General features: G+C 45.3%; 47 protein-coding genes and 1 riboswitch (1 of these 48 running past the window's edge). Of the genes, 25 read left to right on the top strand and 22 right to left on the bottom strand.

Features of this window, described 5'->3' with window-relative positions:
- Positions 1–748: the 3' portion of a GGDEF domain-containing protein gene (locus DN062_RS16635; protein WP_112160425.1), read on the top strand. Its footprint begins 338 nt before the window's first position; 748 of the gene's 1,086 nt are visible here — the last part of the coding sequence; its start codon lies off the left edge, out of view; its stop codon occupies positions 746–748.
- 10 nt (positions 749–758) lie between these two features.
- Here the strand turns inward: DN062_RS16635 and DN062_RS16630 are convergent, their stop codons facing one another.
- Positions 759–3,008 carry a bifunctional diguanylate cyclase/phosphodiesterase gene (locus DN062_RS16630; RefSeq protein ID WP_112160424.1) on the bottom strand — a complete coding sequence of 750 codons (2,250 nt, stop codon included), beginning with the start codon at positions 3,006–3,008 and terminating at the stop codon, positions 759–761.
- A gap of 156 nt (positions 3,009–3,164) precedes the next feature.
- Between DN062_RS16630 and DN062_RS16625 the strand changes: the two genes are divergently transcribed.
- Complete coding sequence (locus tag DN062_RS16625) at positions 3,165–4,097, top strand: DNA/RNA non-specific endonuclease (protein WP_239995823.1); 933 nt, start codon at positions 3,165–3,167, stop codon at positions 4,095–4,097.
- A 15-nt stretch (positions 4,098–4,112) separates the two neighbouring features.
- Here DN062_RS16625 and DN062_RS16620 read toward each other — a convergent pair whose 3' ends face one another.
- From DN062_RS16620 to dusA, 8 genes are all read right to left on the bottom strand, one after another.
- Positions 4,113–5,771, bottom strand: coding sequence for a methyl-accepting chemotaxis protein (locus DN062_RS16620; RefSeq protein ID WP_112160423.1), 1,659 nt, complete (start codon positions 5,769–5,771; stop codon positions 4,113–4,115).
- A gap of 226 nt (positions 5,772–5,997) precedes the next feature.
- Positions 5,998–7,149, bottom strand: coding sequence for a sulfate/molybdate ABC transporter ATP-binding protein (locus DN062_RS16615; protein WP_112160422.1), 1,152 nt, complete (start codon positions 7,147–7,149; stop codon positions 5,998–6,000).
- Positions 7,146–8,003, bottom strand: coding sequence for a sulfate ABC transporter permease subunit CysW (cysW, locus tag DN062_RS16610; protein ID WP_112160421.1), 858 nt, complete (start codon positions 8,001–8,003; stop codon positions 7,146–7,148). Before cysW ends, DN062_RS16615 begins: the two co-directional genes overlap by 4 nt.
- Positions 8,004–8,005: 2 nt before the next feature.
- Complete coding sequence (gene cysT, locus DN062_RS16605) at positions 8,006–8,863, bottom strand: sulfate/thiosulfate ABC transporter permease CysT (RefSeq protein ID WP_112160420.1); 858 nt, start codon at positions 8,861–8,863, stop codon at positions 8,006–8,008.
- Positions 8,864–8,887: 24 nt separating this feature from the next.
- Positions 8,888–9,898, bottom strand: coding sequence for a thiosulfate ABC transporter substrate-binding protein CysP (cysP, locus tag DN062_RS16600; protein WP_112160419.1), 1,011 nt, complete (start codon positions 9,896–9,898; stop codon positions 8,888–8,890).
- 207 nt (positions 9,899–10,105) lie between these two features.
- A complete protein-coding gene (gene corA / locus DN062_RS16595; RefSeq protein ID WP_112160418.1) occupies positions 10,106–11,056 on the bottom strand; it encodes a magnesium/cobalt transporter CorA in 951 nt (316 codons plus the stop codon).
- Positions 11,057–11,206: 150 nt separating this feature from the next.
- Complete coding sequence (gene tal / locus DN062_RS16590) at positions 11,207–12,157, bottom strand: transaldolase (protein ID WP_112160417.1); 951 nt, start codon at positions 12,155–12,157, stop codon at positions 11,207–11,209.
- Positions 12,158–12,173: 16 nt separating this feature from the next.
- Complete coding sequence (gene dusA / locus DN062_RS16585; protein WP_112160416.1) at positions 12,174–13,205, bottom strand: tRNA dihydrouridine(20/20a) synthase DusA; 1,032 nt, start codon at positions 13,203–13,205, stop codon at positions 12,174–12,176.
- 428 nt (positions 13,206–13,633) lie between these two features.
- A riboswitch (guanidine-I (ykkC/yxkD leader) is annotated at positions 13,634–13,734 on the top strand.
- A gap of 55 nt (positions 13,735–13,789) precedes the next feature.
- Here dusA and DN062_RS16580 point away from each other — a divergent pair.
- The 6 genes from DN062_RS16580 (at position 13,790) to uca (ending at position 21,588) form a co-directional block, all read left to right on the top strand.
- Positions 13,790–14,842 carry a putative urea ABC transporter substrate-binding protein gene (locus DN062_RS16580; protein ID WP_112160415.1) on the top strand — a complete coding sequence of 351 codons (1,053 nt, stop codon included), beginning with the start codon at positions 13,790–13,792 and terminating at the stop codon, positions 14,840–14,842.
- 60 nt (positions 14,843–14,902) lie between these two features.
- Positions 14,903–15,721 carry an ABC transporter permease gene (locus DN062_RS16575; RefSeq protein WP_112160414.1) on the top strand — a complete coding sequence of 273 codons (819 nt, stop codon included), beginning with the start codon at positions 14,903–14,905 and terminating at the stop codon, positions 15,719–15,721.
- Positions 15,721–16,524, top strand: a complete 804-nt coding sequence (locus DN062_RS16570; protein WP_112160413.1) for an ABC transporter ATP-binding protein — start codon at positions 15,721–15,723, stop codon at positions 16,522–16,524. The genes DN062_RS16575 and DN062_RS16570 overlap by 1 nt, the downstream gene beginning before the upstream one ends.
- Complete coding sequence (locus DN062_RS16565) at positions 16,517–17,236, top strand: urea amidolyase associated protein UAAP1 (protein ID WP_112160412.1); 720 nt, start codon at positions 16,517–16,519, stop codon at positions 17,234–17,236. Before DN062_RS16570 ends, DN062_RS16565 begins: the two co-directional genes overlap by 8 nt.
- Before the next feature lie 11 nt (positions 17,237–17,247).
- Positions 17,248–17,892 (top strand): urea amidolyase associated protein UAAP2, encoded by a 645-nt coding sequence (locus tag DN062_RS16560; protein ID WP_112160411.1) that lies wholly within the window; start codon positions 17,248–17,250, stop codon positions 17,890–17,892.
- A gap of 90 nt (positions 17,893–17,982) precedes the next feature.
- A complete protein-coding gene (uca, locus tag DN062_RS16555; RefSeq protein ID WP_112160410.1) occupies positions 17,983–21,588 on the top strand; it encodes an urea carboxylase in 3,606 nt (1,201 codons plus the stop codon).
- Between the two features lie 73 nt (positions 21,589–21,661).
- On the opposite strand, the gene DN062_RS16550 is transcribed toward uca, so the two are convergent.
- The 8 genes from DN062_RS16550 to DN062_RS16515 all read right to left on the bottom strand — a co-directional run bounded on the left by DN062_RS16550 (position 21,662) and on the right by DN062_RS16515 (position 28,906).
- The gene (locus DN062_RS16550) at positions 21,662–22,147 is read right to left on the bottom strand and encodes an STAS domain-containing protein (RefSeq protein WP_112160409.1); all 486 of its coding nucleotides are present in this window, start codon (positions 22,145–22,147) and stop codon (positions 21,662–21,664) included.
- Between the two features lie 2 nt (positions 22,148–22,149).
- Positions 22,150–23,316 (bottom strand): SpoIIE family protein phosphatase, encoded by a 1,167-nt coding sequence (locus tag DN062_RS16545; protein WP_112160408.1) that lies wholly within the window; start codon positions 23,314–23,316, stop codon positions 22,150–22,152.
- Positions 23,317–23,388: 72 nt separating this feature from the next.
- Positions 23,389–24,093 (bottom strand): MlaA family lipoprotein, encoded by a 705-nt coding sequence (locus DN062_RS16540; protein WP_112160407.1) that lies wholly within the window; start codon positions 24,091–24,093, stop codon positions 23,389–23,391.
- 191 nt (positions 24,094–24,284) lie between these two features.
- The gene (locus tag DN062_RS16535) at positions 24,285–24,563 is read right to left on the bottom strand and encodes a GIY-YIG nuclease family protein (protein WP_112160406.1); all 279 of its coding nucleotides are present in this window, start codon (positions 24,561–24,563) and stop codon (positions 24,285–24,287) included.
- 5 nt (positions 24,564–24,568) lie between these two features.
- On the bottom strand, positions 24,569–25,981 hold the full coding sequence (cysG, locus tag DN062_RS16530; RefSeq protein WP_112160405.1) for a siroheme synthase CysG: 1,413 nt from the start codon (positions 25,979–25,981) through the stop codon (positions 24,569–24,571).
- A gap of 55 nt (positions 25,982–26,036) precedes the next feature.
- On the bottom strand, positions 26,037–26,765 hold the full coding sequence (locus DN062_RS16525; RefSeq protein WP_112160404.1) for a phosphoadenylyl-sulfate reductase: 729 nt from the start codon (positions 26,763–26,765) through the stop codon (positions 26,037–26,039).
- A gap of 13 nt (positions 26,766–26,778) precedes the next feature.
- On the bottom strand, positions 26,779–27,264 hold the full coding sequence (locus tag DN062_RS16520; protein WP_112160403.1) for a DUF934 domain-containing protein: 486 nt from the start codon (positions 27,262–27,264) through the stop codon (positions 26,779–26,781).
- Positions 27,248–28,906: a nitrite/sulfite reductase gene (locus tag DN062_RS16515; protein WP_112160402.1), complete on the bottom strand. Its 1,659-nt coding sequence runs from the start codon at positions 28,904–28,906 to the stop codon at positions 27,248–27,250. Before DN062_RS16515 ends, DN062_RS16520 begins: the two co-directional genes overlap by 17 nt.
- Positions 28,907–29,243: 337 nt before the next feature.
- Here DN062_RS16515 and cysD point away from each other — a divergent pair, with 337 nt between their 5' ends.
- From cysD to nth, 12 genes are all read left to right on the top strand, one after another.
- Entirely contained in the window at positions 29,244–30,161 is a 918-nt protein-coding gene (cysD, locus tag DN062_RS16510) for a sulfate adenylyltransferase subunit CysD (RefSeq protein ID WP_112160401.1), read from the top strand.
- 12 nt (positions 30,162–30,173) lie between these two features.
- Positions 30,174–31,841, top strand: coding sequence for a sulfate adenylyltransferase subunit CysN (cysN, locus tag DN062_RS16505; RefSeq protein ID WP_112160400.1), 1,668 nt, complete (start codon positions 30,174–30,176; stop codon positions 31,839–31,841).
- A 171-nt stretch (positions 31,842–32,012) separates the two neighbouring features.
- Entirely contained in the window at positions 32,013–32,594 is a 582-nt protein-coding gene (gene rsxA, locus DN062_RS16500; protein WP_112160399.1) for an electron transport complex subunit RsxA, read from the top strand.
- Positions 32,595–32,606: 12 nt separating this feature from the next.
- Complete coding sequence (rsxB, locus tag DN062_RS16495; protein WP_112160440.1) at positions 32,607–33,206, top strand: electron transport complex subunit RsxB; 600 nt, start codon at positions 32,607–32,609, stop codon at positions 33,204–33,206.
- Positions 33,203–34,906: an electron transport complex subunit RsxC gene (gene rsxC, locus DN062_RS16490; protein ID WP_112160398.1), complete on the top strand. Its 1,704-nt coding sequence runs from the start codon at positions 33,203–33,205 to the stop codon at positions 34,904–34,906. The genes rsxB and rsxC overlap by 4 nt, the downstream gene beginning before the upstream one ends.
- Entirely contained in the window at positions 34,906–35,964 is a 1,059-nt protein-coding gene (gene rsxD / locus DN062_RS16485; protein ID WP_112160397.1) for an electron transport complex subunit RsxD, read from the top strand. Before rsxC ends, rsxD begins: the two co-directional genes overlap by 1 nt.
- Positions 35,964–36,617 (top strand): electron transport complex subunit RsxG, encoded by a 654-nt coding sequence (gene rsxG, locus DN062_RS16480; protein WP_112160396.1) that lies wholly within the window; start codon positions 35,964–35,966, stop codon positions 36,615–36,617. Before rsxD ends, rsxG begins: the two co-directional genes overlap by 1 nt.
- Positions 36,607–37,314, top strand: coding sequence for an electron transport complex subunit E (locus DN062_RS16475; RefSeq protein WP_112160395.1), 708 nt, complete (start codon positions 36,607–36,609; stop codon positions 37,312–37,314). Before rsxG ends, DN062_RS16475 begins: the two co-directional genes overlap by 11 nt.
- Before the next feature lie 14 nt (positions 37,315–37,328).
- A complete protein-coding gene (locus DN062_RS16470; protein WP_205126764.1) occupies positions 37,329–39,596 on the top strand; it encodes a mechanosensitive ion channel domain-containing protein in 2,268 nt (755 codons plus the stop codon).
- A gap of 96 nt (positions 39,597–39,692) precedes the next feature.
- Positions 39,693–40,703, top strand: a complete 1,011-nt coding sequence (locus DN062_RS16465; protein WP_239995822.1) for a response regulator — start codon at positions 39,693–39,695, stop codon at positions 40,701–40,703.
- Complete coding sequence (locus DN062_RS16460) at positions 40,700–41,671, top strand: sensor domain-containing diguanylate cyclase (RefSeq protein WP_036510371.1); 972 nt, start codon at positions 40,700–40,702, stop codon at positions 41,669–41,671. The genes DN062_RS16465 and DN062_RS16460 overlap by 4 nt, the downstream gene beginning before the upstream one ends.
- Positions 41,672–42,310: an endonuclease III gene (gene nth / locus DN062_RS16455; RefSeq protein ID WP_112160394.1), complete on the top strand. Its 639-nt coding sequence runs from the start codon at positions 41,672–41,674 to the stop codon at positions 42,308–42,310.
- A gap of 236 nt (positions 42,311–42,546) precedes the next feature.
- On the opposite strand, the gene yfaE is transcribed toward nth, so the two are convergent.
- From yfaE to nrdA, 3 genes are all read right to left on the bottom strand, one after another.
- On the bottom strand, positions 42,547–42,813 hold the full coding sequence (gene yfaE / locus DN062_RS16450) for a class I ribonucleotide reductase maintenance protein YfaE (RefSeq protein ID WP_112160393.1): 267 nt from the start codon (positions 42,811–42,813) through the stop codon (positions 42,547–42,549).
- Positions 42,814–42,821: 8 nt separating this feature from the next.
- The gene (nrdB, locus tag DN062_RS16445) at positions 42,822–43,952 is read right to left on the bottom strand and encodes a class Ia ribonucleoside-diphosphate reductase subunit beta (protein ID WP_112160392.1); all 1,131 of its coding nucleotides are present in this window, start codon (positions 43,950–43,952) and stop codon (positions 42,822–42,824) included.
- Between the two features lie 112 nt (positions 43,953–44,064).
- The gene (gene nrdA / locus DN062_RS16440; RefSeq protein ID WP_112160391.1) at positions 44,065–46,329 is read right to left on the bottom strand and encodes a class 1a ribonucleoside-diphosphate reductase subunit alpha; all 2,265 of its coding nucleotides are present in this window, start codon (positions 46,327–46,329) and stop codon (positions 44,065–44,067) included.
- A 554-nt stretch (positions 46,330–46,883) separates the two neighbouring features.
- Here nrdA and gdhA point away from each other — a divergent pair.
- A complete protein-coding gene (gene gdhA / locus DN062_RS16435) occupies positions 46,884–48,236 on the top strand; it encodes an NADP-specific glutamate dehydrogenase (RefSeq protein WP_112160390.1) in 1,353 nt (450 codons plus the stop codon).
- A gap of 52 nt (positions 48,237–48,288) precedes the next feature.
- On the opposite strand, the gene DN062_RS16430 is transcribed toward gdhA, so the two are convergent.
- Positions 48,289–49,932, bottom strand: a complete 1,644-nt coding sequence (locus tag DN062_RS16430) for an acyl-CoA synthetase (RefSeq protein ID WP_112160389.1) — start codon at positions 49,930–49,932, stop codon at positions 48,289–48,291.
- A gap of 122 nt (positions 49,933–50,054) precedes the next feature.
- Between DN062_RS16430 and DN062_RS16425 the strand changes: the two genes are divergently transcribed.
- The 4 genes from DN062_RS16425 (at position 50,055) to DN062_RS16410 (ending at position 54,577) form a co-directional block, all read left to right on the top strand.
- Positions 50,055–51,584: a sensor histidine kinase gene (locus DN062_RS16425; RefSeq protein WP_112160388.1), complete on the top strand. Its 1,530-nt coding sequence runs from the start codon at positions 50,055–50,057 to the stop codon at positions 51,582–51,584.
- Complete coding sequence (locus DN062_RS16420; RefSeq protein ID WP_112160387.1) at positions 51,568–52,194, top strand: response regulator transcription factor; 627 nt, start codon at positions 51,568–51,570, stop codon at positions 52,192–52,194. The genes DN062_RS16425 and DN062_RS16420 overlap by 17 nt, the downstream gene beginning before the upstream one ends.
- 99 nt (positions 52,195–52,293) lie before the next feature.
- Positions 52,294–52,770 carry a 2-thiouracil desulfurase family protein gene (locus DN062_RS16415; protein ID WP_112160386.1) on the top strand — a complete coding sequence of 159 codons (477 nt, stop codon included), beginning with the start codon at positions 52,294–52,296 and terminating at the stop codon, positions 52,768–52,770.
- A gap of 85 nt (positions 52,771–52,855) precedes the next feature.
- A complete protein-coding gene (locus DN062_RS16410) occupies positions 52,856–54,577 on the top strand; it encodes a proline--tRNA ligase (protein ID WP_112160385.1) in 1,722 nt (573 codons plus the stop codon).
- 111 nt (positions 54,578–54,688) lie between these two features.
- Here the strand turns inward: DN062_RS16410 and DN062_RS16405 are convergent.
- A partial coding sequence (locus DN062_RS16405; RefSeq protein ID WP_133256776.1) for a choice-of-anchor K domain-containing protein occupies positions 54,689–57,671 on the bottom strand: 2,983 nt, incomplete at its 5' end.

Genomic DNA, 57,671 nt, shown 5'->3' with positions numbered 1-57,671 from the left:
TGAGCAAAGCGTTGCTGGCTATCAGTTTTTTCCATTTATGATTATTAGCATGATGGCGATCTTTCCGTTAGTCATTATTGAAGTGCTCGGGTTGACCCTGCTGCTCACCAGCGCTGAACTGGTTACCCAATTAACGCGAGGTATTTTAGGCAATATCAACTCTATCAATAATGTATGGCTATTACTTGTATTAGCGATTGTGGCGGCTTGGGCTACTGTTAATCAACTCAATATGCTGCTTGTTTTACATCGCCAAGCGACTCGCGATGCGCTTACAGGTTTAGCTAACCGCCGCCTAATACTTGAGCAGCTCGATAGTGATATGGAGTCTTGTCGTGAAAATACGCTTCCTCTCGCTGTGTTATTATTTGATTTAGACAAGTTCAAAGGATTTAACGACACCTATGGCCACGCTGCTGGCGATATTGTCTTAAAGCAATTTGCGAACATTCTTAGAAAACATACACGAAAGAAACTGGATCTCGCGGGTCGTTTTGGTGGAGAAGAGTTTCTAATGATTCTGCCCGGTGTGGATGAAGAAGCCGCCATTGAGGTTGCAAAAGCTATTGGTTTAACCTGTCGCCAGACCAGTGTTGCTGTGCCCAGTGGTGAGAAGGTAGGATTTACCACCAGTATTGGGATTGCTGTTTTAAAACCAGGAGAGAGTCAATCTGATTTGATTCGTCGAGCAGACGAAGCACTCTACTCAGCTAAAGATGCAGGACGTGATCGCTACGAGATTGCGTAGGAATCATGAGTCAAAAGCTCAAGGTGGGTAAGACATTACGCACCCAATCAGGCAACACATGTGCTGGCATAGGTCGAGCGATACCGTAGCCTTGGCCTGACGTACAGCCCAAGGCTAATAACTGGCGACAATGTGCGGAGGTTTCAACGCCTTCAGCTATCACTTGTAAATTAAACGCCTTAGCCAAGCCTAACACACCCTGAATAATTGACAGATCATCGACATCTCCAATCATATCGCGAACAAATCCTTGATCAATTTTCAAGCAGTCTATAGGTAAACGTTTTAAGTACGTTAAAGAGGAGTAGCCTGTGCCAAAGTCATCCAATGCAAGGCTAACGCCCAGCTCACGACATTGAGAAAGAATAGGTGCCACGGATGCAATATCATCGAGCGCACTGGTTTCTAAAATTTCCAATTGCACATGCTGTGGTGATACATGGGGGTACTTTTTTAATGCCAACCTAAGTTGCTCCACAAACCCAGGAAACTGTATTTGTTGTGCTGCAATATTAATGCTGAGCGGGCAATCAAACCCAGTTAAATTCCACACTTGCATTTGCTGCAGCGCCGTATTTAAAACCCACTCCCCCAAGTCCAGCTCTAAATGATGGCCTTGAGTGACAGGTAAAAAGGCATAAGGTGTCATCAGGCCATTTTGGGGGTGCTGCCAACGAATCAAGGCCTCTGCCCCCTCAAACTCTAATGTCTGCATATTGATTTTTGGCTGGTAATACAACAAAAACTGACCCGATTTCAAACCCTTGCTAATCGCCTTCAAAGCCTCTTGTTTCTGTCGGACGGCGGCCTCAAGCTGAATATCAAACAATTGATAGCGATCCTTCCCTGCCTGCTTAGCGAGATACATGGCCTGATCAGCATGTCGCAGCAGTTGATCGGGATCAGCATCGTCCAGCGGATAAAGAGTGACGCCAATACTGGCAGAGACATTCAATTGATGCCCATCCAACTGAACAGGATCAGAGGCCGCTTCAAGCAAACGCCTCAATACAGGTTCACAATCTTGGATTTCGTTCATGCCACCTAACACCGCGACAAACTCATCTCCACCTATTCTTGCTAGTGTATCGTCTTCTCGAAGCGTCTCCTTCATTTTCTCAGCCAAATGTTGAAGTACCCTATCACCTATGGCATGTCCATACTGATCATTAATCAACTTAAATCCATCTAGGTCGAGATACGCAACCGCTAGAATCTGATGCGTGCGCCGAGAACTCGTCATCATTTGCGCCAAACGGTCGGATAACAAAATTCGGTTTGGCAAGCCTGTCAGTGGATCAAAATGTGTCAACTTCTCCAATTCCAACTGCACATTTTTTAAAGGCGTTAAATCAACGTCAACACAATACAGCTCTCTTTCACCCGCAAGAGTGGTATGCATCACATGGCTTGAAAACACGCGAAGAGAAGAACCGTCTTTGTGCGATAGGGTTAACTCACCCGATGGAATTTCTTCCTCGTTCTCGATCCAGTGCGTTATTTCTGATATTACAGCCTCTCTCGCCTCAGAAGGAATTATAAGCTCCTCCAAACGACACCCAAGAGCCTCGTCTTGCGAATAGCCATACAGTAACTCACTGGCTTTATTCCATAGAAAAACTCGACGTTGATGATCGTAACCTTGCACAGCAATCGTTGGGATTTTTTCGAAAATACAACGCAAACGTGCTTCGCTGGATTTGATTATCTCGGAGGATCGTTTGTGCTCAAGCGCATGTGTAAACATTTCTCCACATAATTTAAGAAGATATACCTCATCTTGCGTCCAAGTCCGCTTTGAAAACACCGCATCTATGCCAATAAAACCAACAAATGAACGGTTTGATACCATGGGAACAATTAACAAGGATAGGATACCTTGACTCATTAGTATCTCTTTTTCGATCTGATGAGTATCGGGTAACGCAGGAACATCCGAATAGTTGACTTCTTGTTGTGCTCGCATCCGCCGAACAAAGTGTAGATCTTCACTAAGCTCAAGTCCTTGTAATTCAGATTTCTGCGCCGAGACGCCTGGCATGCACCATTCATGAGTGTTATCAGCAAAAACCTCTTCCCGTATTTGAAATAGGTAACTGCGATCACTTTGAGTAAATTCAGCCAGCCACCGTAAGCAACACTCAATATTTTCGTCGAGATCGGAGTCAGAACTCATGACAATTTTTGATGAGATGCGGCTGATCAAGCGCTCTAGCTCGTAGCGCTGACTCAATAACCGATCATTACTATTTGATTCCATCCGTTTTGAATTCTCATCACTTCTTTTAAACAACTAGTATAGGACAGCCAGACCAAAATCAACATATAGCAAGCGAAAAGCTGAATTTAGCTATTGTTTAGCCATCCCCACATGCGTATTATCCGGCGTTTTATTGAACTCTAACAATTGGTAAAAATGTTTAAATCGCCCCGTCCCACTCGTCGTCGCTCCAAGAAAATGAATAGCCAAAAAGCCGCAAAAGCCTTAATCAAAGCAGGCTTAAAGCTTCCAACTTGGTTGTTAGTCTGTGTCATGCTTTTGGCATCAGCAACCTACTTCATCGAGCGCCAGATACGAGAACAGTATGCCTATGCGGGGCTACCCATCCCTCAGAATGCCTTACATGTTCACACATGGCACCGTGTCTTACGCAACCCTGGATTCATGGTAGGATATTCGGACGCAAGGATGAACCCCTTATGGGTCACCTATCAGTTGAATGAAGGCACTGCTGGCAGCATTGGCCCAAGACCTTCAACCTTTTCAACAGACTGGCGTACAATCATTCGCGTTGCACACCAAGACTATACGGGTAGCGGTTACGACAGAGGGCACTTAGCTCCTAACTATGCTATGGCTCGTGTTCATGGGCGTGAAGCACAACTCAAAAGTTTCCTAATGACCAACATCAGCCCACAAACGCCAGCATTAAACCGCGAGGTTTGGCAACGCATTGAAGCCGCTGCCATGGATCACTTTATCCCTATTAAACAAAATGTATGGGTAATCACGGGTCCGATTTTTTCAGGCTTTTTGCTCGGACCTGATGTGGAACGACTAAATAGTAGTTGGGTTGAGATTCCAGATGCGTTTTACAAAATATTCATAGCGCCTGCAACCACTGAGCGCCCATTAAAGGTGCTAGCCTTTATCGTCCCCCAAGACGTTAAAGGCAATGAATCCTTAGACCAATTTTTGGTTACGGTCCGAGAAATCGAAGAAAAGACAGGGCTTAACTTCTTACATAGACTTCCTGAAGACCTTCAGGATCAAGTCGAAACCACTGTTCAGCCAGCACCCTGGCAGTTGGATAAGGTTAAAAATCGACCTGGGCGCTATTCAGAATAACGCCCATGATGATCATCAGAATTTTAGTTGGCTGACTATTGATTTAAGCTTGTCCGAATACTCTGCTATCTGCCGACTGGATTGAGCTGTTAATTCTGATGCTTGAGAGGTTTCATCGGCGGCTGTATTAATCCGATTTAGATTCTCGTTCATTTCATCGGCAACAGCGCTTTGTTCTTCCGCCGCGCTTGCAATTTGCGTATTCATATCGTTAATTGCATCGATTGCTGACATGATTTCATCGAGTGCTTGTCTAGCTTTAGTTGAGTGCACAACACCTTCTTGCGCCTTCACTTCGCCGCTTCTCATAACCTGTGTCGATTTCAGAGCACCTTCTTGTAGGTGCGATACCATCAATTGAATCTCTCTCGTAGAGTCTTGTGTACGACTCGCCAAAGAGCGCACCTCGTCAGCAACCACCGCAAAGCCTCTACCTTGCTCACCCGCACGCGCCGCTTCTATAGCCGCATTTAAAGCGAGCAAGTTCGTTTGTTCTGCGATATCTCGAATCACATCCACAACTGAGCCTATTTTACGAGCATCCTCAGATAAGTCATTAATCACCTGAGCTGCGGACTCCACTTCCTGGGCAAGTTGCTCCATCCCCTGTGCCGTTTGGGTAACAACAGCACGTCCCTCTTTCGCTTTCCGGTCTGCTTCATTGGCACTCGCCGCTGCGTTTGCTGCATTTTTAGCGACGTCATGAACAGTAGCGTTCATTTCGCACATTGCAGTCGCTACCATATCTGTTTCCATGCGTTGCTTTTGAATACCGCGACTGGCTTGCTCTGCAACCACAGAACCATGATCGGCCAACTCCGCAAGGGAAAAGCCCGTTTCACCTATTTGACGTGCCATTTGGCTCAATTTGGCTCGCGTTGCAATAAAGCGCCGGATCATTTCACCGAACTCATCGGAAGCCGACTGGTGTAACGAGGGATGATCTCTGAAATCTCCGTTCGCTAAACAATCCGCAATTGAATCCAAATCCGCCACTCCTTTTTTGAAGCGAGATATGACTCTCCAAGCAACAAAAAGAGCGATTAATAACCCAATTAAACTTAAACCAATCAACTGTGCTATCAGCTTCGCCGACAATTGATCTAGATTTTCTTTAGCCTCTTGAGCACCGCGCAGTTTTCGATCACTGAGAGCCTCCCTTGCTTTATCTGCTTGAGCATAGAGAGGATTAACTGAGCGCAAAATATGTAAATTAGCTTTAACATATTCACTGGATTCTAAAAAACTAACCGTTGGCTGTACTGCATCTGCTAAGTATTGTCGATAGGCTGTTTGAAACTGATTTGCAAGTTGAGTCGCTTCCGTGCCGTGATATACGGACATAAAATGTAACCAGAGACGATCAATTTCAGCAACATTGGCTTTAATGCGACCAATGTGCAGTGAGGTCGCATGATCGTGCATAGAAGCAAACTGTCCAGCTGGGTTATGTTGAATAGATAAAAGCAACTCGGTACGAATTTGCTCCATTAAACCGCCAATCCTCTCTACCTCGTAGAGAGGAACCATTCGACGATTGTAGTTATCCTCAAACTGAAAGGCTTTGTATTTAAATCCGTAAAGTGCAAATGACAGCAGGGCAAGGACGATAACTAAAAAAACAAAGACAAGCAAACGCATCTGATTTTTTACAGAATGTACGTTAAAGAGCATCGGTCACACCTACAGGTCAAGTGAATGATATGTTTTAGAGAATCGCCTAGGGTGTTCATTAGCAGACCCAACCACGAATGATATAGTTGCATTAGATGCGCATATGATTTTTTTATTACAGGAATTCCCTAATACTTATTCTAACCTTTAGATTCCTCTTTTTAAACACTGCTTAGTGTTAACTTGAGATCGTTACCTGCCTTTCTCGCGCACCCTTTATGATGTCTTAACTGACCTCAGCAAGATGCGCGCTACGCTTTGGGAAGTTCGGATCCTGAATCAAAGTTGACGCCCAAGTTAAGGTTTCCGGCTCAGTTACGCCTTGCATGAATAAGTGTCCTATATCAGGCACGGCATAGCAGCGGTCCCCTCTCATCGGTTGCCATGCATTGTATTGAGCATGGCTAATGCCAATTTCCCAAGGCTCATCCGCCTGCCAACCGTCAGGTTGCAACTCTAAACGGACTTCCGCACCGATCAAACTCACAGCATTAATTGTTAAAGGCAGGTTTGCATGGGCCACGGGTGTCTGTTGCAGGTGAACTTCATGAGGACGCAAATAGAGTTGAGCCATAGGCACTGTAACGGCTTTCGGCAACTCAACCCATGCAGCTCCCTGCTGCAACCGCGAACCTTTCACTTGTGCATCCAGCACATTTATGTGGCCTAAAAAGTCAAAAACGAAACGACTTTCTGGACGCGAGTAAAGCTCTTGAGGACTATCAACTTGTTCAATCTTGCCTGCACTCATCACCACAACCTTGTCTGAAAGCTCTAAGGCCTCTTCCTGGTCATGCGTGACAAATACGCTGGTAAAGTGTAATTCGTCGTGCAGGCTTCTTAACCAACGCCTTAGATCTTTACGCACCTTTGCATCCAACGCCCCAAACGGCTCATCTAACAATAAGACTTGTGGTTGCATTGCCAAGGCTCTAGCCAACGCCACCCGCTGCTTCTGACCGCCAGATAATTGTGAGGGAAAACGTTTAGCTAAGTGTCCTAATTGCACCATATCCAGCAGGTTGGCAACGCGCTTATGAATTTCAGGTGCGCTTGGACGCTCAGCTTTCGGTAAAACTTCTAAACCAAACGCGACGTTCTGAGCGACGGTCATGTGACGAAACAAAGCATAGTGCTGAAACACAAAACCAACACGACGATCTCGAACGTGAACGTTCGTTACATCTTGCCCATGAAAAAGGATGCGGCCTGTATCCGCGGTTTCAAGCCCCGCAATTATTCGCAACAAGGTTGTCTTTCCGGATCCCGATGGGCCCAACAAACCAACGAGTTCACCGTCAGGAATCTCCAGCGTCAAAGGCTGCAACGCTTGAAACTGCCCAAAGCGCTTGCTGATATTTTCAACACGAATACTCATTCACTCACCTCATCCAGCACTCTGCGTTGACGCGCTTGACGCCACTCGACAAATGATTTCACAAACAATGTAATTAAGGCTATGCCCGCTAGTAATGATGCGCTCGTAAAGGCACCCACTGCATTGTAATCTTGGTACAGTAATTCAACATGCAACGGCAGTGTATTGGTCTCACCACGGATATTTCCAGATACAACCGAAACAGCACCAAACTCACCCATTGCTCTTGCGTTCGTTAACACAACACCGTAAATAAGTGCCCACTGAATATTCGGCAGGGTCACTCGTCTGAACAATTGCCAACCGCTCGCACCCAAGGTAACGCCGGCTTCCTCTTCCTCTTTACCTTGCTGCTGCATCAGTGGGATTAATTCTCTTGCCACAAATGGACAGGTCACGAACACGGTAACCATCAGAATGCCAGGCCAAGAGAACATTAATTGCACATCCTGATCCATCAACCAGCTGCCTAACCAACCATTGGATCCATATAAAAGCAGATAGAGTAACCCTGCCACTACTGGAGATACTGCGAACGGAATATCAATTAATGTGATGAGTAACTTACGCCCCGGAAACTCAAAACGTGTTACGAGCCATGCCAAGAACACCCCAAATACTAAGTTAAGTGGAATAGTCAAGGCCGCAACCAACAAAGTGAGACTGATTGCATGAAGGGTGTAGGTATCCGTTATATTTGTTAGAAATCCTTGAACACCATCACCAAAGGCTTGCACAAAAATGGCCACTAAAGGAACAATTAGCAAAGTGCCCACAATAAATAGAGCAAGACTAATAAGACTCCATTTAACCCAGGGTTGATCACCGACTCGTAAACTTGCTCTTGTTTGCATAGTTATCGACCATGAATTCGACGCAAATAATGCGCTTGCCAAATATTGATTAAAAACAACAGAACCAATGATGCCATTAACACCACCGATGCAATCGCACTGGCTCCGGCATAGTCATATTCTTGTAAGCGTACAAATATCATTAAGCTCGTCACTTCGCTGATATACGGCATATTGCCTGCGATAAAAATAATAGCGCCAAACTCACCTAGGCTGCGCGTAAACGAAAGTGCTATGCCTGTTAATAAAGCTGGCCATAGGGATGGAAAAATGATGCGACGGAAAACAGTCAAATCAGTTCCACCCATGGTGATACCAGCTTCTTCATCTTCAGGGGCTAGGTCCTCAAGTACAGGTTGAACCGTTCTCACCACAAATGGCAAACTAGTGAATGACATTGCCACAATAATGCCCAACGGAGTGTAGGCGACCTCAACACCGATTGATGCCAACATCGATCCATACCAGCCGTTCTGTGCGAATAAGGCTGATAAGGTAATACCTGCAACCGCTGTAGGGAGTGCAAAGGGCAAATCCATTAGGGCATCAACGATGCGTTTCCCCGGAAATTCGTATCTAACCAATACCCAGGCCAATAAAAGCCCCACGACACCGTTAAACAAGGAGGCAATAAATGCCGCCCATAGAGTGACCTTATAGGAGGCAACCACTCTAGGATCACTGACAACAAACCAGTATTCCTGCCAAGTCATTCCAGCCGTCTGTACCACTAATCCCGTAATGGGTAATAGCAACACTAAACTGATAAACAACAACGAAATCCCCATGCTCAAAGCAAAACCCGGTAAGACACGCTTACCAGGGCTTTGAGGCAATGACGAGGCAATTGCCAGTGACATACCTATGCTATCCTGTTCCGAAAATTAACGACGTTGTAATTGATCAAGCTTTGCGCCATTGGCAAAGTGGATGCTCATCGCGTCGTCCCAGCTACCGGCAATTTCTTCGATTGTCAGCAGTTCTACTGATGGGAACTGATCAGCAAACTCGGCTTGAACCACTTCGTTATGAACGCGGTAATTAAACCCTGCCAATAAACGTTGAGCATCTTCAGAGTAGAGCTCGTCTAAATAGGCTTTAGCAAGTTCAAGATTACCGTTTCGTGTAGCATGGCGCTCTACGACAGCAACAGGGAACTCAGCTAAGAAGCTCACTTTAGGCACAACCACTTCAAAGCCATGATCAGGGAATTCAGCTATAATGTTGTTCACTTCTGATTCAAATGTGATCAGGACATCGCCAATACCACGCTCGACAAATGTTGTCGTCGCTCCACGACCGCCTGTATCAAACACAGCTACACGTGATAAGAAGGTTTTCACAAACTCGTCTGCTTTCGCTTCATCGCCTTCGAAGGCTTTTTGAGCATAACCGTAGGCCGCTAAGTAGGTATAACGACCATTTCCTGAGGTTTTTGGATTAGGGAAAACACTGCTGACATCATCACGCGCCAAGTCATCCCAATTACTGACACCTTTTGGATTACCCTTGCGAACCAAATACGCCATAGTTGAGTAATAGGGCGAGCTAGCATTAGGCAACTGGTCACGCCAGTCTGCAGGAATAAGCTTGCCGCGTGTATGCAGAATATCAACATCGGTGACTTGGTTATAGGTCACAACATCAGCACGTAAGCCTTCGATGATGGCTTGAGCTTGGCGCGAAGACCCGCCGTGAGATTGACGAACCTCGACGGTGTTACCTGTTTTCTCTTTCCAAACGGCGGCGAAATGCTCGTTATAACTGGCGAAGAGTTCTCTTGCGATATCGTAAGAAGAGTTTAGGAGGGTTTGCTCCGCTGCAAAAGAGTGGCTAGAGCCCAGACCTATAGCCAGAGCAAGTGCAACCGATTTGGCATGTTTAACTAGCTTCATATGAGCTCCATCTATTTACAGAATTAATAATCTATAGTGATTTTATGTCTGAGGAGATTATATCAAGACAATAGTTATAACAATAAGTTTTAATATAATATTTTGGAATATATCGAAAACTCGAATATCTATCTGCTTCACACTTATGAAGAATGAAGCAAAACCAGAAGCGATGTCGCTGGAAAATGGGACGTTCATCTCTTGGCTTTAGAGCCAGCCTTTGTAGCGGAAGAACAAATAGGGGGTGATACCCGATAAAAACATCATTCCTAGCGCAAACGGATAGCCGTAAGTCCAAGCCAATTCGGGCATAAACTCATAGTTCATGCCATAGATACTGGCAATCATGGTCGGCGGAAGAAAGACAACCGCGGCAATAGAGAAAATTTTAATGATTTTGGCTTGTTGAATATTGATAAATCCCTGCGAGGTATTCATCAAAAAATCGATTTTTTCGAAGATAAATGCCGCATGGGCCATTAGCGTATCAAGATCTCGCAGGATCTGGCGACACTCCCCCTGCGCCTCTTCATTTTGACGAATATTACGCAACAAAAAAGACACTGAACGCTGAGTATCCATGAGACACAGACGAATTTTACCGTTACTGTCTTCTAATTTTGCAAGCTTATCCATTTGACTGCCAAGCTCTTCGTCTCGATTTTCCAAAATGTGGCTACTGACATCATCAAGCTGCCCCAAAAGATCTTCAAGCTGATCCGCTAAATTATCCACTTTCAACTGAAAGATAGCGGTCATAATGTGAAGTGGCGAAGCCGCTTCAACCCAACCGCGACGTGAGCGCAGCCTCAAGAGTCGAAAATCCGCCAAATCCACATCCCTAACGCTTAACAAAACATCGGGCTTGAGTGTAAATGCGACGGTCGCTGTTTTATGACGACCCTCAGATTGATACAAGAAAAGAGAGTGCACATGCAAATCTTGCCCTTCAAGGAAGTAGCGCGCACTGGCCTCAATTTCTTCAACTTCATCGGCTTCGGGCAGACTGTTTGGATGAAGCTGATCAACTAAGCTGCGCTCATCATCAGATGAGTCATGCAGGTCAATCCAACTGGCTTGCTTTAAATCTACCTCAGCATCTGTTTTTGATGCCTGCTCTACAAGGCGCTCATTTTCAAGCGTGTAACTGCGAATCATGCCTTTGCCTCAGGTAAATAAGTGAGATTATACAGACAGAGATGACGAATGTGTGACTAGCACCCATGAATTTAAAATGAAGGCTATGCACAACTCACTTACTTAAAAAGTCTTCTTAGAGTGGAGACTCTGCCCCACTCCTTCCAGACATCAACCTTGGCTTAAGAGGGTTTCAAGCTTTCGCTGATCCGCTGCAAAATTACGAATACCTTCAGCTAACTTTTCAGTCGCCATAGCGTCTTCATTCATATCCCAGCGGAATGCATCTTGTGTCAGTTCACCTGATGGGTCTTGTTGCGATGTTTGATGTGGATGCAATCGACGTTCAAGCCTTTCATCCGTGTTGGCTAACTCTTGCATCAAGGCAGGGCTGATCGTCAGGCGATCACAGCCGGCAAGCAACTGAATTTCGTTAATGTTTCGAAAGCTGGCACCCATGACAATCGTGGAATAGCCATGCTGCTTATAAAACTCATAAATCCGAGACACTGACTGCACACCAGGATCATTTTGGCCCGTGAAGTCTTGCTCAGGCAGTGCCTTTTTATACCAGTCGAGTATCCGACCTACGAAAGGAGATATCAAGAAGGCACCTGCATCCGCGCAGGCTTTCGCCTGACTAAAACCAAAGAGCAACGTGAGGTTGCATTGAATCCCCTCTTGCTCCAATTGCTTGGCTGCTTGAATACCCTCCCAAGTTGATGCGATTTTAATCAAGACCCGATCACGAGCAATACCCTGCTCTTCATAAAGCTGAATAATCCGTTTAGCGCGCTTCAGGGTAGCCTGAGTATTAAAGGACAAACGTGCATCCACTTCTGTCGAAATACGCCCAGGCACAATCGATGTAATTTCAGCGCCAAGCTTTACGCCTAGATAATCGCTCATGTTATCCAAAAGCGTTTGGCTATCCCCGCCCTGCTGAAGCGCCCACGAACGTGACTCTTCAAGCAAGTATTGATATTTGGGATCTTGCGCAGCTTTCAGCATTAAGGATGGGTTGGTTGTTGCGTCAACGGGGCAAAACTGTCGTATTGCATCGATATCGCCTGTATCCGCAACCACGGTGGTCATGAGTTTGAGTTGTTCTAATTGGTTCATTAATACCTATCCCAAGCTAAGAGGAGACTAATTCAAGAGCTTGCCTGTAGACATCAAGCCCTGCGCCCTGTTTATGTCCGTTTTCACTAATGTGTCGTCTGAACTGTTTTCCACCACGCTGCCCATGAAACAGCCCTAACATGTGCTTAACCACAGCGTAAAGTGGTGTCCCTTTTGCCAGTTGCTCCGCAACATAGGGCTCAAACGCATGCGCAATTTCCAAGCGACTTTTAATGGATGATGGATCAGAGTAAAGCAATGCATCAACTTCGCTCAAGAGAAATGGGTTTTGATAGGCTTCGCGCCCAACCATTACACCATCCACGTGCTGCAGATGCTGCTGCGTTTCGTCAAGGGTTCTAATACCGCCATTAATCCAAATATCCAGATCGGGGAATGCCTGTTTCACATCGTACACTCTTTCATATTGAAGCGGAGGAATGTCACGATTTTCTTTGGGGCTGAGTCCTTGCAAAATTGCCTTACGAGCATGAATGATAAAGGTTTTGCAGCCCGTATCGCGTACTTTTCTGACAAATTCAAGCAAGTATTCTTGGCTATCAAGCTCATCAATCCCCAAACGATGCTTGATGGTTACTGGAATATCAACGGCTTGTTGCATTTGATCGATGCAGTCTGCCACTCGATCCGGATGCGCCATTAAACACGCGCCAATCATATGATTTTGCACACGATCACTTGGGCAACCGACGTTTAGGTTAACTTCATCGTATCCATGGTCTTCAGCCATTTTAGCGCAGATGGCCAACTCACGCGGATCACCACCACCGAGTTGCAGCACGACAGGATGTTCTTCAGGGTTATAGGCCAAGAAACGCTTGGCATCTCCGTGAATTAGAGCTCCGGTGGTCACCATTTCCGTGTAAAGAACGGTATGTTTTGAAATAAGACGGTGTAAATACCGACAATGTTTATCAGTCCAATCCATCATGGGGGCAACGGAGAAGCGATGGTTTGTGAGTGTTTTCGCCTTATCCGCTGCAGCAGTCGATTGAACTGCATTTAGAGGGCTTGGTATCTGAATCATTTTCGGTTATTTCCAGTCATATATTGATCGCACATGCCTCATTTATCCAAGATTTGATGCGCCTATCCATTCATTACGAAAGGAAGTGACACAACAGAAGGTGAAAGCCAGAAATGCATAATCGTGACATGATCAAAGAGCTTAAAGGCAAGCCGCTAGTATAACGCGAATCCAGCGCCTTTGGCAGACAGCCAAACGGCAAAACTGAAACCTGAAAATGCTTCGTACAGACTAACTGACAACCTACCCCTTTGCCCCATTGTCTAACACTCGCCAGCCATTTTGGTGCACACACAGCCCAACCTTCTAATCTAAGACACCTTAATTTTTTGATTTAAAAAGAATTATAAAGTTGGCATCATGCTTGCTATATCTATTTTGTAAACTTGACAGTATTCTCGGTAATGCTGAAAAGCACACAATTTACCTTAATAGAGCGCTAGGGTTCCGATTGCATCTTGCAATGACTGGTCCGAGAGCACTCAACCTTCCAGTGAAGGTCACACGGCGGGACAAAAGCCCGGGAGATGATCGGCGATTATGCCGAGAGTACTCCATCCTATGTGACAACTGTGAGGTGTCCTATGAAGCGTTTTTATAGCTTAGTTCTTTTTTCTCTCGCGATTTTGGTGATGTCGTCACCTGCCATGGCACGTGATCATTTCAAAATCTGCTGGTCTATTTATGTCGGTTGGATGCCGTGGGGCTACGCCGCTGATGAAGGTATCGTCAGCAAATGGGCTGACAAATACGGCATCACGATTGATGTCGTGCAAATTAACGATTACATCGAATCCATCAATCAATACACCGTCGGTGAATTTGACGCCTGCACCATGACCAATATGGATGCGTTAACCATTCCTGCGGCTGGTGGCGTTGATTCGACAGCACTAATTATTGGTGATTTTTCGAATGGTAATGATGGCATTGTTTTAAAAGGATTGGATAGCTTAGAAGGGATCAAAGGCCAATCCGTGAACCTGGTTGAATTAAGTGTATCCCATTACATGTTGGCACGTGGCCTTGAAACAGTGGGACTCACCGAACGTGACATCCGCGTTGTGAACACCTCAGATGCGGATATGGTCGCCATTTCAACCACACCTTCCGTTACAGCAATTGCCACTTGGAACCCTTTACTCAATGAAATCCTTAGCCAAGACTCAATGAACCTTGTCTTTGACTCGTCAAAGATTCCGGGTGAAATCATTGATCTTCTGGTCGTGAATACCGACACCCTAAGCCAATACCCAGCGCTTGGCAAAGCTTTAGTCGGCGCGTGGTATGAAACCCTTGCAATGATGCAAGAAGGTGCTGAAACAGCCACTGCTGCTCGTACCGCCATGGCCGAGGCGTCCGGCACCGATCTCGCCGGATATGAGGCACAACTTGCTAGCACGCTGATGTTTTACACCCCACAAGAAGCCATTGAATTTGCGTTAAGTGAATCCTTACCTAATACCATGCAAAAGGTTGCTGAGTTTTCCTTTGCACATGGCTTACTCGGTGACGGTGCACCTGATGCGGGTTATATCGGTATCCAAACCCCTTCTAGCATCATCGGCAACCCCGATTATGTTCAATTACGCTTCGACCCAAGCTTTATGCAACTGGCCGCTGAAGACCAATTGTAAGACGCTCTTCTATTTTTTGTCTTTTGACTAACGGGTGCCTTGCACCCGACGGGACACACTATGAAACGCATATTGAACATAAAGCCCAGTCGGTTCTCGGCACTTTGTTTAGGATTATTGCCACTATTGATTTGTGTGGTCATCTACATGATCGCATCTGATCTGCGCTTAGAGGCCAATCCAAATGACAAGCTACTGCCTTCATTTAGTCAGATGGGCGAGGCATGGTCGCGCATGGCGCTCACGCCCAATGTTCGTACCGGAGAGTATATTTTTTGGGGTGATACCTGGAGTAGCCTTCAGCGTTTACTTCTCGGTATGTTAATTGCGGCCAGCGTTGGGCTTTTAATTGGCTTACTCACAGGCGCCATACCCTTAATGGGCGCGACTTTTTCACCTTTAATTACCGTCTTATCCTTAATTCCACCTTTGGCGCTCCTACCCATTTTATTTATTGTCTTTGGCTTAGGCGAATTATCGAAAGTAGCACTGATCGCAATCGGCATCACACCCTTCATTGCACGTGACATACAACGTCGTTGCCAAGAGATCCCCATTGAGCAGTTAATTAAGGCACAAACCCTCGGAGCCAACACCTCTCAAGTGTTAATCCGCGTGCTGTTGCCACAACTGATGCCAAAACTACTGGATGCGGTGCGCTTATCCTTGGGGGCTGGTTGGCTCTTTCTGATTGCAGCTGAAGCGATTGCATCAACGGATGGATTAGGCTATCGCATTTTCCTCGTCAGACGTTACATGTCGATGGACGTCATACTCCCATACGTTGCTTGGATCACCTGCCTTGCCTTTATTCTGGATCAAGTATTGGCTCTGCTCAGTCGTAAGCTTTTCCCTTGGCATGTGAAAGGAGGCCATTGATGATTACTGCTAAAAATATTTGGAAGCGTTATGACGATCAAGTGGTGTTGGAGCGCATCAATATTTCCGTAAACGAAGGTGAGTTTGTGACCTTAGTGGGTGCATCAGGTTGCGGCAAAAGCACTTTTTTAAAAATGCTCTTGGGTATTGAATCCCCCAGCACCGGAACGCTACTGCTGGATAATCAACCGATCCGTACCGAGCCTGATTCTGATCGCGGTATCGTATTTCAACATTACTCTGTTTTTCCGCACATGACTGTTTTAGAAAACGTGATGGCTGCACGCGCATTTTCTCGCAAAGGACTAACGGGGTATTTATTCGGCCAGGCTAAGCATGATGCGCGCACGGCCGCACTCGACATCCTTGAGCAGGTGGGATTGAGTCATGCGATAACACGCTATCCACACGAGCTGTCGGGGGGCATGCGACAGCGTCTTGCCATTGCACAAGCATTGCTGGGCAAGCCCAGAATTTTGTTATTAGACGAACCCTTTGGTGCCCTAGATCCAGGCATACGCGCAGATATGCACCAGTTAGTTTTAGATTTATGGCGCACCTATAAATTAACCGTTTTTATGGTGACACATGATCTCAAAGAGGGATTTTATTTAGGAACACGTCTTTGGGTGTTTGATAAGGTGCGCCACGATCCTCAAGCACCAGGCGCCTATGGTGCCACCATTACCTACGATCTGCCCATTGGCAAAATTGACACATCGCTCTATGAGCAAATTGATAACCAACTGCGCCCGGTCATGATCCCAGATGAACCCTTAATGGAGGAACCCTCGCATGATTAAAGAAACCACCTACAAAACACAAATTCCCGGTGGCGGACATTGGTCTTTACGCATGGCTAAAGGAACGGCTATGCGCTTAACCGACCTAGAAGGCACTGGCAATGTCGGTATGCTGTTTTACAATCCAGAGAATTTACTCGAACGTTACAATGCACCCGACACCTTAAAATGCCAACACACCTTTAAGCTGACGCAAGGCCATTGTTTATACTCGGATATGGGACGTATTTTTTGCTCCATTACGGAAGATACCTTTGGCTGGCATGAAACCCTGTGTGGCAACAGTACGGCGATTGACGTTGAAAAACGCTGGGGCATGCGTGACTACCAAAACCATCGAAATCAATGGCATCAAAATGGGCAGGATGCGTTTTTAGTTGAACTGGCCAAATATGGGCTCAGCCAAGCCGACATGCCTGCCAACCTCAACTTGTTTAGTAAAGTTGTAACTCAGGAAGATGGCCACTTGTCATGGGTAACACAATCCAATGAAAAAGCGGCTCAAGTCACGTTGCGCTTTGAGATGGATAGCCTCGTGGTTCTTCACACCTGCCCTCACCCACTCAATCATGCTGAAACCTATCCAGCCAGCCCAATATTGATCGAACTCGGTACGGCGCAAGCAATGCAAGACGATGACCTATGCCTAAACTCGTGTCACGAAAACCGTCGGGGCTTTGAAAACAATGCCTTATATTACTTGGGACGCTAAGGAGACACCTCATGATTATTGAAAGCCAACGTCAACCTCAAACAGCGGTCACGCGCCTAAAGATTGATTCGGGGGATTACTACCTAGGTTTAGTCAAGGAAGGGCAAACTATGCGCTTAGTCGACTTAGAGGGAAACCAAGCCGCCGACACTCTGTTTTACAATGCTAAGGATCCTTCTGAACGTTACAGCCTGAGCGACACGTTGATAGCGCAGCAAGCGCTCTATCTCACGGCCGGCAGTCGCTTAATGTCCAATTTACAACATGAAATGCTCGTCATTGTCGCCGACACCTGCGGTCGTCATGATACGCTCGGCGGTGCCTGTGCTACCGAAAGCAATAGTGTTCGTTATGACCTTGAAAAACGCTGCATGCATGCCTGTCGAGACAGTTGGATGCTGGCCATCAATGAGCATCCACAATGGGGACTGACCAAACGTGATATCGGCCACAATATCAATTTCTTCATGAATGTACCGGTAACACCTGATGGCAACTTGTCCTTTGCCGATGGCATTTCTGCTCCCGGAAAGTACGTCGAAATGACAGCAAAGATGGACGTACTGGTTCTCATATCGAACTGCCCACAACTGAACAATCCCTGTAACGGATATAACCCCACCCCAATTGAACTCTTGGTCTGGGATGCGTCATAAACGCGGTATTCGGTTCGCTCATTTATAACGTCAGTGGACGACCACTGCCATAGATACGTTTGTCGGGACGGCCCGCACACAGGATAGACTATGTTTTCTAAAGTGCTTATTGCAAACCGTGGCGCGATTGCAACGCGCATCCTACGAACACTCAAAAAGCTCAATATCACCTCGGTTGCCGTTTACGCTGAATGTGATGCTAAAAGTTTACACGTCAGCCTAGCCGATGAAGCCTACTCTTTAGGTGAAGGTAACGCAGCAGCGACGTATTTAAATACCGACAAACTTCTCCAGATCTGTAAAGCCTCCGGCGCGCAGGCCATTCATCCAGGCTATGGTTTTTTGAGTGAAAATACCGAGTTTGTGAAATTATGCGAACACGAAGGGATTGTTTTTATTGGCCCCACACCTGAGCAAATCCAGTGCTTTGGTTTGAAACATGAGGCACGACGCCTAGCCTTAGCCGCCTGCGTTCCCTTACTACCGGGGTCCGAACTCTTAACCGATGTTAACCATGCCTGCGAAGAGGCAAACCGTATTGGCTACCCAGTCATGCTCAAATCCACTGCTGGCGGGGGTGGAATTGGCATGCAACTCTGTTATACCCAAGAGACATTGCAAGAAGCCTTCGATAAGGTCAAACGCCTAGGTGCAAATAACTTTTCAGACGACGGTGTTTTTTTGGAGAAGTTTGTCCAGCATGCTCGGCACATTGAGGTCCAGGTGTTTGGTGATGCAAAGGGCACGGCCATTGCGATTGGCGAGCGCGATTGCTCCAGCCAACGCCGCAACCAAAAAGTAGTTGAGGAGTGCCCCGCCCCCCATTTATCCGACGCAACACGTCAGGCACTCTATAACACGGCAGAAAGCTTACTTGCCAGTGTGAATTACCGTAATGCTGGCACTGTTGAGTTCATTTACGATACGGAAACTCAGGACTTTTACTTTCTAGAAGTAAACACGCGCTTACAGGTCGAGCATGGCGTCACAGAAGCGGTGTATGGCATCGATCTTGTAGAATGGATGCTACGTCAAGCCAGTGGTGAAGCCTTCGATTTACAGCAAGCCGCCTCACAACTCAAAGCCTCCGGCCATGCGGTTCAAGTCAGACTCTATGCTGAAGATCCTTATTTACAATTCAAGCCCTGTGCAGGCTTTTTGTCCGAGGTGTTCTTCCCTGAGGGCGAAGGAATACGCATTGATCATTGGATTGAAAGTGGTATGGAAATTCCGCCCTATTTTGATCCGATGTTGGCTAAAGTGATCGTACATGATACAAGTCGTGAAGCCGCACTTGCCAAACTCAATCGTGTACTGCACGAGATTAAACTTTACGGCAGCGAAACGAATCTAGCCTATTTACGGGCCTTAACTGCAGATGCACAGCTTCAAGCAGGCCGAGTCACCACCCAGTATTTGAATCATTTTACCCATCAGTGTCAGCGGATCGATGTTCTTCATGCGGGCACACAAACCACCTTGCAGGACTTTCCTGGGCGCCAAGGCTATTGGCACGTTGGCATTCCGCCATCAGGCCCTTTTGATAGCTACTCATTTCGTTTAGGCAACCGCCTCCTCAACAACCCAGAATCTGCAGTCGGCCTCGAAATCACCTTACAAGGTCCAAGCCTGGTCTTTTCAGCACCCACACAAGTCGTTATTACGGGAGCTGACGTTGAAGTTAAGCGTAACAATCAATTAGTCGCATTATGGGAAGTCATCAATCTTGAAGCTGGAGATACACTTAACATAGGACGTATTGCTACGGGTGCGAGATGCTATCTATGTGTACGAGGCGGAATTCAGTGCCCTGACTATTTAGGCTCGGCATCAACCTTTACTCTTGGCCAATTTGGCGGCCACAATGGTCGAGCTTTGCAAGTGGGCGATGTACTAGCGTTATCCGCGGATGTAACGCCTATAGAAACACCTGCTTCATTAGCAAAAACACTTAAGCCTCAAATTCAGTCTACGTGGGATCTTCGTGTCATTTATGGCCCACAGGGCGCGCCTGATTTTTTCACCCCAGACGATATTCAAACCTTCTTTGCAAACGAATGGGAGGTGCATTACAACTCAAGTCGCACAGGCGTTCGCTTAATCGGCCCTAAGCCACAATGGGCACGACGGGATGGAGGTGAAGCAGGTCTGCACCCTTCAAATATACATGATAACGCCTACGCCTTTGGTGCTGTCGACTTTACCGGTGATATGCCCGTGATTTTAGGCCCCGATGGGCCCTCCCTTGGCGGTTTTGTCAGCCCTGCAACCGTCATTACGGCCGACCTTTGGAAACTGGGTCAACTACGCTCAGGAGACAAAGTCCGGTTCATTCCCATTGCCTTAGCGGATGCCGTCAGCCTTGAAGCACTTCAAACGACAACCATCACAAGCTTAACGCCTCCCCCCCCTCAAGAGATAGCAACCTACCTACCAGAGACGGCCATCTTTGCCAAGCTCCCTTCCGAACACCTCAAAGATGAACTTGTCATTCGCCTTGCCGGTGATCATTTCATGCTGGTCGAGTATGGCGAGCAGCACCTCGATCTCGGCTTACGTTTTAAAGTCCACGCGCTCATGCAATGGCTCTATGACCAGCAATTAGATGGCTTGAGAGAGCTCACTCCCGGTGTACGCTCACTGCAAATACACTATGACGCGCAGGTTATGAGTGCGGCTCAACTGGTTGAGCATCTAAAAAGGGGTGAGGAGCAGCTACGAGGCCGACTTAACACCTTGAAAGTGCCGTCACGTATCGTTCATCTACCCTTATCTTGGAACGATGATGCCTGCCAATTAGCGATAGACAAATACAGCCAGTCTGTGCGAAAAAACGCACCTTGGTGCCCAAGCAATCTGGAGTTTATTCGTCGGATCAATGGACTACCTTCAATAGAGGCCGTAAAAGACATCGTATTTTCAGCCTCCTATTTGGTGATGGGTCTTGGTGATGTTTATCTAGGTGCCCCCTTGGCCACGCCCATTGATCCACGCCATCGTTTGGTCACAACCAAGTACAACCCCGCACGTACTTGGACCGCCGAAAACTCCGTTGGCATTGGGGGGGCCTACCTCTGTATATATGGCATGGAAGGTCCAGGTGGCTATCAATTTGTCGGACGCACGTTGCAAATGTGGAATCGCTATCGCAAAACTGCAGAGTTTCAATCCCCCTGGCTATTGCGTTTTTTTGATCAAATACGATTTTATGAGGTCAGTGCTGATGAGTTGATCAAAATACGGCGAGACTTCCCTCAGGGCCACTACCCTCTTACCATTGAAGAGCGAGAATTTAGTTTAGCTGACTATCAGGCTTGGATTGAGTCTGAGGCAGAAGCCATTGCTACCTTTAATCAACAACGTGAAGCCGCCTTTGAAGCCGAACTTTCGCATTGGCATGCAACCGACCAGTTTGACTTTCATTCAGAAGAAACAACAACACCTCATGAAGAGCATGCTTGGCCAGAGGACAGCCTCATCGCAGACAGCCCTGTGTCGGGGAGCGTATGGGAGATCAAGGTTGATATTGGGGATAGAGTTCAGCCAGGACAGTTACTCGTGATTCTGGAATCCATGAAAATGGAAATTCCCATTTTTGCTCAAGAAGCAGGCGAAGTGACACAGCTCCTCATTAAAAGCGGGACGCGCGTTCGACCTGGCCAAGCACTTGTCGTAATGCAATCAATAGTTTGCTGAAACTGCGCTACGGCCTAGGGGTGATTCTATCGCCGCTAGGCCAACCAAAACACAATGAAGTATCTAGTAGCGCTTACGAACACTTTTCTAGGGTCTCAACCAATCCTTTAAAGGCATCACGATTCGCCTCATTAAGATCAATCAACACCTTGTGCGCCTGAATGATTCTCAAGCGAACTTCATTTTCAGATTCTAAAACAAACGGAACTTGTTTAAGATCGCTGACACTGGTAGGCAACACATCCAATAAGACAAAGACTTTATCAAAGCCCATGGCGAGAAGAATCTGAGTAATATCAGGATTCGTTGAAACAATGGTTGGTTTAGGCATGTTTCGTTCGGAGCACTTTATTGCCAGCTTCGCAATCAGTCCTAAAGAAGTACTATCGATATTATTGGTTTCAGTTAGGTCAATAAGTGTATCGGTAATTTCTTCTTTAGCGAGACAAAACGCTAAATGCTGATCAATCGTAGAGCAGAGCGTCAGGCGCACTTCCCCCACAAACTTTAAAACATAATGCCCATCACGGCATGCAAAAAAAATCTCACCATCACTCATGATCAGGCTCTAGATACAGTCATAATTGCGACATCATCAGGTCGAACATCTTCAAAGCCTGACTCAATCATTTCCGTCAGCTGAGAAGACTCGATATGCCCTGGCTGTAAAGTATTTAATAGCCAGTTTTCTTTTTCTTTCAACGAGCTACCCTTAATTATTTCAAGAACACCATCTGAAAACAGGGTCAAACTAAACACTTGAGGCAAATCTAACTGATGCTCTTCAAACTCAGGTTTTTCAAACAATCCCACCGGCATTCCACGCCCTTTTAGAAATGAACTGCTGTGATTACAGCTCAAGATAGGCATGGGGTGATGGCCACCTGTTGCGTAGATCAACTTGGATGTTTGTGTGTCTAACAACCCTACAAACATGGTCATATGCTTACCCATACCTGTTAGCAGCATTTCTCGATTGATACGCTCAAGCGTTAGCACGGGTGACAGAATATCGAAACTCGAATGACGCTTGTAGTTTCTTAACAATCGGTGCGTTAAATTCTTCAATAATACCGTAACCAATGCCGAAGACGCGCCATGACCTGAAACATCGGCTAGATAGAAAATAATTAAGTGGTCATTTATTTCTAAAGCATCAACAAAATCACCACTCAGCAGTAAAGAGGGCTTCAAGGTGTACTCCACCACTAAACCATTTAGGGTTTGATGACGAGGAGGTAAAAGGTTTTGTTGAACATGCTGGGCTGCATGATGATCGGCTCTGAGTTCATCCAAGCTGCGCTCAAGTGAGTCTTTTAAACGCTTTGACTCTTCTATGTATAAAGCTCTTCGCAACTGACGCTTCATTGAGTAGATAAACAGCTTTGGACTGATTTCCAAATCCTCTACCACAAACACATCATCTGCTCCAGCACGCAAGGCATTTATGATCGTCTCTGAGCTCCCCTCACCAATGATCGCAACAACAGGCTTAGGATTGAGTATCGACGATGCATAATCGAGAAAACCTAAGCTAACGCCATTTGAAAGGTCAAGAAGCGTCAAGGAAAAAGACTTGTGCTCCAACATAGCTTCAGCATCCGCCACTTGTTCGCACACAACCATACTTAGGTCAGGCAAACCACACTGCTCACATAGCGATTGTAGACGCTCAATCACAATGGCAGACGATGAAACCACTAACACCGTATGGCTAGGGCGAATCATACATCAGTAACCCCTGCTGTTTTTATGATTCATGAACACCCTACTTGAAATACGCTTGAACATGACTAGCGTTTAAAAATCCGTTTCGTCAAAGCTTACGCGAACATCGCCATCACGAACAAGGAACTCCCGACGTTGCAAATACGAATCACGAATAAACGAGTAACGATCACCTGAGATCATTCGCTCAGCTTCAAGTAAACGAGCACGAGTGTCAATTAAACGTAATGCTTGCAACGAATTACGTGTAGCGCGATCATCAATATACACGATTGGATTAAGATACCAGTCGGGAACCATACCCACTGTATCTCTAACTGAACTCGGTCCCATAAACGGCAATACAACATATGGGCCTGAAGGCATTCCCCAATACCCTAGCGTTTGTCCAAAGTCTTCATCATGTTTAGCAATCCCCATAGGAGTTGCGACATCAATTAGACCCACCAAACCAAAGGTTGTATTAAACGTAAAACGTGCTACGTCTTCAAATGCATTATGCACCTTGCCCTGCAACAAATTGTTAGCAAAGTTACGCATGCCTTTCAGGTTATCAAAAAAATTACTGACACCTGTCTGAGCCAATTCAGGCGTTACAAATTTGTATCCTTGCGCTAAAGGCTTTATCGCTGCACGATCAATTGTTTCATTAAACGAGAACATTGCACGATTGAAGCCTTCCCATGGATCACTCTCGGTTTGTGCCTGAAGTGGAGCTATCGACACAAACGTAACCAGACTGGCGACGGCCAGCTTTTTCGAAAAAATTGACACCATTATGGATCCTTTACTATGCCTGACGTACATGGACGTAATTTTGTTATTGTAGTCATTGATGCGCTGCGAATAAAGCATTCTCAAGTTATAATTATTTAAAACATAGGTGCTACTGAACAGCAAAGATGCAATAGCACCTAATTTAGAAGGCCAAAATCCAAAATAAAGGAAAAATGATTAAAGTAGGTGTCTTAATTGACACTAGGTGCGTTGAGAACTAGGCGCTCCTTACCTAAGCGAGATAATTTTTTCAATGCACTTTCACGCTTGGATGCAAGACTGCGGTCAGCTTGTTTTTCAAAATAAACAAGCTGAACAGGCCTTCTCGTCCGCGTATAACGGGCACCACGTTTGTCGCAACTGTTATGCTCTTGGAGACGACGCTCAAGATCAGTGGTGATGCCCGTGTAGAGTGAGTTATCTGAGCAGCGTAATAGATATACGTACCAGATGGGATTTGCATCAGACATTAAAATTATGAATTAAGGGGTGCATCGTCCAGTGCTTGCTGACCGAACCAAGCTAGTTTTTCTTGAAGCGACACCACCTCTCCAACAATAATAATGGCTGGGGCGTCTAACTGAGCTTGATTTTGTCGCTCAACAATATTTGAAAGAACCCCCGTCAGGACTTTTTGCCGCGGTGAAGTGCCTTGAGAAACAATCGCAATCGGAGTGTTTTCAGGTTTTCCATGGCTTAACAAGCCACTTACCAACAAATCAAGCGTATGAAGCCCCATATAAAAAACAATTGTTTGATTCGGCTGCACAAGCTCTTCAAAATTGAGATCGGTTGTTCGATTTTTCAACTGACCTGTTACAAACTTAACCGATTGTGCATAGTTACGATGGGTTAAGGGTATACCACCATAGGTTGAACACGCACTTGCTGCAGTAATACCAGGCACTACCTGGAAAGGGATACCCGCAGCTTTTAATTCCTCTAACTCCTCACCGCCACGACCAAAGATAAAGGGATCGCCTCCCTTTAACCTGACAACTCGTTTTCCGGCTCGTGCATGCTCAATTAAGAGTTGATTAATGTCCTGCTGAGGTACAGCGTGATGATCTCGCTTCTTACCCACGTAAATAAGATCGGCATCTCGACGACACATTTCTAGCACTTCGGCTGAAACCAAACGATCATAAAGAACGATATCGGCCTGCTGCATGAGCCGCAATGCTTTAAACGTTAACAACTCTGGATCACCCGGTCCTGCACCAACCAAGTAAACTTCACCCACTTGACTATCGGGATTTCCCGCTTCTATTTGTGCCAACAAGAGTGCTTCAGCTTCAGCGTCCTGCCCTGAAAACACACGCTCTGCCACTTGACCATTCAACACTTTTTCCCAAAAAACACGGCGCTCATTGACCGAGCTAAACCGCGCTTTAACCTTGTCACGTAAGCGCCCAACTAGCTGACCTAAACGACTGAAGCTGACTGGAATTTGACTCTCTAGCTTTGAACGCAGTAAACGTGCCAATACGGGGGATTGCCCCCCTGAGCTAATCCCAATGACAATAGGTGAACGATCAACAATAGCTGGGAAAATAAACGTACACAGAGGTGGATTATCAACAACATTAACAGGCACATTCGCAGCCACGGCATCGTGGTACACCTGCTCATTCAAATCTTCATCGTCCGTTGCTGCGAGCACTAAGGTTTTGCCAGAGATTAAACTAGACGCGTACTCACTGATAATGATTTCCCCTTGCGACTCCTTAAGCAAAGCTTGCAACTCAGGATGGACCTCTAAAGACACAACCGTGATTAGAGCACCAGCTCTTACCAATAATCGTGCTTTGCGCAACGCAACATCCCCTCCTCCGACAAGCAAAACTTGACGACCCTTGAGGTCAAAGAAAAGAGGTAGATATTCCATGATTAAGATCCTAGATCGAGGGTATCAGCCTGCTACTGCAAGCTGATAACAAATTTTATCTGGGTTTTAGAGGTATTAATGAGGAAGCTGCATGCAGTCCGCACTCTCGGTTTTCTGGATTCTCCCACCACCAACGCCCTGCACGCAAGTCCTCGCCCACAGAGATGGCTCGGGTACAAGGTGCACAGCCAATACTTGGATAGTGGCGGTCATGCAATTCATTGTAAGGAACCTCAAAGAAACGCAAATAGGCCCACACCTCTGACTCTTTCCAGTCAGCTAAGGGGTTCAATTTTTGAAGCCCATTCCCAGCATCCCACTCCGAGAACTCCACAGCATCACGCGTAACCGACTGCTCCCGACGCAGGCCAGTGATCCAAGCCTTACGACTTTTAAGCGCCCGCGCTAAGGGCTCAAGTTTACGCACAGCGCAGCATTGCTTTCGAAGCGCTTGAGATTCATAGAATCCGTTAATCCCAGACTCACGAACATAGGCTTCTACTGAGGCGGCGTCAGGATAATAAACATCTATTTTTGATGCGCCGTAACGCTTGGTCATCGTCGCCAACAAGGTCAAGGTTTCTTCTGGAAGGCGCCCTGTGTCTAGCACAAACTGTGGTATTGACAATGCATGGCGATCGATAAGATCGGCCAGCAACATATCCTCAGCACCTAAACTATTGGCAAGTACAAGGCTTCCTTCGTAAAGTGCGCTTGCTTCCTGAAGACGGGCGACAACGGAATCAACTTTACTTTGTAACTCTGGCGTTAAGCTATCAGTCACACTTCACCCCATATCATTGATGATAAATCGGGCGCGGATCATCCGCACTGCCCTGATAATGAACGCTGATTTCTGAAAAAGCTTGCAAAAGCTCATCAGAGTAAGCCTCTTCCGCAATTAAGAATGCGTTAAATCCGCAACGTTCAAGATACCCTAAGCGATCGCGCCCAACGTCACCGACCGCTCTCAACTCACCCGTATAACCAACTCGACGCAACTGACGCGCTAAACTAAAGCCACGTCCATCACGAAACACAGGAAACTCAATCGCAATTAAAGAGAGCTTGGAAAGCCAAGGCACGAGTTGTTCAACCTCGACTTCCCCTGTCACCTGTACACCCAACTGCTTTGAACCCAAAGCATCAGCAACTTCTAGGCAATCAAATGGGACCAATAGAAGTTCGTGACCAGAGGCTCGTTCAACAAAATCTGCTCCTTCTTCAGGACTCACCAACGCCCAAGAATCTTGAACCTTCTCTCGATTAATGATCAGTGGCATAGACTTTCTCCTTAAAAGGGGTTAAACCAACGCGACGTACTGTATCTAAAAAACGTTCTTCATCAGTACGCTGTTCAATATAGGTCTCTAATATCTTACGCAAGACAGAAGGCACCTCATCAGCTGCAACCGATTTACCCAGCACCTTACCTAAAGATGCATCTTCGCGCCCAGATCCACCCAGCGTAATTTGGTACCAATCCTCGCCTTTTTTGTCGACACCTAAAATACCAATATGGCCTACATGGTGATGCCCACACGCATTAATACAACCTGACATATTCAACTGAATATCGCCTAGATCATACAAATAATCCAAATTCTCAAATTCAGCATTGATCGCATCGGAGATGTTCAGCGTTTTAGCATTGGCCAAGGCACAGAAATCAAAACCTGGGCACACAATCATATCGGTTAGAGTATTGATATTCGCTCTTGCAAGATTATGCTCCGACAAGACTTGCCACACCGCATACAAGTCGGCTTGACGAACCTCAGCTAAAACCAAGTTTTGATCATGTGTTGAGCGGATTTCAGAAAAGCTGTAACGATCCGCCAAATCAGCAACGACATCCATTTGTAAATCGGTGATATCACCAGGCGGCCCGAGTAAAGGCTTGAGTGACACAACTACGCAGCGATAGCCACCGACTTTATGTGCCCGAGTATTACGTTCAAACCAAACTCGGAAGTCTGCATCATCCTTTAACTGTTGATCTAAGCTAGCATCGTCTTTTGCACTTGGGTCATAAGCATGAGGCGTAAAGAAGCCCTTAACACGTGCAATTTCCTCAGCCGTTAACTTCAACTCGGTGTCGCGGGTGTAGACCCACTCAGCTTCAACAAGATCTCTAAACGTATCGGCACCTAGCGCTTCGACTAAAATTTTGATACGTGCTTTATACTTGTTATCACGACGCCCTTTAAGGTTATACACACGTAAAATAGCATCAAGATAGGATAACAAATCTTCTTTCGGTAAGAATTCACGTATCACTTTACCGATAACAGGCGTTCGACCAAGACCGCCGCCAACTAAAACTTCAAAGCCAATTTCACCCTCAGCGTTCTGCACCAAATGCAATCCAATATCATGAACTTGGCTCGCTGCTCTGTCTTCTTTTGAACCTGTAACAGCAATCTTGAATTTACGAGGCAAGTAGGCAAACTCGGGATGCAAGGTTGACCATTGACGAATAATCTCACACCAAGGTCTTGGATCTTCAAGCTCACTCTCGGCAACGCCTGCAAAGTGATCGGTCGTCGTATTACGAATACAATTACCCGATGTTTGAATGGCATGCATCTGTACGGTGGCCAGCTCCGCTAGGATATCGGGCACTTCTTCTAGCTTCGGCCAATTAAACTGAATATTGGTGCGCGTTGTAAAATGACCATAGCCTTTGTCATACTTACGTGCAATATTCGCCAGCATACGCATTTGCTCAGCCGACATAAGTCCGTAAGGAATCGCCACACGCAACATAGGCGCCTGACGCTGTATATAAAGACCATTCATTAAACGCAAAGCTAAAAACTCATCAGCCGATAACTCACCCGCCAAATAGCGTCGCGTCTGATCCCTGAACTGTTCTACGCGTTCATTAACGATCTGTTGATCGACCTGATTATACTGATACATGATTACACATTTCCTCTGACACCCGTGTTCATTGACAGGCTTTCAAATGAGCAGACAGTTGCCCAGTGTACTCTGAAAGCAATATAACTTTAAATAATAATTATGAATTTTATTAGATCATTTAGTAGTTAACAGTATCCTAACTCGCTGGCATGGAACATCTCAGATCCAAACCCTTCACCATCTTACAAGGATAAGCGAGGCTTCGCATATGAATGATCGCATATTACTTAATGGTATATAAAAATATCTATTTATTCTTTTTTATTTTATCCAACATACACCATAATCCCACGCATCAAATACCCGTTCTTATAACCTAGGGAAGAGTCTTGCTATGCCAGCATTACCTGAATACCGACTAACTCACCTTAAACAACTCGAGGCTGAGAGCATTCACATCATCCGCGAAGTGGCCGCTGAGTTTGACAACCCTGTCATGCTTTATTCCATCGGTAAAGACTCTTCAGTCATGCTTCATTTAGCACGCAAAGCGTTTTACCCTGGCACCCCACCTTTTCCATTATTGCACGTCGACACAACATGGAAGTTTCGTGAAATGATTCAGTTTCGCGACAAAATGGCAAAAGAAGCAGGCATGGACTTAATTGTTCACATCAATCCTGAAGGTGTTGAGATGGGCATCAGCCCGTTTGTGCACGGCTCCAAAAAGCATACGGATATTATGAAAACCCAAAGCCTTAAACAAGCACTAAACCATTACAAGTTTGATGCTGCCTTTGGTGGGGCGCGCCGTGACGAAGAAAAATCACGCGCAAAAGAACGAATTTTCTCATTCCGTGATAAAAACCACCGCTGGGATCCAAAGAATCAACGACCTGAGCTTTGGAATATTTTTAATACTCGTGTTGATAAAGGTGAAAGCATTCGCGTTTTTCCTCTCTCCAACTGGACAGAACTTGATATTTGGCAATACATCTACCTAGAAAATATTGATCTCGTCCCCTTGTATTACTCGGCCGTACGCCCAGTGGTTGAACGCGATGGCATGCTAATTATGGTCGACGATGAACGCATGCCTCTTAATCCCAATGAAACGCCAATGATGAAGTCAGTTCGCTTCAGAACACTAGGCTGTTACCCGCTCACGGGAGCCGTTGAGTCAGAAGCAGACTCACTGGAAGAAATCATTCAAGAAATGCTCCTTGCCACGACATCTGAGCGTCAAGGTAGAGCGATTGACCACGACGGCGCCGGGTCAATGGAGCAAAAGAAAATGGAAGGCTACTTCTAAGAGGATTATGAAATGAGTCATCAAAGCGATTTAATTGCCACCGATATTAAGCACTACCTTCATCAACATGAAAACAAAGAATTACTTAGGTTACTAACCTGCGGCAGCGTGGATGATGGAAAGTCAACTTTAATTGGGCGTTTGCTCCACGATTCCAAAATGATCTACGAAGATCAACTGGCGGCCATCACGCACGATAGCAAAAAAGTGGGCACCACTGGCGAAGCAATCGATCTAGCCCTTCTGGTCGATGGTTTGCAAGCTGAGCGAGAGCAAGGTATCACTATTGACGTTGCCTACCGTTACTTTTCGACGTCTAAGCGTAAGTTCATCATTGCCGACACACCAGGGCACGAGCAGTACACACGCAACATGGCAACAGGCGCATCCACTTGCGACCTAGCCATTATTTTGATTGATGCGCGCCACGGCGTTCAAGTGCAAACGCGCCGTCATAGCTTTATCGTCTCGCTTCTGGGCATTCGCCACACGATCGTTGCCATCAACAAAATGGATCTAGTGGACTACAGCGAAGAACGCTTCAACGAAATCAAAGCAGATTATTTGGCGTTTGCTAAAGACCTAAATCTGCCGGATATCCATTTTGCTCCTATTTCCGCATTAAATGGTGATAACGTCGTCAACCCATCTGAGCATATGCCTTGGTTTACAGGTGAGCCGTTGATGGAGCAACTGGAATCCATTGAAATCGCACAGGATCAAAATTTTGATGAATTGCGCTTTCCTGTCCAGTATGTCAATCGTCCGCACCTTAACTTCCGTGGCTACTGCGGAACACTCACTTCTGGCATTGTTCGAGTCGGTGATGAAGTCGCTGTTTTACCCTCGGGCAAAACCAGCCGCGTAAAATCAATTGTCACTTGGGATGGCGAGTTAACAGAAGCTTTCGCTCCAATGGCTGTAACCCTGACCCTAGACGATGAGATTGATATCTCTAGAGGCGACTTGTTAGTCCTCGCAGATAAAGTACCTAAAGCACGTCAAGCATTTAGTGCTCACCTAGTCTGGATGGATGAGACACCTCTTAATACACTTAAAGACTATGAGGTTAAGCTTGCGACTCGCCGTCAAACAGGCAAAGTAACGCGCATTCATCACAAAATTGATGTAAACACCCTGGCCCACTCCCCCGCTGCAGGGCTTGAGCTCAATGAAATTGCCAAAGTTGAAATTCAACTTGAACAAAGCACAGTGGCCGACGATTACCATCAACACAAAGGAACTGGCTCTTTTATTCTAGTCGACAGATTGACTCACCGAACTGTTGCAGCGGGTATGATTCTTTCTTCAGACAACGAAAATCCTGAGTTCAGTCTCACGCACACCCGCGCGCTCACCCCTGACTTATGGAGCAAGCGCTTAGGACAATCTGCTCAATTAATCCAACTCAACAGCACAAACAAAGACACTGCACGAAGCGTGCTATTTACGTTAGAAAAAGCCCTGTTTGAGCGTGGTCATTTTGTTTATCTACTAGACGCAGATACGCACTCAGCATCCCCAGAAGCAATCAAACTTCTGGCATCTTCGCTGCTTGAAACCGGTTTCATTGTTTTAACCAACGTGGACATACCGTTTGATCAAGCCACCACTCTTACACTTGACTCAGAGAGTCAGTTAGATACTCAGGTAACTAACATCTTACGATTGATTGTGTGATTTAAATCCGTATCAGGGATGAGTTGGCTTCCTTGATACGGTATAATCCGCCAGCAAAAGTAATGAAGTCTGCGCAAAATCAATGCATCGACAGGGTATAACGTTACTATTGATGATTTGATTCAAATATCACACTTTACTTCTCGACTTTCGGATTAGCTGATAACCACTATGACTGATTTTTTGCTTATCTTGATTAGCACGGTGTTAGTCAATAACTTTGTATTGGTGCAATTCTTAGGGTTGTGTCCATTCATGGGCGTCTCAAATAAGCTTGAAACAGCCATGGGCATGTCCCTAGCCACCACCTTTGTACTGACCTTAGCATCTGTTTGTAGTTACTTGGTGTATCAATACGTATTAATGCCCTTTGATCTGGTGTATTTACGCACAATTTCGTTCATCCTCGTCATCGCGGTGGTTGTACAATTTACTGAAATGGTTGTCCACAAAACCAGCCCACTGCTGCATAAACTGCTGGGCATTTTCTTGCCTTTAATTACAACGAACTGTGCAGTCCTGGGCGTTGCGCTGCTCAATATTCAGAAACAAAACGACTTTATCCAGTCAATCGCATACGGTTTTGGAGCCGCTGTCGGCTTTTCTCTAGCCTTAGTTCTTTTCTCCGCCATGCGCGAACGCATTGCGGTTGCGGATGTGCCCGTCACCTTCCGAGGTGCGGCAATCGGCATGGTCACCGCGGGCCTAATGTCCCTCGCTTTCATGGGCTTCACTGGCTTGGTCAAATTTTAAGGCACACGCATGATGAGCTCTATACTTATAGCAGTAGTGGTTTTATTGGCCTTAGCCTCCGTTTTTGGCATTATTTTGGGGTTTGCAGCGGTTCGCTTCCGTGTGGAAGGCGACCCAATTGTCGAACAGATTGATGCCCTTCTCCCTCAAACACAATGCGGTCAATGCGGCTACCCAGGCTGTAAGCCCTATGCACAAGCCATTGCTGATGGAGATTCAATCAACAAATGCCCGCCTGGTGGACAAAACACAATTGATGCTCTGGCTGACTTACTGGATTTAGAAGCTATTCCTCTTGATGCTGAGCATGGCGAAGAAAAGCCGAAAACAGTCGCCTACATCCGTGAAGACGAATGCATAGGATGCACTAAGTGCATTCAAGCTTGCCCTGTAGATGCAATATTGGGAGCCGCTAAACAAATGCATACCGTGATTGTCAGCGAATGTACGGGTTGCGACCTTTGCGTTGAACCCTGCCCTGTCGACTGCATTGATATGATTCCGTTACCTGTCACACCCGCCAACTGGAAGTGGCCAGCCCCCGTCTCAGATCCATCCCTTATTCTGACAGACAGAGGACGTGGCCAACTTCTTCAGGGAGCAAGCCAATGAGCCGGATTTTCAGCTTTCATGGTGGCATCCATCCACCCGAAAATAAAAAACAATCTTTAGGGGCGAATATACGCTTAGCCCCTATTCCTGCTCAGCTCATTTTGCCCTTACAGCAACACATAGGAAAAGCGGCACTTCCCTGCGTTGCGATAGGCGAGCGAGTGCTTAAGGGGCAAAAAATTGCAGAGGCCAACGGCCGAATCAGCAGCTCACTCCACGCGCCGAGTTCGGGTGTTATAACTTACATAGGACCCCAACCCGTTCCTCACGCATCGGGCCTAGAGTCAGACTGCATTGTAATTGACACCGATGGTTTAGACGAATGGTCCACCCTATCGCCGATTGCTGATTACCTATCCATGAATAAAATGGATTTGATTAATCACATTCGAGATTTAGGCATTGCAGGGCTTGGTGGGGCCGGATTTCCGACAGATGTAAAACTGCACTTAGGTGATGATCACATTATCAACACCCTAATCATTAATGCGGCCGAGTGCGAACCCTATATTACCGCTGACGATGCCCTGATGAGAGAACGCAGTGATGAGATCTTAGCGGGTATAGAAATTATTGCGCACCTCCTAAAGCCTAGCCACATACTTATAGGAATTGAAGACAATAAGCCTCAAGCGATCAAAGCGTTGGACCAGGCCCTGCGCGCATCAACATTAAATATTGACATCTGTGTTGTGCCAACCAAATACCCATCTGGCGGCGAAAAGCAATTAATACAGCTTCTCACAGGAATCGAAGTTCCTTCAGGCTCAATACCTGCCGACATAGGCATTGTCTGCCAGAACGTTGGAACTACCGCGGCAATTTACCGAGCTGTTTTTAAAGGCGAGCCTTTAATTTCTCGCGTCGTGACTCTAACTGGCTACGCGCTAGGCCACCGCCAAAACTATGAAGTCCTAATTGGCACACCCTTTACAACACTGCTTGAAGCCGCTGAGGTCAACCGCACGACTCTATTTCGCCTAGTAATGGGCGGCCCAATGATGGGCATTGGCGTCAATGATGAACGCATACCTGTTATCAAAACAACCAATTGCATCATTGCCGCTACCGAAGATGAAATGCCTCCTGCTTTGCCAGCACAACCCTGTATACGTTGCGGTATGTGTGAGCAGGTTTGCCCAGCCTCTCTTTTGCCCCAACAACTCTTCTGGTTTGCTCAGGGCCGAGAGTTCGACAAAGCGAAACAACACAATTTATTTGACTGCATTGAGTGTGGTGCCTGCGCCTATGTTTGCCCGAGCAATATTCCACTCGTGCAGCACTATCGTTTTGCAAAGTCTGAAATTCGCACTGAAGAGTTTGAACAGCAAAAAGCCTCCCATGCACGCATTCGCTTTGAAGCTAGACAAGCTCGCCTAGAGCGAGAAGCTGCGGAGAAAGAGTTACGAAGAAAAGAGCGAGCCGAGGCCGCTGCAAAACAGCAAGCCGAACGTAAACTTGCTGAAGCCACACCAAAGGAGTTGAACTCTGATGAAGAAAAAGCGGCTCAAATCAAGCAACTTAAAACGGCTGCATCAGTTGCACGGACAAAACTGAAGAAAGCGAACGATGCTCTAAAAAATGCGCGAGAGAAAGGCTTAGAAGGAATAGACAAGTTGGAAACAACGATCCTACTGTTAGAGCAAAAAGCCAATGAAGCACAACAAGCTTGGATAGACGCAGGCGGAGAGCAAAGCTAATGGCACTCATTCATTTAAGTTCACCCCATGTATCAAAGGCTAACTCAACTGCTCGCGTCATGCGACTCGTGTTGGTCGCAATGCTCCCTGCTCTCTTGGCGCTCACTTTCTTTTTTGGCTGGGGAAGCCTAATACACATCTTTTTAGCCTGTACGTTTGCGCTCATTTTTGAAGCCTTCGCTTTATATTTAAGACAACGCTCATTACGCTTTTTTCTAAGTGATGGCAGCGCATTAGTAACGGCTGTCCTACTCGCGCTTGCCATCCCACCTATGGCACCGTGGTGGATAACAGCTGTTGGCATGTTTAGCGCGATTGTCATTGCGAAGCACCTGTATGGGGGGTTAGGCCAAAATCCTTTTAATCCAGCCATGGTAGCCTATGCACTTTTATTGATTTCATTTCCAATCGAAATGACACAATGGAACGCCCCTTTTGTGCTCTTAGGCGACTCTTGGCAAGCACTACCTAGCTTCTCACAAACACTTGCAATTATCTTTAACTCACCCCAAGCGCTGTCACTTGATGCCTTTACGGGAGCAACCCCCTTAGAAGTGTTAAAGCATAAAGGCAGCCTCACCACGGAAGAAATTTGGCGCTCATCTGACGTACTCAGCCAAGCAGTATTTGCATGGTACGGAGTCAGCGCCGCGTGGCTCATGGGCGGCATTTTTCTTATTTATCGAAAGATTATGACTTGGCATGCCCCTTTATCGATGCTAGTCACCTTATTTATCCTAGCAAGTCTATTTTACGGTGGAGATCCATCCAACTTTGCAGACCCTTTTGTGCACTTGGGTGTGGGAGCAACGATGATGGGGGCCTTTTTTATAGCCACTGATCCTGTCTCAGGTGCAACCAGCAATAAGGGTAAAATCGTCTTTGGCATTGGTCTTGGCATTTTGATTTACGTCATTCGAACCTGGGGGAACTACCCTGATGCAGTGGCTTTCGCTGTATTATTGATGAATCTATCAGCCCCTTTTATTGACCAATACACTCAACCGCGCAGCTATGGCCACAAACAATCAACCTCAACTCGCGGAGGTAGTCGTTAATGGATTTAAGCCATAGCATTCGCAAAAGCGTACTGGGCATCTCGATTTTTGCGGCCGTAACCGCAGGACTGATCGCAACCACTCAGGTCTTAACTCGAGATAAAATCGAGAGCAATCACCAAGAACACCAAGCACGTGCACTATACGAAATTATTCCTCGTAGCCTTGATGAAAACTTACATTTGAATACTTGGGAAATGAACTTACCTGAATTGGGTGCTCCTACCTCAGTTACGATTTTTCGAGCCATACAAAACCAAGAAGTTAAAGGCGTTATTATTCCGGTAACTGCTCAGGATGGCTACAGTGGTGATATCGAGATGCTGGTAGGCATATGGCAAGATGGACGCGTAGCAGGTGTTCGTGTTTTGTCACACAAAGAAACACCCGGACTTGGAGATAAGATCGAACTGGCAAAATCGAACTGGATTCTTGATTTTAACAACGCTCACTACCAAATTCAGGAAGCCTATCGTTGGAATGTTCGAAAAGATGGTGGTGATTTCGATCAATTTACCGGAGCAACTATCACACCGAGAGCCGTTGTTCGAATGGTCTCTCGTACTTTACAAACCTTCGAGCAACGACGCATCGATTTTTTATCCTTGCCTACTCAAGACACCCAATTAAACGAGGCTCGTAATGGCAACTGACTTGAACAAAATTGTTAAAGATGGACTCTGGACAAACAATCCAGCGCTAGTCCAACTCTTAGGCTTATGTCCTCTACTTGCCGTGACTGGCACGGTAGTCAATGCGATTGGCTTAGGCATTGCGAGCATTGTTGTACTGGTTGGCTCCAACTTAACGGTCTCAGCGTTTCGCAATCAAGTCCCTGAATCCGTTCGCTTACCTATATTTGTCATGATCATAGCCGCCTTTGTGACGGCTATTGAGTTACTGATGCAAGCCTTTACTTATGAGCTTTATCTAATCTTGGGAATTTTTATTCCATTGATCGTAACTAACTGCGCCATCATGGGTCGAGCCGATGCCTTCGCTTCAAAAAACACAGTTCTTGACTCTACAGTCGATGGTTTAATGATGGGAATCGGCTTCACACTTGTATTGATTTTGCTGGGAGCCATGCGCGAAGCCATTGCTTTTGGTACACTCTTCAGCAATATGCATCTAATCTTCGGTGACATAGCACAGAACTGGCAGATAACTCTCATTGAAGAGTATCGCGGATTTCTGTTTGCAGCCTTGCCACCAGGCGCATTTGTAGGACTTGGCCTACTGATCGCCTTGAAGAATAGAATCGATTTGCATTTAAAAAATCGCGCAATTTCTGCGCAAAGTCTCGAAACCACTTCAGCCGGTTCTAAGCGAGTGCGAATAACAGGCTGATCCAGGAGGATGTTTTGCAAATAAATATTTGGCTATGTCGCTGCTTATTATCCTTTGCATTGATATTGACTACCTTTTCATCCGTCAAAGCTGAAACGGAAGAAAGCCAATCTTACGAAGCATTAGCTGCCTTACTTGAAAATGATGCTCTCAGAGCACAGCTTATTCAAGATTTACGAACATTGGCCACGCCACCTGAAGAAGCAGCAATCGATGCGTCAGGGGACAACGTTTCCTTGGCGCGTCAAATTGCAAATCAAACACAATTTATAGCTGAAGAACTGGTCAGCCAAGTTATATCAGGCGTAGATGCCCTGAATAGCTTAACAGATGAAGGATCGTCGATTGATTGGGCGACAATCATCCTGAGCGTATTGAATCTTGGTTATGTAATTTTAGCAACCCTCTTAAGCTTTTTTATCCTTCGTAGACTTCTTATTCCATTGTTTCGAATGGCTGACGGCTGGACAACGCGAAGCAGTGTTTTTGCTCCATTATTAGTGCGCTTATTTGCGGTTGTATTTGCCGCTGTAGCAGATCTCTTTGCTGTCGGCTTGGCTTGGGTTGCAGGCTACGGTGTAGCGCTACTGCTTGTCGGTGAACTGGGTGGCATGGACTCGACTCAATCATTGTTTTTGAATGCTTTTCTTTTAATTGAAGCCTTTAAAGCCATTGTCCGTATGGTGTTTTCATCAAGGTTTGATGGTTTACGTCTTTTACCCATGTGTGCAGAGACCTCTGCGTACTGGAACACTTGGATCGCCCGCTTAAGCGGCTTTATTGGTTATGGCATGCTGTTACTGGTCCCAGTTATCAACTTTCACCTGACCCCCGTTTTAGGGCGTTTCGTGAGCTTGTTGATTATGCTCGTGGCATTCACTTATGCATTTGCCATCATCATGCAAAATAAAGCACGTGTATCTTCTCAAATTAAAGCACGCGCAGAAGAAGCAGATTTTGCATTTACGACAGTATTACTGAATATGCTTGCCCGTAGCTGGCATGTCATTTCAATTGCCTACTTTGCAGGTCTTTTACTGGTAACGGTTATCAGACCAGAAGATGCACTTCCTATTATGTTACAAGCCAGCTTACAAACTTTAATAGCTGTCGGCTCAGGGCTATTCATCTCTGCACTATTAACTCAAATTATTTCCAGACAAATTCGCATTCCTGAAGAAACAAAATTACGGTTTCCCGCACTTGAAGCACGTCTAAATGGCTTCATACCGACATCACTGAAGATCATTCGCTTAGTGATTATGCTGATCGTCATGGCGTTGATTTTGGATGCTTGGGGTTTGTTCAACCTGAATACATGGCTAGCATCAAGCAGTGGTACACGCTTTGTTAGCATGATGCTTAGTGTTGCGTTAATTTTAATTATATCTAAGTTACTCTGGATTGCCTTTGCCAGCTGGGTTGAACACAGATTAAATCCTAACACAGGATCAGGCGAACCCAGCGCTAGAGAAAAAACACTACTCACGCTTTTTCGCAACGCAGTCATGATCAGCTTAACCGTTTTAACTGCGATGATAACCTTAGCTGAGCTTGGCATTAATATTGGCCCATTAATCGCCGGTGCAGGTGTTATTGGTTTAGCTATAGGTTTTGGAGCTCAAACCTTGGTTAAAGATGTCATCACTGGGGTATTTATTCAGTTAGAAAATGCCATTAATACGGGTGATGTTGTCACTGCAGATGGAATTACAGGCACTGCCGAAAATCTAACCATTCGCTCACTAGGCTTACGAGATCGTTTTGGTACATACCACCTCATCCCTTTTTCATCCATTACAAGCGTGTCGAACTACATGAGAGGCTTTGGCTACCACGTGGGCGAATATGGTGTTGCCTATCGTGAAGACACGGATGAAGTCATTGCCCGCTTAAGAGAAGCTTTTGATGAGTTAATGACTGATTCCGACATGCAAGCCGTCATAATGGACGAACTTGAAGTACAGGGTATTACCGAGTTTGGAGATAATGCAGTTAACATTCGAGTTCGAATAAAAACATTACCAGGATCACAATGGGGTGTGGGCAGAGCCTATAACCGCTTAGTTAAGCGCCATCTTGATGCAGCTGGTGTGGAAATTCCTTTCCCGCATCTGACTGTTTACTTCGGACAAAACAAAGACGGATCTGCACCACCGGCACCGATCAATATTGTCAAAATGCCTTCATCGCAGCAACGCTCCTTAAATAGCGATGTTGATGCTGATAAAGCACGCACCAATACAGATGTTCGTGGTGATTATGAGGAACCCGATAACTAGCTGATTTTGAATAAGAGTAATCAAATTGCATGAAGGTTAAATTTTGGTTACTCTCATCATCTAAAAGAATAAAACATCTTAATCGGAGCGTTTTACGTGGCACAATCAATACCCGTTGTCATTTGCGATGATTCTCGCTTAGCTAGAAAGCAAATGGCTCGTGCCCTTTCTCATTGGAATGTTGACATTACTCAAGCCGAGCACGGACTTCAAGCGCTTGAAGCGATTCGTGCGGGTAAAGGGCATATCATGTTCCTAGATCTTAACATGCCGATTATGGATGGCTATCAAGTTCTTGAACGTGTCCGTCGTGATGACCTGCCCTGCTTGGTTATCGTTGTCTCAGGCGATATTCAAGAGGATGCACAAATTCGCGTCATGTCTCTTGGCGCAATCGGCTTTATCAACAAACCCATCAATGAACATATCCTCTGCGAATCTTTAAAAGCCTACGGGCTACTAGATGAGCTGCAAGCTAGAACCTCAACCTCAACTCAATTCTCTGCATCTGCCGAAGATATCCCTAAGGATATGTTTGACCTTGCGCGTGAAACCGCAAACGTTGCAATGGGTCGAGCGGCGGGCTTATTAGCAAAACTATTGAATGTTTTTGTGCACTTGCCTGTGCCTAAAGTACAGCTAATAAGCATTGCTGAGGTTGATATGGCCCTGCAAGCCAGCAGTGGTTTCGACCCAATCACTACCGTATGCCAAGGCTTTATAGGTAAGAGCATTGCCGGCGAAGCCCTACTGATGTTTAAAGAATCAAATATTTCGCAAATCGCTCAATTGCTCAAATATAATGGCGATATCAATGAAGCAGCGGAACGTGAACTTCTCATGGATATCACCAATGTACTTGTTGGTGCTTTTATCCGTAATTTTGGTCAATTAATAAATGTTGAATTTAGTCAAGGAACACCTCAGATACTAGGCCAGCACTGCCAAGCACCTAACCTTCAACAAAACCCAGCTGAATGGAAAAATACGCTGTCCATCGAAATTGAATACACGATCGAAAACACAAATATTAGCTGCGATCTCTTGGTATTATTCACTGAGGACTCACTGTCATCGCTCTCTGAGCGCATGGAGCAACTTACATGATTCACAGCCTACCTACCTTCAATCAAGACAATTCATTGGAGTGGCAGTTAAATCTGATTCAACACCTTGATGTTGGCATTGTTGTTTTGGATAAAGCGTTTACTGTCAGGCTTTGGAACACATTTATGGTGAATCATTCAGGCATTAGTGCAGAGCATATGTTAAATGCTCATTTATTCTCTAAGTTTACCGACCTTCCTGAAGACTGGCTGCGCCGAAAAATTCAGACAGTCATCATGCTGGACAATAGTGCGTTCACAACATGGGAAGAAAGACCTTGGCTATTTAAGTTCAAGAGTTACCGACCCATTACGGGCAGTGCTCGTCATATGTACCAGAATGCAACCTTGCTGCCACTCAAAAATGCTCAGGGAGAAGTCGATCACGTTGCAATCATCATCTATGACGTAACCGATGCAGCTACAAACCGCTTAAGCTTACTCAATGCCAACCAGGAACTGTCACGTCTAAGTATTACAGATCAGCTTACAGGACTTAGCAATCGCGGGTATCTCGAAAGCTGTATTAAAAGCGAATTTGAGCGCTTTTGTCGAACTCAACAAAAAAGCTCGCTGGTCATGCTGGATATTGATTACTTTAAAAAAGTGAATGACACGCATGGTCACCTTGTTGGTGACGAAGTCATTCGGAAAATATCCAAATGCATTACAATGTTTACCCGCACGACGGATCTTGCTGGGCGTTATGGTGGTGAGGAGTTTGCTATCCTGCTGATCAATACGCCTATAGGTAACGCGAAAATTTTTGCTGAGCGACTCAGAGAAGCTATCGAAAACACAGTTATCCAAGTCGACAACCTTGATCTCTATGTCACAGTAAGCCTTGGCATTTCCGTGTCTGACAAGGGCTATACAGACTACAACCAATGGCTAAACGATGCAGACCAAGCGCTATATCGATCCAAAGAGCGTGGACGCAATCAAGTAACCCTTGCCGATTATGATTAAATGAACGCAAGCAAACGCCACCAGATTTTCTCTCGTTTACGCGAGCAAAACCCGCACCCGACGACCGAACTGGAGTACTCAACTCCCTTCGAATTGTTAATTGCAGTCATCTTATCTGCTCAAGCGACTGACGTCGGTGTCAATAAAGCGACACGCAAGCTCTTTCCTGTTGCCAATACCCCTGAGTTGATTTTATCTCTTGGGCTCGAAAACCTAAAAAGTTATATTCGCACCATTGGCTTGTACAACAGTAAAGCAGAAAATATTCTTAAAACGTGTCAGCTGCTCATTGAACTCCATAACAGCTCCGTTCCCTCCACTCGTGAAGCATTAGAGGCTCTTCCTGGGGTTGGACGAAAAACTGCAAATGTTGTGTTAAATACAGCATTTGGACAGCCAACCATGGCGGTAGATACGCATATTTTTCGTGTATCCAATCGTACTCGCATAGCACCGGGCAAAAATGTACTTGAGGTTGAAAATAAGCTGGTACGATTCATACCAACAGAGTTTTTATTAGATGCCCATCACTGGCTTATCCTACACGGACGCTATGTATGCATCGCGCGCAAACCCAAGTGTGGCGCCTGCATTATTGAGGACCTGTGTGAATACAAAAACAAAACAGAAGAGGCTTAACCCGTCCCATTGTGCGGCATGACTTACCCACACAATCTGTGGATAAAGCTGTGAGTTTATTTGGGATGAATCACTGGAGGCCACGTGCCTCTAAGCACACAGCAAATTGATAAAAAAACATGCAGCAGAAACTTCAGTTAAGAATCAAGCATATACTTCTTGACAATTATTTGCAAACCCGAAAAAAACAAAAGAATTGACGATCCCAACACCTGTTGGGACCTTGTGAATAGATATCAAGAATCTGGAATTTCGATCTCTATATGAGTGCGAGGACGACAACAACAAGCAAGTACCTCATCCCCAGCCACATCAACCAACGCATCTTGAACTTGCTCAACCTCTCCATCCAATAAACGTACCCTACAACAACCACAGTAGCCGCCGCGACAATTGTAAGGTGCGGGAATAGACTGAGCCTCTAACGCATCTAATAGGGAATACTCATACTGATAATAAAAGGTATGGTAGTTATTCACTTTTATACGTGGAATCCCAGACATTCTGTCTCCTAAAGATCGAACCCATCAAAGTCTTCGGTTTCGACATCATTATCAATCTGGCCAACCAAATACGAACTGATTTCTGACTCTTGAGGCGCTACTTGGACATTGTCACTCACCAACCATGCATTCATCCAGGGCAATGGATTTTGCCTAGCAGGAAAAATCTCTTCGAGGTTCAGCGCCTTCATCCGCACATTTGTGATGTACTCAACATAATCGCCCAAAATTCTAGCATTCAAACCAATCATCGAGCCTTGACTGAATAAGTAGACAGCCCAGTCTTTTTCTTGCTGCGCAGCCTCCCTAAAAATTTCGTAGACGTCGGGTTTACACTCTTGTGCGATCGACTTGAAGTCAGGATCATCACGGCCAGACGCTAAAATATTCAACATTTGCTGAGTACCTGTAAGATGAAGTGCTTCATCTCGCGCAATCAGACGAATAATCTTTGCATTCCCTTCCATAATGGCTCGCTCAGCAAACGCAAAAGAACACGCAAAGCTGACATAAAAACGTATCGCTTCTAATACATTGACCGACACCAAGGTCAGATAAAGCTTTCGCTTTAAATTGTACATCGACGCGTCTAATTCTCTGTCACCAATCAACTTCTTACCAGGACCATACAAACTGTAAACTGTGACAAGCTCAATAAACTCATCATACAAACGCGTAACAGACTCTGCACGTTTGACAATTTCTGGGTTTGTCACAATCTGATCAAACACAACCGAAGGCTCAGTGATGATGTTGCGGATGATATGGGTGTAAGAGCGACTGTGTATCGTTTCACTAAACGCCCAAGTTTCAAACCATGTTTCCAGTTCAGGCAATGAAACCACAGGTAAAAATGCGATATTGGGAGAGCGGCCTTGAACAGAGTCCAACAGCGTCTGATACTTTAAATTACTTAAAAAGATATGACGCTCATGATCTGGCATATCATTAAAGTCTTTGCGATCCTTTGTAAGATCAATCTCCTCTGGACGCCAAAAGAACGAAAGCTGCTTTTCAATCAACTTTTCAAATATTGAGTACTTTTGCTTGTCATAACGAGCAACATTGACACTCCGTCCGAAAAACATCGGTTCCAACGTCGCATCATGGTCGCTAGGATTAAAAGTAGAATAAGACATAAAGTGAAAAACCTTGAAAAAGTGGTCACTAATAAAATACAAAACTGCGGTGTCGTTAAACACCACAGTTACGAAATCAGCTGAGCTTCAGAGCCTGGCTAAGCGTTTGGATTTAAAGCTTGCACGCACCGCCTTCACACCCAGCATCATCCTGCTGATCTGACGCGCCATCACGAGTATTGTGATAGTAGAGTGTTTTTAAACCATACTTGTAAGCCGTCAACAAATCCTTCAACAACTGCTTCATCGGCACCTTGTCGCCTGGAAAACGTGTAGGGTCATAGTTGGTATTGGCTGAAATCGCTTGATCAACAAATTTTTGCATAATACCCACGAGTTGCAAGTAACCTTCGTTACTCGGAATACTCCACAGCAATTCATATTGAGACTTCAACTCAACGAACTCAGGCACGACTTGTTTCATTATTCCATCTTTACTCGATTTAACTGACACAAAGCCTCTTGGGGGTTCAATTCCATTTGTCGAGTTCGTAATTTGCGATGAAGTTTCACAGGGCATCAACGCAGTCAACGTCGAGTTACGTAAGCCAAACTCCCGAATATCCTCACGCAGTGTTTCCCAGAAATAATGCAATGGCTCTTCACAATAACTGTCAACATCGCGCTTATAGGTATCAATCGGCAAAAGTCCTTTCGCATAGGTTGTCTCATTAAATTTTGGACAAGGTCCTTTCTCTTTCGCCAACTGATTTGAAGCTTTTAATAAATGGTATTGAATGGCCTCAAAGGTGCGGTGTACCAAACCATTGGCGGAACCATCCGAATAACGAACACCATTTTTAGCTAGGTAGTAAGCAAAATTGGTTACCCCTACTCCCAAGGTTCTGCGATTCATGGTGGCATTTTTAGCCGCCAAGATGGGGTAATCCTGATAATCAAGAAGATTATCCAATGCGCGTACTATCAAGTCTGATAAATTTTCAAGCTCATTCAAACTTTCAAGCGCACCTAGGTTAAACGCGGACAAGGTACACAGAGCAATCTCACCATTAGGATCGTTGATATCGTTCAATGGCTTGGTGGGTAATGCAATCTCCAGGCACAGGTTCGATTGGCGTACCGGAGCAACTGCAGGGTCGAATGGGCTGTGTGTATTGCAATGATCTACGTTCTGTATGTAAATACGTCCCGTAGATGCCCGCTCGGCTGCCAAGATTCCAAACAACTCTACGGCTTTTATTGACTGCTTACGAATCGATGGATCCTGCTCATACTGTACGTACAAGCGCTCAAACTCATCTTGATCAGCAAAAAAAGCATCGTATAAACCAGGCACCTCATGCGGACTAAAAAGAGTAATGAACTCCCCTTTAATCAAGCGCTGATACATCAACTTATTGATCTGTACACCGTAATCTAAGTGACGAACACGGTTTTCTTCAACGCCTCTGTTATTCTTAAGAACTAACAAAGACTCGACTTCTAAGTGCCATAGAGGATAAAACAGTGTTGCCGCCCCTCCTCTAACGCCACCTTGCGAACAAGATTTAACCGCTGTCTGAAAGTGCTTATAAAAGGGTATACAGCCCGTATGGAAGGCCTCACCTTCACGAATAGGACTGCCGATCGCGCGGATTCTGCCAGCATTAATACCAATACCAGCGCGTTGCGATACATACTTAACAATCGCCGACGCCGTCGCATTAATCGAATCAAGGCTATCATCCGCTTCAATCAATACACAAGAGCTAAATTGGCGAGTTGGGGTTCGAACCCCTGCCATAATCGGTGTTGGCAGTGACAATTTAAACAAAGACGTCGCATCATAAAAACGTTTAACGTAGTCTAAACGTGTATCTCTAGGATAGGATGCAAACAAACACGCAGACACGAGCATATACAATATTTGTGGGCTCTCGTAAATTTGTCCAGTCACACGATTCTGAACAAGGTACTTACCTTCTAGCTGCTTAACGGCGGCATAACTGAAATTCATGTCACGACCATGGTCTATATAGTCGTTTAATGCTTCAAATTCTGTTTGCGAATAGTCTTCTAATAAATGAGTATCATAGCGGTTCAGCTCAACCATTGAGCGCACATGGGTGTATAGATCCGGCGCATCAAATGAACCAAACGCACGCTTTCTCAAATGGAAAATTGCCAAACGTGCAGCAAGGTACTGGTAGTCAGGAGCCTCTTCAGATATTAGATCGGCTGCTGACTTAATTAAGGTTTCATGAATATCAGATGTCTTTATCCCCTCGTAAAACTGAATATGAGCGCTTAGCTCAACTTGAGAGACTGACACATTTTGGAGACCCTCAGCGGCCCAGATGATCACACGGTGTATTTTTTCAAGATCTATAGGTTCCTGCCGCCCGTTTCGCTTAGTCACCATCAGATTTTTTTGCATCGTCATACTCTTCCGTTTTTGATCATTACTGTAGACCACCAGACGCGAACAACACCTGGTCATTTTTTAAACTAAAAACACTATATATTGTGTGCATTGATAAACAAGACACCAAATATAGTTGTTTTGAAGATTTTTTCAACTCTTGATTTAGCAGCAATTAGGGTGTAGAGACTGGGTGAAAATGAAAGAAAAACCAGCGTCTACGCGGCTTTGAAGAACGTGACGACGACCAGAAATTTTAAGTGATTTTTTTTCATAATAAACTGAGCATAGCTGCAGAGCACGACCTGCGAGAACTAAACAAAAACAATGCTACAAGAAGCAAAAACAGACAATTTGCACTAAAATGAACAAATCAATGACGCGTATAGCACTATATTAGAGCTCATAAAAAACAAGAAAAAACACTACAAACAAATAATAAATATAGAAAAATCCTGTTTAAAGTAGTTTTTCCATCAATATTACACCAATAGACATTTACCAAATTAGTGCACAGAAGATATCATTAGTACTAATTTAGTGCATTAACTCTTTAGGATTTTCTTACCATGCCTTACGTACATGACACTCTCCAGCGCTTACAAAGAAGCAGCCCGGCACAAACAGAATTTTATCAAGCGGCTGAAGAGGTCTTAGATTCGATACGCCCTCTTCTAGATAAAGACAAGCATTATCGTGAAGAAGGCATCATTGAGCGCATTGTCGAGCCTGAGCGCCAAATCATGTTTAGAGTCGTATGGCATGATGATGCCGGACGTGTTCAAGTCAATAAAGGCTATCGAATTCAATTTAATTCAGCACTTGGCCCTTATAAAGGCGGTCTTCGTTTTCATCCAAGCGTTAACGCTGGCATCATCAAATTTTTAGGCTTTGAGCAGATTTTCAAAAATGCTCTGACTGGCCTTCCTATAGGAGGTGGAAAAGGTGGATCAGACTTTAACCCTAAGGGCCGCTCAGACAATGAGATCATGCGTTTCTGCCAAGCATTTATGACTGAACTCTATCGTCATATTGGTGCAACGGTCGATGTTCCAGCGGGCGACATAGGTGTCGGTGCTCGTGAGATAGGTTACCTTTATGGGCAATACAAACGTCTTACAGGAAGCTACGAAGGCGTTCTAACAGGCAAGGGTTTAAAATGGGGTGGCTCATTGGCACGCAAAGAAGCCACAGGCTATGGTGCCGTGTATTTCGCACAAAACATGCTATCTGACAAAGGCGATCATTTAAAAGACAAAGTCTGTTTAGTGTCGGGAGCGGGCAATGTTGCCATTTACACCATCGAAAAACTCTATGAACTCGGTGCACTTCCTGTTACCTGTTCAGACTCACAAGGAACCATCTATGATAAAAAAGGGATCGACCTTGCTGCATTAAAAGAACTCAAAGAACAACGCCGAGTCTCTCTTGAGCACTATCTTGAATTTCACCCTGATGCTGAATATACGCCCTCTTCTCACTACCCTAAAGATGGGCATGCGGTATGGCGCTACAAGGCTCAGGCGGCTTTTCCAAGCGCCACGCAAAACGAATTAACAGAAGCCGATGCTCTGTGCCTATTAGAGAATGGCGTAACCTGTATTAGTGAAGGTGCAAACATGCCATCAACAGCTGAGGCCGTTGATCGCTTTATTCAGGCACGCATATGTTATGGTCCAGGCAAAGCCGCGAATGCTGGTGGTGTTGCCACCAGCCAATTGGAAATGGCTCAAAACGCCAGCATGACACAGTGGACATTTGAAGCGGTCGATGAGCGCTTAAAAGGAATTATGGCTGGCATCTATGAAAGAAGTATTTCTGCCGCTCGCGAGTTTGATCATCCATATAATTTAGTGCTGGGAGCGAATATTGCTGGCTTTAGAAAAGTGGCTGATGCCATGATTGAACAAGGTTTAATGTAATACACTACCCCACGAGTTCTTAAAAGTGCTCGTGGGGTAGATCTTCAGAAAGCTAACCTTTCAGGTTTGCTTGATCTCTAAGTACAAACTTCTGGATCTTCCCAGTAGACGTTTTCGGCAAGTCACAAAAAATGACTTTTTTGGGTGCTTTAAACTTTGCCATATTTTCACGACAAAACTGAATTACATCCTCTTCCGAAGGTACAATAGAGGCCGATGCCTTGAGTGTAACAAAGGCACAGGGGACTTCTCCCCACTTTTCATCATTCATCGCAACGACGGCCGCTTCCATGATGGCAGGATGGCGATACAACACATCTTCCACTTCGATTGATGAGATATTTTCACCGCCTGAAATAATAATATCTTTTGAGCGATCTTTAATCTCAATGTAGCCATCCTCATGCCACACAGCCAAATCCCCCGAATGAAACCATCCACCTTGAAATGACTTATCGGTAGTTGAAGGATTTTTAAGGTACCCCTTCATAACCAAATTGCCTTTCATGAAAATTTCTCCGAGGGTTTTACCATCCTTCGCAACAGGCTCAAGCGTCTCAGGATTCGCCACCATCAATGCCTCAAGCATAGGCGCTCTCACACCTTGTCTTGATTTCAAGCGAGCTTTCTCTGTAGCAGACTTCTCATCCCACTCATCATGCCATGCGCAGACAACACTTGGACCATAGGTTTCTGTCAAACCATAAACATGGGTCACCTTAAAGCCCATCGCTTCCATTCCTTCAATAACCGAAGCTGGAGGTGCAGCACCCGCGGTCATCACTTTCACTTGATGCTCAATCCCCTCTTTCATTTCGTCTGGTGCATTGTTTAACATATTCAGCACAATCGGAGCACCACAGAAGTGATTGACTTTTTCAGACTTAATTGCACCGTATATCGCATCCGCTCTAACATGACGCAAACACACACTAACACCAACTGTTGCAGCTAGCGCCCAAGGAAAACACCAACCATTACAATGAAACATGGGCAAGGTCCATAAGTAAACCGGATGACTTCCCATGTCCCATGAAACAACATTGCTGATCGCATTCAAATACGCACCACGGTGGTGATACACAACACCCTTAGGGTCGCCTGTCGTACCCGACGTGTAATTTAAAGTGATGGCATCCCATTCACTTTCTGGAAGCGCCCAGTTGAATGACGTTTCCCCTTCAGCTATAAAAGCTTCATAGTCCATTTCACCGATCAGTTCGCCACCTTCATATGAAATATCATCAATATCAATGACGATTGGCTTATGAGCAATCATTCGTACAGCGCGTTGTATAACTTCTGAAAACTCACGATCGGTTATGACAACTTTCGCTTCACCATGCTGCAATATAAATGCAATGGCTTCTGCATCTAAACGAACATTCAGCGCATTAAGTACGGCACCCACCATTGGAACACCGAAATGAGCCTCAAAGAGTTCTGGCAAGTTAGGAGCCATTACCGCGACGGTATCTCCCTTACCAATTCCTCTTTTTTGCAATGCACTCGCAAGTTGGCAGCAACGTTGATAAGTCTCAGCCCAAGTTCTGCGCGTGGTATGATGCACAACAGCAAGTCGATTTGGATAAACATCAGCAGCTCTTGCAATAAAACTCAAAGGGCTTAAAGGTGTATAGTTGGCTTGGTTTTGCTCAAGCCCTAACACGTAAGGATTATGATTTGAATTGGACATTTTGTTCTCCGGTAGTATCCCTGACATCCTCTTCTCATCATACGTACTTTCCCTTATTTGACAAGACGTCTTATAGTCTTATAAATAGATACATGCGCTTAAAACAATAAGGATACGCTCGCATGAAACCCAATCAAGATACCTATAATGAGCTGCTCAAAGAAGCCGACCGCTATCGATTACTCGCAGAACAGTCGACAGATTTAATTTCACGCCATAGCGCAACCCCTGATTGGGTTTTTATTGATGTCAATCCAGCTATTGAACCCTTGTTAGGATTTACAGCAGATGAAATCATAGGTACATCAGGATACGCTTTATTTCATCCAGAAGACGCTGATAATTTAAAAAACCGCGCGGACAGTGTGAGATATCGCGACGGCCTCTACACCAATGTGTATCGCTATCGACATAAAAATGGGCATTATGTATGGTTTGAGACAACCAGCAGAACGATCAAAGATGATGACAATCAACCCATCGAAGTCATCTGTGTTTCCAGAGATGTGACAGAGCGTGAATTGGCCTTACAGGCCACCAGACGCCTTGCACGCGTGGTTGAGGCCTCATCTGATATCATTCTATTCTGCAGCCAACAAGGCCTTGAACTAACCTATTTGAATGAGTCGGCGCAACGTACATTATCAATTAACACCCACGCGCACCCCCCTCACACTCTATCGCTATTTTTTGAGCCTAAGTATTTCAAGTCACACGTTATGGCTGCATTAGAAAGTGCCGCCAACACAGGTAGCTGGAACGGTACCTTAATACTGGATTTACCGAAAGACAGTGAATGCATGGCCGAACTAAGGGAAATTATTGCCCACCGCGACCGAAACAATCGTGCTCAAGTTGAGTATTACACCCTGATTGGCCGTGACGTAACCCTTGAAAGGAAAGCAGAAGAGCAAGCAAAGCGACAGCAAACTGAAATGGCACATTTGTCACGACTTTTATCGGTCGGTGAAATGGCCACGGAGCTTGCACATGAGGTCAACCAACCGCTTGCCACCATTTTAAACTACAGTAACGGTACACTCAGACAAATAGAAGAACAGCAAATTACACAACTTGAGCATGCTAAACATGCCCTAAAACTCATTTCTCGCCAAGCCCACAGAGCAGCTGAAATTATTAAGCGTATTCGCCGCTTCGTTCAAAGAACAGACTACCAACGCACAATTGTTTCGATCAACGATTGTTGTCACGAGGTAGCAGAGTTCTTGAAGCAAGAGGCAACTGATCAAAAAATTGAATTTATTTTTGAGCTGGATCCAAGAACACCTAAGGTTGAAGGTGACCGCGTACAAATTGAGCAGGTCATTATGAATTTAGTTCGAAATGCAATTGAAGCTTACTCACATAAGAACATTGCATTACGTTATGTCATACTCTGCACATCCATTGAAAAAAACTTCATAATAGTCAAAGTTTCTGACAATGCAGGCGGAATTGACTTAGGCCTTCAAAGTACCTTATTCGATCCTTTTACCACGAACAAAACAAGTGGGCTAGGTATGGGGCTTTCGATTGCTCGCAGCTTAATTGAAAGCCATGGGGGCCAACTATGGTTAGAACCTAACGGCGTTGCCGGCAGTCATTTCTTATTTAAACTTCCTATGAGGGCCCAACATGAGCCAAAGCAATAAAACGGTATTTTTAGTCGACGACGATCAAGATTTCCGTGACTCAATGTGTTGGCTGCTTGAATCAGCAGGATATATTGTTAAACACTATGACTCGGCTGATCGTTTTCTACAAGAATACGATCTCAGCATGGGCTGCTTATTACTTGATGTTCGTATGCCTGGAACCAATGGCTTAGCCTTGCAACAAATACTGTCCGAAAAGCATATTCCGTTACCAATCATTCTAATCAGCGGTCATGGCGACATTCCAATGGCCGTTAATGCGATTAAAGCAGGTGCTTTAGATTTTATTGAAAAGCCTTTTGACGACAAATTACTCTTAAGCCTTGTCGAAAAAGGACTGACGGAAGCTCATCTACGTTTTGCGTCTTACCGAGAAGAACAGAAAGTCTTTCAGCACTATGATCAATTAAGTGGACGCGAAAAGGAGGTAATGTCCTTAGTCACTGCAGGCAATGCCAATCGAGAAATTGCCGAGATTCTCAAAATAAGCCCCAAAACAGTTGAAGTCCATAGAGCCAGAGTCATGAGCAAAATGCATGCAGAGAACCTTCCAGAATTGGTGAACATGAGTGCTTTGCTTAAACAATACAGGCCTGTATTGTCTTAACTTTGGTCGAAGTAACAGGCAATCGATTAGTCAAACGTGTCAAAAAATCGTAAAATAAATGCTCTAAAATAACGATAAATCATCCAAAGTGATTACGACATGTTAAAAATTCTTGTAAGCGCCTGTCTTTTGGGCGCTAAAGTTCGCTATGACGGTCAAACCTGCCCTCTTCAGCATCCGACGTTACGGCTATGGCAAACTGAAGGTAGATTGATTATGGCCTGCCCTGAAACACTTGGAGGGCTTCCAACACCAAGACCAGCTGCCGAAACACAATCCAGATTTCCAATTCTAATTACTACGGAAAAAGGCGACGATGTGACGCCGGAGTTTTTAGCAGGAGCAGAAGCTACACTCGATCTTGCGAAGAAGTACCACGTATGCTGTGCACTGATGAAATCCAAAAGTCCTTCTTGCGGTAATAACGAAATATACGACGGGAACTTTTCCAATACCTTGATAAGGTCACCAGGAGTTGCAGCGGATGAACTCATTCGTAATGGCATCCCCGTCTTCAATGAAGACCAAATCGATGAATTAATTAAATTTGTTGAAGAGGCGAGCTTCGCCGCTTAGCAAATATCCACTCACTAGACTTGTTACACTTGGCATAGCCACCTAAAATGGTGGCTATTTTCGTCAACTACGGAACATCAGTCTTATGCGTGCCAGTCAATATTTAATCTCAACTCTAAAAGAAACACCTGCAGATGCAGAGGTGATCAGCCATCAACTCATGCTTAGAGCTGGCATGATACGTAAGCTTGCTTCAGGGCTTTACACTTGGCTCCCCATGGGCCTTCGCACGTTACGCAAAGCTGAACGTATCGTTCGTGAGGAAATGGACGCATCAGGTGCTCATGAAGTGCTGATGCCGGCGATTCAACCAGCCGAGCTCTGGCAGGAATCAGGGCGTTGGGAAAAGTATGGTCCCGAACTATTACGCCTCAATGATCGTCACAATCGCGATTTTTGCGTTGGGCCTACTCATGAGGAAGTCATCACGGATATGATCCGCCGAGAGATAAAAAGTTATAAGCAGCTTCCTGCTAACTTCTACCAAATTCAAACAAAATTCCGTGATGAAATAAGACCTCGTTTCGGTGTAATGCGCTCACGCGAATTCATCATGAAAGATGCTTACTCGTTTCACTCCAATAGAGAGTCACTTCAAGCAACGTATCAACTGATGTACGATACCTACACGCGTATTTTTACTCGTATGGGACTGGATTTCAGACCTGTTTTAGCTGACAACGGCTCCATTGGTGGTAACTCATCTCATGAATTCCATGTTCTTGCCGACTCAGGCGAAGATGATATTGCCTTCTCAGATACTGGAACCTATGCGGCAAATATTGAAAAAGCAGAAGCTCTGGCACCCAGCTATCCACGCGCAGAACCAACGCAGGACATGTATCTGGTAGATACTCCTAATACAAAGACCATTGCACAACTGGTCGAGCAGTTTAATCTCCCCATTGAAAAAACAGTTAAAACACTGATCGTCAAAGCCAGCGATCAAACCGATGCTGAGTTTGTAGCGTTATTGGTTCGCGGTGATCATGAGCTAAATGAAATCAAAGCGGAAAAACATCCGCTCGTTGCTGCGCCTTTGTGTTTTGCGACAGAGGATGAAATTCGTTCATTACTCGGTGCAGGTCCCGGTTCTTTAGGTCCCATCAACCTACCTATTCCATGCATAATTGACCGCACTGTAGAGTGCATGTCTGATTTTGGTGCCGGTGCGAATATTGAAGATAAACATTACTTTGGTATCAACTGGGACAGAGACCTTCCAACACCCGATGTCGCAGATCTACGCAATGTTGTGCCAGGTGATCCAAGCCCCTGCGGCACAGGGCAACTTGAAATCAAACGCGGTATTGAAGTTGGCCATGTTTTCCAGCTGGGTAACAGCTACTCTGCTGCCATGAATGCAACCGTCCTAGATGAAAATGGCAAATCCGTTATTATGGAGATGGGATGCTATGGTATCGGCATCACGCGTGTCGTTGCCTCAGCTATCGAGCAAAACCACGACGACAAAGGCATCGTTTGGCCTGTTGCACTGGCCCCCTTCTCTGTCGCGTTGGTACCTTTAAACTACGACAAATCTGAAGATGTCCGTCAACAAGCGGATGCACTTTATGCGCAATTGACGGCGGCAGGCATTGATGTACTGTTAGATGATCGCAAAGAAAGACCCGGTGTTAAGTTTGCGGATATGGAGTTGATTGGTATTCCCTACCGAGTGGTTATTTCTGACCGCGGCTTAACAAATGGTATGGTTGAGTATAAAGCGCGTCAGGATGCGGAATCTCAGGATATCAATCTCAGCAATATTTTTGAGTTGCTTGTTAACAATATTCGCAACGCATAAGTTAATATCGCTTTAGCAAAAAAAGAGGCTCATTAAGAGCCTCTTTTTTTGTGCCAGCCTTATGATCAGACCTCGGCTACTCGATCCATCGAGTAGCCGGATTGCTCTAGCTTAGTTATCGATATTTAGCATACCTTTGTTAATCAAGTCATTCAGGAATTCAGCCGAACTTTCACCATTCATTTGCACCCCTTCTAAGACGATCTTCTGATCAGCGTTATCTGGATTGCCTAATAAGCCACCATCAGTCTTGATGAACAACACGGTAGAATCACCGTCTTGTTCCGCCAAGATAAAGTCATTGATGGTTGACTCAGACTCTCCAGACAATAGATCTTTCAAATCCAACACATTGTTGCCTGTTGAGAAGTCTTTAACGACATCAACAGCAGGGGCACCCACACTTCCTTGATCATTGAGTTCCCACTTGAAGACATCGTCGCCCTCTCCACCAAAGAGAATGTCATTGCCTTGACCACCGATAATCAAGTCATTGCCACTGCCACCCAGAATGGTGTTGTCGCCTTCATCCCCTCTGAACACCTCGCCAGCTTGCGCTATTTTCCCATTCAGATTAATGGTCAATACGGACTGAACCTGATCACCATCAGCATCTGTTAAGATGTAGGTAAAGGAGTCTTGAACCACCTCATTCGGTTTCAGTGTCGAGAGCACATCCGGTTTAGCAATGTAGGTATACGAACCATCCTCTTGAATAGTAAGGCTACCGTGCGTTCCATCAATTGTGCCAGATGCGGCATTAATGCCAGACCACTTCACTGCATCTGCAACTGCCGCACCATCGGCACCGAAGTTGTAGTCAACTTGACCTTCAATCGATGGAAGTGCGTAGGTCGAAATGAGCTGTCCAACAAGTTCGAACGAGTTGGACTGAGTCTCAGTCGTACGAATTTGCTCAACCACATTTCCATTTTGATCAATAAATCCTTTTACTTGGAACTGGTATTCACGACCATTAACGATAAAGGTTTGCGTAGCATCCACATTCGTAATAGTGACAATATCATCATTATCTGGATGAGTTGGCGTCGAGTTAGTGTTCGGAGTCTCGTTGTGAGATAAAGTAATTGTTGTTGTGATTTCTTGTAGCTCATCACTCCCTTCAATTCTGAGTTTGAATTTAACAACAAGATCCGTACCCGTAAAGTTGCTTGAACCTGACGAGATTGGGAAATTGTTATGGGTGAAAATCCCCAATGTAATCAACTGATCGAGTGCAATATCTGTCTCAACACGAAGTTCCTCATTATCGACAAAGGTATAACCAGAGCGTTGCGAACCAGAAGTAGGTGTACCCCATTCAAGCTTATCAGCAAAGGAATCTTTTTGATCAACATTGGTACCTGTGGCAGTCGATGGGTCAAATATAAACCCAGCTTCAAATGCACCTAACTTAGTATCAACAAGGCTAACATCCAATGACACTTCTGTTTCAGCCGCAACTGGAACATCATCAATGATATTGGCTTTAAGCTGAGTAGTCGCTTCAGCACCACTAGCACTGGTGACAGTAATGTCGAACAGCCCTTTAGAGAGTTCGTCCGCACCCTGTGCAGAATGCGCTTCAGGGGATGTCAAATCAAACTCATAGTTTAACTTGTAGATACCCGACGCTCCCTCTTCAAAGCCCGTTAAGGTTACTGTGTTTCCAGCCGCAGTCGTCAATACTAAAGGCGTATCTGCAAGGCCATTTAGCTGATCTTGATTCAACAAAATGCCATCAATCAGGATCGAGGTAATTGGATTAGCAGATGTAATCACTACCTGACCACTTGCAGAAGTCGACCCTTCACCAGCCGCAGACCCTTCCGGCAAGAATTTCTCTTGTACCGTTGGTGCACTGACCTGCATTGTGATGAAGTTAGAAATGCCATTTAGATGAATTTCCAATGAAGACTCAACCAAGTCGCCATCCGCATCCTTCAGTACGTAGGTGAATCGATCAACCAGCACTTCGCCTAATTGCAGCTTATCACGAGCTTCCTCTTTCACCTCATAACTGTAGCTGCCATCTGGGTTGATGGACAAAATACCAAGATCAGTTTCTATCACACCCGATGCAGCATCGATATCCTTCCAAATAACTGGATCTTCATCAGCAGCGCCATCGGCACCCCAGAAGTAGTCCACCTGACCTTCAAATACAGGTAAGTCAGACGTTGAAGCCAATTCAGCAAAGAGTTTAAATGAGTTAGAAGCCTGCTCCTTCGTTTTAATCTCATCAACAATATTGCCGTCTTGATCTAAGAAGCCCTTAATTCTGAACTCATATATACGATCATTAATTTCATAGGTTTGTACAAAATCAATGTTCGTGATTGTTATGATGTCATCATTTTCAGGCGCTTGTGGATCAGGATTTGTATTTGGTGTTTCGTCGTGCTCCAAGAACACCCGACCAACAATTTCTTGCTCAACTCCATCAATCACCAACGTAAATTTAACTTCCAATACAGTGCTCGTCAGGACAGAGCCAGACGATAAAATCGGGAAGTTATTGTGAGTAAAGGTACCCAATTCAATCAACTGATCGGTGAAAATGGTTTCGCTCGTACGGAAGTCCTCATTATCTTCAAATACGTAGCTTGAACCTTGAGAACCATTTGCAGGTGTCCCCCAAGTTAAGCGATCTGCGTATTCATCTGCATCGAGGACTTCACCTGATACACTTCCATTAACAGCTGTGGTTTCTTCAAGCAAGAAGCCTGCTTTGAAAGCAGAGATTCCAGCTTCAGTTAGGGCCACACCGATGTTTTCTTTTACATCTTCCGCTGCAGGGATATCGTCAACAATTGACACCTCTACTTCAGAGCTTTCAAGATTTCCTCGCAGATCCGTAACTGACAGACTAATTGGCTCTTTTGCCAACTCGTCTGTACCAGGCGCAGGATGGGTCACCGGGTTCAACAATTCGAAGGTGTAATCTACTTGGTACGCGTTATCCCCAACCTCTGTAAAGCCAACAACTTCAATTACGTTGCCTTCAGGTGTTGTGATGCTGAAAGGCGCTGCATTGCTAGCCTCTAGTGCTTCAAGCGTAACAACTATTCCTGCAATGGTGACAGACTGTATG

Source organism: Nitrincola tibetensis (assembly GCF_003284585.1).
Lineage (GTDB): Bacteria > Pseudomonadota > Gammaproteobacteria > Pseudomonadales > Balneatricaceae > Nitrincola > Nitrincola tibetensis.
This window is presented reverse-complemented; position numbering and strand designations above follow the sequence as displayed.

Coding starts and splice junctions, on each gene's coding strand:
- DN062_RS16630 (WP_112160424.1), bottom strand. CDS start 3,008: ATGGAATCAAATAGTAATGATCGGTTATTGAGTCAGCGCTACGAGCTA.
- DN062_RS16625 (WP_239995823.1), top strand. CDS start 3,165: ATGTTTAAATCGCCCCGTCCCACTCGTCGTCGCTCCAAGAAAATGAAT.
- DN062_RS16620 (WP_112160423.1), bottom strand. CDS start 5,771: ATGCTCTTTAACGTACATTCTGTAAAAAATCAGATGCGTTTGCTTGTC.
- DN062_RS16615 (WP_112160422.1), bottom strand. CDS start 7,149: ATGAGTATTCGTGTTGAAAATATCAGCAAGCGCTTTGGGCAGTTTCAA.
- cysW (WP_112160421.1), bottom strand. CDS start 8,003: ATGCAAACAAGAGCAAGTTTACGAGTCGGTGATCAACCCTGGGTTAAA.
- cysT (WP_112160420.1), bottom strand. CDS start 8,863: ATGTCACTGGCAATTGCCTCGTCATTGCCTCAAAGCCCTGGTAAGCGT.
- cysP (WP_112160419.1), bottom strand. CDS start 9,898: ATGAAGCTAGTTAAACATGCCAAATCGGTTGCACTTGCTCTGGCTATA.
- corA (WP_112160418.1), bottom strand. CDS start 11,056: ATGATTCGCAGTTACACGCTTGAAAATGAGCGCCTTGTAGAGCAGGCA.
- tal (WP_112160417.1), bottom strand. CDS start 12,157: ATGAACCAATTAGAACAACTCAAACTCATGACCACCGTGGTTGCGGAT.
- dusA (WP_112160416.1), bottom strand. CDS start 13,205: ATGATTCAGATACCAAGCCCTCTAAATGCAGTTCAATCGACTGCTGCA.
- DN062_RS16580 (WP_112160415.1), top strand. CDS start 13,790: ATGAAGCGTTTTTATAGCTTAGTTCTTTTTTCTCTCGCGATTTTGGTG.
- DN062_RS16575 (WP_112160414.1), top strand. CDS start 14,903: ATGAAACGCATATTGAACATAAAGCCCAGTCGGTTCTCGGCACTTTGT.
- DN062_RS16570 (WP_112160413.1), top strand. CDS start 15,721: ATGATTACTGCTAAAAATATTTGGAAGCGTTATGACGATCAAGTGGTG.
- DN062_RS16565 (WP_112160412.1), top strand. CDS start 16,517: ATGATTAAAGAAACCACCTACAAAACACAAATTCCCGGTGGCGGACAT.
- DN062_RS16560 (WP_112160411.1), top strand. CDS start 17,248: ATGATTATTGAAAGCCAACGTCAACCTCAAACAGCGGTCACGCGCCTA.
- uca (WP_112160410.1), top strand. CDS start 17,983: ATGTTTTCTAAAGTGCTTATTGCAAACCGTGGCGCGATTGCAACGCGC.
- DN062_RS16550 (WP_112160409.1), bottom strand. CDS start 22,147: ATGAGTGATGGTGAGATTTTTTTTGCATGCCGTGATGGGCATTATGTT.
- DN062_RS16545 (WP_112160408.1), bottom strand. CDS start 23,316: ATGATTCGCCCTAGCCATACGGTGTTAGTGGTTTCATCGTCTGCCATT.
- DN062_RS16540 (WP_112160407.1), bottom strand. CDS start 24,093: ATGGTGTCAATTTTTTCGAAAAAGCTGGCCGTCGCCAGTCTGGTTACG.
- DN062_RS16535 (WP_112160406.1), bottom strand. CDS start 24,563: ATGTCTGATGCAAATCCCATCTGGTACGTATATCTATTACGCTGCTCA.
- cysG (WP_112160405.1), bottom strand. CDS start 25,981: ATGGAATATCTACCTCTTTTCTTTGACCTCAAGGGTCGTCAAGTTTTG.
- DN062_RS16520 (WP_112160403.1), bottom strand. CDS start 27,264: ATGCCACTGATCATTAATCGAGAGAAGGTTCAAGATTCTTGGGCGTTG.
- DN062_RS16515 (WP_112160402.1), bottom strand. CDS start 28,906: ATGTATCAGTATAATCAGGTCGATCAACAGATCGTTAATGAACGCGTA.
- cysD (WP_112160401.1), top strand. CDS start 29,244: ATGCCAGCATTACCTGAATACCGACTAACTCACCTTAAACAACTCGAG.
- cysN (WP_112160400.1), top strand. CDS start 30,174: ATGAGTCATCAAAGCGATTTAATTGCCACCGATATTAAGCACTACCTT.
- rsxA (WP_112160399.1), top strand. CDS start 32,013: ATGACTGATTTTTTGCTTATCTTGATTAGCACGGTGTTAGTCAATAAC.
- rsxB (WP_112160440.1), top strand. CDS start 32,607: ATGAGCTCTATACTTATAGCAGTAGTGGTTTTATTGGCCTTAGCCTCC.
- rsxC (WP_112160398.1), top strand. CDS start 33,203: ATGAGCCGGATTTTCAGCTTTCATGGTGGCATCCATCCACCCGAAAAT.
- rsxD (WP_112160397.1), top strand. CDS start 34,906: ATGGCACTCATTCATTTAAGTTCACCCCATGTATCAAAGGCTAACTCA.
- rsxG (WP_112160396.1), top strand. CDS start 35,964: ATGGATTTAAGCCATAGCATTCGCAAAAGCGTACTGGGCATCTCGATT.
- DN062_RS16475 (WP_112160395.1), top strand. CDS start 36,607: ATGGCAACTGACTTGAACAAAATTGTTAAAGATGGACTCTGGACAAAC.
- DN062_RS16460 (WP_036510371.1), top strand. CDS start 40,700: ATGATTCACAGCCTACCTACCTTCAATCAAGACAATTCATTGGAGTGG.
- nth (WP_112160394.1), top strand. CDS start 41,672: ATGAACGCAAGCAAACGCCACCAGATTTTCTCTCGTTTACGCGAGCAA.
- yfaE (WP_112160393.1), bottom strand. CDS start 42,813: ATGTCTGGGATTCCACGTATAAAAGTGAATAACTACCATACCTTTTAT.
- nrdB (WP_112160392.1), bottom strand. CDS start 43,952: ATGTCTTATTCTACTTTTAATCCTAGCGACCATGATGCGACGTTGGAA.
- nrdA (WP_112160391.1), bottom strand. CDS start 46,329: ATGCAAAAAAATCTGATGGTGACTAAGCGAAACGGGCGGCAGGAACCT.
- gdhA (WP_112160390.1), top strand. CDS start 46,884: ATGCCTTACGTACATGACACTCTCCAGCGCTTACAAAGAAGCAGCCCG.
- DN062_RS16430 (WP_112160389.1), bottom strand. CDS start 49,932: ATGTCCAATTCAAATCATAATCCTTACGTGTTAGGGCTTGAGCAAAAC.
- DN062_RS16425 (WP_112160388.1), top strand. CDS start 50,055: ATGAAACCCAATCAAGATACCTATAATGAGCTGCTCAAAGAAGCCGAC.
- DN062_RS16420 (WP_112160387.1), top strand. CDS start 51,568: ATGAGCCAAAGCAATAAAACGGTATTTTTAGTCGACGACGATCAAGAT.
- DN062_RS16415 (WP_112160386.1), top strand. CDS start 52,294: ATGTTAAAAATTCTTGTAAGCGCCTGTCTTTTGGGCGCTAAAGTTCGC.
- DN062_RS16410 (WP_112160385.1), top strand. CDS start 52,856: ATGCGTGCCAGTCAATATTTAATCTCAACTCTAAAAGAAACACCTGCA.